This is a genomic window from Candidatus Roizmanbacteria bacterium, assembly GCA_016700135.1.
Taxonomy (GTDB): domain Bacteria; phylum Patescibacteriota; class Microgenomatia; order UBA1406; family GWC2-37-13; genus UBA1450.
This window is the reverse complement of record CP065004.1, coordinates 859,086-916,756: the sequence shown is the minus strand read 5'-3', so window position 1 is coordinate 916,756 and position 57,671 is coordinate 859,086. Positions and strand designations below refer to the sequence as shown.

The window sequence follows — 57,671 nt, the reverse complement described above, 5'->3', positions numbered from 1 at the left end:
GACATAAAATCCGGAATTGAGCAATTACATAGCATCAGAAACCCTGATGTCGGTATGCCTCTTCCTGTGAAACTGTTCCATTTGTCACACAGCGCACCGAAAGAAGGAGCAACCCGTCCGGGTATTGATCCTTTGTTTGCTGCATTTGCGAAAGCGTCCGCTTTGGATATGCCGAATGTTGCTGTCAGTATGGCGGATCATTCCGATCCTTCTGCACAGGCTGAAGAATATACTGCCGAAAGACAGGCCATGAATATCACTTTAAATAGAGTACTGGAACGGACTCCCGGCTTTACTCAATCAAAAGAAGCTCATCCGCTTCTTGCCGGAATGACGACCGAAGAACTTATGAAACGTCACGGAGACACGGTCCATATTATGGCCTATCTCAATTCTCATGATGAAGCCACACGATCATCTCTTCGTCATATGGGCATCACTGATCCTGATGAATTTCTGGCAGCACAGGTCGATGAAACTGATTTGGAGGCTGCCGCATTTGTTGATGCGGCTGTCGGATCATGGCTTATAAATAATATTAAACCTCAGGATTTGCTGGTACGCGATGATTGGCCTCCTGCAAACGTCCATCGTGATTTGAAAGGGAACATGGTGCTTGCAGACATCGGGGACAATCACGGAATCGTCCCTTCATTGAAAGCGATACAGGGAATGCACCCGAAATTACAGGAATATCAGTTCAGACTCTTCGGTAACATGCTGACGGGAAACTCCGTCCTGGGTCTTCATACTGATCGTGATATACGAAATATTCTGGAGATTGCAGACCACTTATATATCCCAGAAGATCGACGGGCCGTAATGTATAAACGATATCTCATGCCTCCGAGCTTTATTGAATTCCGACCGACTGAAGAGCTCGGAAAAACTCCGGCTCCTTTTTTGGAAAAAGCAGTTCATGACGGAAAAGTGATCGCACAGGTTGTGGAACGGCTTGATCCGATAAAAGATGACTATACGGCTCTTTCTCATTTTGAAGCAATGATCCGTGAACTTGCCGGACATGAGCAGGGGAGAGAAGTATTGGAAAATCTCCGCATCGGGTGGATCGGCCGGCCGGCACGATTTCCTGAAGGATGGAAATCAAAAAGCATTTACGATGCATACACAGGCGGTATTTCTGCACGACTCGACAGAGTAAATGCATTATTTAGAGAAGTGATGCAGACTGAAGATGATTTTATTCTCGTACACCGCGATGCAGCGGGAAACTTGAGCGGTTATCAACACGACAAATTGAAAACTGAAGTGTATCCCTTCTCGGATATCACATTCCAAGTCGGACAGGAAGGACTTTGCCAAACTATCCAGGAAGGCGTTCTCACGAAAACTTTCGGTATGGGAACTCCGGGGTTGACTGTGGTCTCCGATCGCGTCGGTTTTGCCGAAAAAGCGACCGAACAAGGTCTTGAGAATACGCATGTCATTTCCGATATGAACCGCCCTGACGGCTTTATCAATGCATTTGTCAATGCATATCAGCAGGCTCTGGTGCTCAGGAACGGTAACGCGAATTTGCGCGATGCAATGACTGCACAACTCAAGGGATATTATGATACATTGTGTAAAGATACGTTCTACGGCACGGCTATTGATACATTAGTAGAAGTTGAACGATCAAAACAAAAATGAAACAAATCACTCTGAATCTGATCAACCGGAAATCAGTCCCGAAAGACAAACAACAACAGATTGAGTATATCCGAAAATATTACGGTAAAAGCATTTTAACCAATAAAAAGGATCACGGCCTGCAGTTCGGGTTACCGCATCCGTATCTTGTCCCTGACTGTGATTTTTTTACGGAATTTTTCTACTGGGACACGTTCTTTATGGTTGTCGGACTTCTGAAATTTAAAGAAGGAAAAAAGCTTGCGAAAGGAATCATACAAAATTTCACTTACGAAATAGAGCGTTTCGGTCGTATCCCGAACAACAACGCATATTATTCGCTGTCACGCTCTCAGTCACCGTACTTTGCACTTACGATCAAAGAGTATCTGAGGGTGTATTCGAAAGATATCAAAGCTCCCTGGATACAAAAAGCAGTACAAGCTGCCGAAAAGGAATACAACGACATGTGGACCTCAGATGATATCCGAAACGCCAATTACCGTACAGAAACAGGTCTTTCACGTCACTGGGATATTCACGGTGACCTGCATATTTTTGCGGAATACGAATCCGGCTGGGACACAACGAGCAGATTTTTGAATCGCTGTATGTCCATAAATCCGATTGATCTGAATTCGCAACTGTATCTATACGAAGAATTTTTTGAGTGGTATCACAAAGAGACAGGGGATACCAAAGCATCACAATCATGGAAAAAGAAAAAGCAGCATAGGAAAAAACTGATAAATGAATACTGCTGGAATGAGAAAGACGGGGTGTTTTACGACTATGATGTTGAAAATAAAAAGCAGACAGGATTCCTGTCATCAGCGTCGTTTTATCCGCTCTATGCCGGAATTGCGACAGAAGAACAGGCCGAAAGAACAGTGAGGAAACTTCTGAAAAGCCTTGATGCAGAAGGCGGTCTGGCAATCACTCAGAAAGTAGACAAAAAAGCATCATATATCAATCAGTGGGATTATCCGAACGGTTGGGCTCCGCTCATGTTTATCGCATACCACGGCATGAAGAAATACGGATTTGAAAAAGAGGCAGAAACCGTTAAAAGCAAATGGGTGGCATTATGCGACTATTGGTACAAAAAAGACGGATGTTTTTATGAAAAGTACAATGTCGCCGATATCAAATCTGACGTGATCTCCAAAACACCGCGGAGACGCGGTTTCGGGTGGACCAACGGAGTATATCTTGATTTTGTGCTGGAATAACTCAAACGACAATTCCTGCGCCTTCTGACGGCAGGAACGGGATGTATTCGAGTCCCGGGCCGTATGATGTATTCAGTTTCTGCTGAAATGAGTCCATGTGATCATTGCGGACCAGTGCAAGAGCAATGGCTGAAAATCCGCCTCCCATATTGCGCATACCTATGACTCCTTCAATCATTCTTCCCTCAGTAACAAGTTTTGTCAGTTCAGGCGTCTCAGCATCGAGTTCATACAACTCCAGAGCACTTTTTCCCGACGCTGTCAGGATCTCACCGAACCGCTCCATTTCACCGTTTTCAAGAGCGTGCACGGCATCAAGAACACGCTGATTTTCATATACGATGTGCTCCACACGCATTCTCATCTCAGAATCGGTTTCTTCAAGTTTATCTTTACAGCTTTCAAACTCCTGGACACTCACATCACGAAGTGAACTGACTTCTTTTCCGAGCATTTTAGCAAGAATCGGTACGCTTTTTTCACACTGTGCACGACGTGCAGGATATCCGCTGGTACCGAGATTGCGTTTTACATCCTTATCAACGATTACGACAAATGTCATGTCGTAGGCAGACAAGTCTGCAGGGATTTGCTTCATGTCTGAGATGGGCATATCTCCTTTCGGCTGAAAATCTAGGAATAATAAATGATCTTTCTGACATAATCCCGAGGATGCCTGATCCAAGAAGCCGCAGGGAATGCCGATGAGATCACCGTTTTCTGCTTTCTGACACATATGAGCTTTCTTCACCGGATCCATCTCGATGCCTGTCAGATGCATTATGCCCGTCGCAAGAGACAGCTCAAGTGCGGCGGAGCTTGAAACACCGCCTGAACTCGGAACATCACTGTCAATGAGGATATCCATACCCGGTAGATCAGGCCTCACCTTTATAATTTCACGGAGTACGCCTTTGATGTAGTTTAGCCAGTTGCCGTGCTCACCCTTTTGCATCCCGTCAAGTGAAAACTCAGCCGGTTCTTCAGCATATCCTGCTGATGCGACACGGATCATGCGGTCATCCCGTCTGGCAAGCATAGTGACCGTTTTTCTTGCGATAGCGGCAGAAAGTGCATATCCGCTGTTGTAATCCGTATGATTACCGATAATTTCCGCCCGTCCCGGTGCCTGAGAGATGACTTCAGGGTCTTTGCCGTAGAGAGTCTTAAATGTTTGTTTTGCCTGATCAACGTTATTCATAGAGTGAAATAATTGTTAAATATTGATATGACAATCACTTTTGGGTATTCTGCAGTCTGTATAGTCTCGAATTATAAGAATAGTAAACGGTATTCTCTGCAGGGTTTGCTGCCACAGCAAATGATGCCTGAAAATCATCTTCAGGCGGGGGGACAAGCTGAACGGCAATCTGCTGGAGCAGTTCCATATTCTCAGAACGTTTATAACTTGCAGGAGACCCTCCGACAATCCCTCCATGAACTATCCCTTTTTTTATAAGACCTTCCAGTTCCGGCGGGAAAATCCGTTCATCGGAATGAAATACATACATTCCTTTTCCGTCTTTCGTGTATGTGACACCGGCAAAACAAGGATTTGCACCGAATGTGAGAGCTGGAGTGAACGGATCCTTGGAGATACTTCCCATATTCACGTCAGCAAATCCTGAAGCTTTACATTTATTGAGAAGACCAAAATAATCCTGTTCTGCAACAACACGGGGGACAATAATTTTACTGTCAGGACGCACAATTATACCTTCGGGAGAATCAACCATATTTGAGAATAAACTGCTAAAACTATACGACAAAAAAAATGAATAGTCAAAAGATTTCATATCAGATATGATAAAATGATCTTCATGGATGATTTTCATGTAGTAACATACAAAAACTCCAAACTTCAGCTTGCACCAAAGTACGGCTGCAATCCCAATATCCTCATTCTCAATGGACAAAAAGTGCTTGACGGAAACGAAACGGAAGAGCTTTTAAAAGAAGACTATATTTGTAAAGGAGATTTCCTGGCACCTTTCCCGAACAGAGTCTGTGACGGGATCTATACATTTGAAGGGGAGACGTACCAACTATATCCGAACGAAACGGCCCGCGGCCATGCCCTTCACGGTTTTCTGATGAAAAAAGCATGTGAACTCGTATCACAGGATGAAAGAGCGGAGAGTACCGTTGCAGTATTCCGCACGACGTTTATCAAAGGGGAGTTTCAGGGATATCCGTTTGATCTTGAGATGACCTTGACATTTACATTGAAAGAAACCGCTCTCGATATTGAAATAACGGCAAAAAATACCGGCACAACCAATGCTCCTTACGGGATCGGCTGGCATCCGTATCTGACTGCAGGAAAAAAAATCGATGACTGCAAACTCAGGATTCCGGCCAAAAAAATCATGGAAGTCCGGACGGATAAAGAGCTTATCCCGACCGGAAAACTGCTGGAAAATGAGTTCGGACCGGAACTGAAAACAATCGGAGCGACTCAGCTTGATACCTGCTTTACCGACCTTGTTGATCACACAGTGAAGTTTGAAAATATCGAACTTTGGATGGAGGAGAGCATGCAGTATTTTCAGAGCTACACACCTGAAGAACGCCTGTCTATCGCAGTTGAGCCTATGAGCTGTGCACCTGATGCATTCAACAACGGACTCGGACTTATCACTTTAGAACCCGGTAAAAGCATAAGTCATCAGTTCGGTATCAGACTCGTATAATTACCAGTAGAGTATAATAACGAGAAGCAAAATTCAATGATGTGTATTGTCATGCTCAACCACGATTCAGCATCCAGCATTAATTCTGGATTCCGGATCAAGTCCGGAATGACATGAATGACATTACCACTATTAATTACATTTCACTATGAATATTCAAGAGCTAACACAAATCAAAAATAACTTCGTCCAGGAACTGGAGACGGGAAGAGACAACGGAGGAAGCTCGCTTCCTTTTATCAGACACCAGCTCGCAACAACTTCCATAGTTGAACCGAACGGCATTTTTCAAACCCTTGTCATCGGCGGGAGCTTCTATCAAAAAGCCAAAATGAAAAAGATAAACGGAAATATTCAGATTATTGAACATGATCAGGGCCCTCAACCTCCGTTTTTATCAAAACAGGATCTTCTGACATTTATCGAAGGACATATTGATCCTGAAGTAACGGTAGTAGCTTTGAATTTTGCTTATCCGATGACTCCTGTCTCCCGTGACGGGATCCTTGACGGAACACTTCAGTCAGGTTCCAAGGAAAATACGTTTGAAGGACTGGTCGGACAGAATGTCGGAGAAGAAATTGAAAAATACATGGCTGAAAAACATGATCGCACGATCCGTGTTTCGGCGGCCAATGACACTATTTGTCTTCTTCTTTCCGGTCTGATCCACCATGAATGGGATGCCATCTCCGCCGGTATTGTCGGTACTGGTTTAAACTTTGCCATATTCCTTGATGAACACACAACAGTCAACTTAGAATCAGCAGCATTCAGCAATTTTCCTCAATCCGAGGCCGGAAAAGATATTGATCAGCAATCAGCCGCTCCGGGAGATGCTTTGTATGAAAAAGAAATTTCAGGTGCGTATCTCTACAGACACTTCAACTTCGAAGCAAAAAAGAGAGGTTTGGACGTAAGGGAAATTGAATCTACCAAAGAACTGGATGCCTTGATCAGAGATGCAAATCCCGATATTTCAGGTCTTGCACGCGAAATCTTGAGACACTCGGCGGAGCTTGTAGCAGCTCAAATTGCAGGAATTCTTGAGTTTTCAAAACGCGATCTGGTATTCATCATGCAGGGAAGCTTGTACTGGAAAGGAAATCAGTACAAAGAGATAGTAGAGCAGCTTGTCACACAGCTTTGTCCCGAATATAAAGCATCATATGAAAATGTGCTCCACAGTGATCTTTTTGGAGCTGCAAAACTGGTTGGATAATCAATCCATTCTCGCTGCAATCCGTGCCAGTACCTCATCACTTACGGGAAACGCCTGTTCTAATTGGAACGGCGGTTCTGCCGTGTACATCTCACGAGCCATGACATGGGGATTGTTGATATCTCTCCAAAGTCCCGCCTGATAATCACGCAGTATTTTTGCAGCTGCATAATTCGAGCCGAAACGGGCAGCAACGCCGACTGAAGGTACCGATTGTGTTTTGTGAAGAGTTATTGCTTTTGAAAGGATCTGCGCAATCGGTCCGTTTACGTCATACGGCACGAAAAAATTCGGTTCTACATTTTTTCCTCCTGACCAGACACTGTAGAGTAGCTTGTGTAATGGTTTGCCCCTTTTTTCATATCGAAAAGGAATATTCGGATGAAAAGCCGGATCCTGACCCCAGCCTGTCGCAAAATCCATCACCCGTGCAGTCGCATTGTGGTCAATATGAGCATCAACTGCCGGATCATTGAAAGGATAGGCGACAATATCCGTATCATACAATCTCCCGATCGCCACGCCGAGAGGCCGTAATATCTCATTATTATCCCAAAACCATTCAGGCATTCCCGGCGTCCCGTCAGGTTTTACCAGGATATCCACACTGTTGATACCGACGAGTTTCGCACTTCTCAAGGTCTCGGCAAGCCGCACGACGCTCCCTTTTTTTTCATCAAATCCGTGATCCATCCGTCCGGCAGAGCCGACCGTAAATTCAAGGGCACGGACATCATCACCGCGGGCGGCAGCCGCGACTGCAAAAGCACCCGTTGCAATGACTTCGTCATCACAATGAGGAGAGGCAAGGAGTACTTTTTGTGAGACATGTCCTTCGACAGGCTTTCGTAATTCAGCTGTCCGGAACGTTCTGATAGAAAATTCTCCGTAACCCGGAATTTCGATAAGGGGAGTATCCGCCCCTTCATTTTCAATATTTGTAGGAGTTTCTTCAATTTCCACAAGACATTGTTCATAATAATCCCGAGCCTGTTCAGATGTCTGAAATGCAAAAGAATTTGTGACATCAAAATCTTGGGGGAGAATCGGCTGCGTGTGAAAAAATTCACTCTTGTTCATTTGGCTGACAGTATAGCACGGATTGTATGAAATACTTGCAGTTTCTTATAAGTATGATACTATATGAAAACTATGGGAAAAGAAGCGAATTTAAACACAATTCACGGTACCAGTTCCCTCATGCATGAGGGTGCTATATCCGCACGTTCTGACGTGATCGATTTTGCAAAGTCAGGCATGGGCGGGATAACGGGAGGTACCGCACCTGCTGTTGAGACTGAAAGCAGGGTAAATGCCCAGCTTGATTGGAAAACATACAATCTTGACAGTCCGCATCCTGTAAACGGATTCGACGGCTATCCCGAACTGCCATATGACATTCTTGCATATGACAGACCCGTCAGGGAAGACGGAGAAATCATGACACAGGATGAGATGATCGAGGCATATCAGCGTGACGAACAATGGATGGCACAGCATGTTGCTGACCGTCAAAAGCCGGGTAAACATATCATCTTTGCCCATCACACCGTCAGTACCAACCTGGAGCCTGTCATTCAGCGCGAAGCGGGAACACGGGACGATACACGGATTGTGGCCCGTTTCCATTCACCGCTTCTTGCCACAACCCTTCTTACTGATCCTGAGTCATACAATACAATGTATCCGGGGAAATACGGTGAAGAATTGTGGGAAGCTCAGGCTGAGACACTTCAGGATATGGATCTTGTCGTTTTTTCGACCGAAACAGAACGTAAAAAAAGTGTTGAAGCAGTCCGGCAATTCGGTCTTATGACAGGTGAAGATGCTGAAAACCGTTTTGTGACATTGCCTATTCCTCTCAATCTCTCACAGTTCGAGCCTGACACAAACGGCAGTAAACGTAGGGAACATGTCGCAAATATCAATATGCATCTTCAGCGCGCACATCAAAACGGCGTGACACATCTGCCGCGTACGGCAGTCGGGGAAGACGAACAATTATTCGGCTATATTGGACGCTTTGACCACGAAAAAGGTATCTGGGATTTTATTGATGCTTATGCAGAATTTCTGCATGATGCCCGATTCGGAAGTATAAAACCGCCCACATTTGTTGCATTCGGAGGACTTGCCAACAAACCCGGAATCATTGACCGTCATCAGCTGACACTTGAAAAGATCCGTTCACTTCCTCCCGAACTTCAACACTACATTTTACTGCCGCTTACTCCGGCTCCGCATCATGAAGTGGTACACGGATTCGGTATGCAGGTGTATCCGTCATTTTCGGAAACCTTTAATATTTCCGAAAAACAGGCACGGGCAGCGGGGAATCTGGTCGCAGTTTCGGATATCATTGCACATCGCGACACCAACGGACCTGATACCGCTTTGATGTTTGATCCGAGACAATCACGTCACTATGAACAGATCTTCAGAGCCGCAATGTTCCCGCAGGAGTTTGAAGATGTACGGCGTATGGGTCAGGTTCATGCACACCGGACCTTCCGCGATACTGAAGTTTGTGAACAGCTGGTCGGTATCCTCAATGAAAAATTCGAAGATTTTATGGCCAAACCGAGACATAACGGATATTATTGATGTTGAATTACATACAAAATCGGGGTATTCTGTAAAAATATGACAAATATCACACAAACAGGATATGAACTTTCAGTAAAATACCTTCTTCAGAATCAGACTGAGTACGGAATGGCAGCGGCAAGACCCGTCGGAGACATGGAAAAGGGCACCTATGCATCACTTTTCCCGCGTGATATCGGTGTTTCGACGCTCGGTATGCTCGCTTCGGACAATGATGAACTGATCGGTCTTGCCAAGAAATCTTTGGAAAATCTGCTTCCTTCACAGTCCGAAAGAGGACAGTTTCCGCAAAATTTTGTACCCGAAAAAAATGAAATTCACTGGTGGATGCCGGGCACTATTGACGGCACTCTCTGGTGGTCAATAGCTTTTTTGGAGTATGTCAAAAAAACGGATGATCAGGAGTTTTACAATAAACATAAAGAACGGTTAGAGAAAGCCTTCAACTGGCTTATTTATCAGGATACGAACAATGACAAACTCTTGGAACAGGGAGAATGTGCCGGCTGGGATGATGAAATGCCGAGACAGGGCACCGTCCTGTATACCAATGCCCTCTGGTACTGGCTTGTCAAACTCCGTGTTGAGGTTGAAAAAAGAAATGATTATCAGGAACTTGCAAAAAAAATTCATGAAGGAGTAAATACCCTTCTGTGGGTGCATAAATCTGATGACCGCGGATCCAATTACGTGCCGTCAAACGGATACTCCACAGAAATGGTGTATGCATCTACAATGATCGAATACTCCAATGCCCAGGCAGTTTATCTACCGTATTATCTCGGATACTCATCACACCGTTCTTTTGAAATGCGCTGTGAGACATACGGAAATATCCTTGCCTGTCTGACAGGACTCGCAGATGAAAAGCAGGCCGAAAAGATAACTGATTTCGTCATACGATCCGGTGTAAACAATCCATATCCCGTCAAAGTCATGTATCCGCCGATCTATCCCGGTGAACCTGATTGGAGATCATATATGTCAAAAGGAAGACAAAATTATCCGTGGCAGTATCACAATGCCGGAATCTGGCCGTATGTCGGCGGATTCTGGGTCACCTGGCTTGCGAAGTACAACAAAGAAACGGCAGCAAAAGAACTTGAAAAACTGGCAGAAGCCAACAAAGTCAATGACTGGGAATTCAATGAATTCCTCCACGGACAACTCGGCACGCCGATCGGTGTCCCGTACCAGTCCTGGAACATGGCCATGTACATCAAGGCCTATAAATCATTCGGGGAGTAAGACCTGATTTTTGCGAGCACAGTAATCAAAATTTGTGAATGAAGTGTATCCTGATCCGCCAACTGGCGGAGAGTTCAGGATGACAAACAATGGTATTCGACAGCAGATACCCTTTTTCTGCTGCATAGGGATTCCCCGATTATCAAGAGGGAGGGCTCCTTCGGCAGCCAAGAAAACAGGGTATCAAGGGAGAATACCGATAAACACACTCTGAACAAATTTTCGGTTACAAGCGATCTTTTATTTTTTAACCATTTTATGAACATCAAAACCTTTTCAACCCACGAAGAACTATCCGAACAAAGTGCCCAATACATCTTTGAAATCATCCAGAAGAAAATAGGAGAGACCGGCACATTCGTCCTCGGACTGGCCACCGGAGCAAGCCCCCGTCTCATGTATCAGAAACTCATTCAAAAACTCGGAACATCAGATCTCGATCTTTCCGGACTTCACACATTCAATTTAGACGAATATTATCCGATCAGACAGGGACATCCCCAAAGTTACTTCCAGGAAATGTATCACGGCTTCTGGAAACCGCTTCATGATCTCAATCAGAGTTTTGAGATAACCAACGGACACATCCTCAACGGAGAAGCACCGAATCCCGATATGGAATGCAGGATTTATGAAAAGATGATTCAGAAGACCGGCGGTGTGGATCTTCAGGTTCTCGGACTCGGTATAAACGGCCACATCGGATTCAACGAGCCGGGATCGGCCGGCGACACCCGTACCAGACAAATTGACCTCACACCCGAAACCCGGGAAGCCAACAAAAAATACTTCGGTGATGATTTGGAAAAAGTACCTGAACACGGAATGACAATGGGTATCGGCACTATTCTCGAATCAAAAGAAATCGTCATGATCGTGACAGGGGAGAAGAAAAAGGAAGTGTTTGAAAAGCTGCAGCGATTATCAGCACCGACGGAAGACATACCGGCAAGTTTTCTCCTCAATCATACGAAAACGACATTCTATAGTGACCTTGCATAAAACCGTTAGAATACATTTGTTTCGTGCTACAATGAGGGGATGATTAAAAATGCGACGACCTTCTTCAAGGATCCAACAAGCCAGCATGTCATCATCAATACACTCGGAAATTATCTGAATGTCGGTTTCACCGCTTTTTTTGCTCTCATTCTTGTCCGTATCCTTTCACCTTCACAGTACGGAGTACTCAGTGTCCTTTTGGGAATTGCGTATGTTTTGGCAAATGTGCTTGAGTTCGGGACTACTGCAACAATCTATTCGACTGTCCCGTCTTTATACGGTAAAAATGACAAGCAAATGTACAGCTTTATAAAAAGTACATTCTTCTTTCAGTCTTTGTTTTCGTTTGTCGTGATCGGGACGCTAATTGTGCTTTTCCCCTGGCTTGACAAAGTATTTTTTAAAACAGGGGCACCGATTGCAGACCTGTATCTGACGGCCATATCCGTCCTGCTTTTCATCTGGCAGAACTTCCTGACGAATATTTTATTTGCGGCCAAGCGGTTTCTTCGTGCCAATCTTTATATCAATGCCGCCAATATCATCAAAACCGCTTTTGTCCTGCTGATTGCATATTTCGGAAAAATCAATGTAGGCATGGTCATTTTTGCCTTCGGGGTACTCGGTCCTTTGACATTTTTTCTCTTGATGTTCTGGAGAAACAAGAAATTGACTCGTGAAATGAAGGCAGCACCGATCAGAAAAGAGGAGTTTAAGTTCAGCTACACGATGAAGTATTTTGTCGCATCTCAATTTTACAATCTCGGACTTCGGATGGATCTTTTCCTTCTTTCTTTCTTCGGATTGCGGGAACAGGTCGGATACTACGGTCTGGCACAAAAAATCATTCTGACAATTATTGCCTCGATTGTCAGCATTTCTCAGGTGCTTTCGCCCCGATTTGCAACGATTAAAACCCGCAAAGAAGCCTTTAGGCAGATGAGAACCGGACTGGTATATATGCTGTTGCCGACAACCGTTTTTATCGCTCTTTATTTTACTCCGGATTTTATTTTTGAGCTGGTATTTACAGGCACTTTCAAAGAAACGGCGGCAATAACCCATATTTTAGCCCTTCCGTTTATCCTGAATGCCCTGGGGACAATCCCGAATTTGTTTTTGTTGTATACCGTGAAGAAGCCGGGGTATATTCTGGTTTCAAATATTCTGTTTTTCCTGATTATTAGCGTCGGATCGTATCTTATGATTCCTCAGAAGGGGATGTACGGACCGCCGCTTGCAATTTTACTGGCTTTTATCGTCGCGGTCGGGATACAGGTCTTGGCCGTTTGGTGGGAACAAAAGGGGATGGATCGATAGAGAGTGCTGTATCTTCGAGGCCGTTTAATGCAAGTTTGGCTGCAGTCATACCTTCAAGCAGATTGAGACCCCAATCAAGAGCCTGATCATCACCGGCCTCCTCACCGATATCAAAAGCCTCAACAAAGAGATCTCCCCGAACGATGCTCCAGCCTGCAAATCGCTTGTTTTTATCTTCTTTCTCAAATACGTGCACTCGGGTTGCACCGCCGTACTGACGTGCGGTCATTTCATAACCGATCTCCGTTCCTTCCATACTTCTGAAAATGAGTCTGTCTGAAAAGGGAAAAGTTGTATAAAAAGCAGGCAGAACTATTCCTTTGAAATCAGCCGTCCCGATGCGGTGAATAGGGGAGAGACTTGTGCCGTTTAGGCTTGCTACATGCAATGAAGCTGCATCAAGCATTGTTGCTGCTGTACCGAATACTGTTTGATATCTGTCCAGGTGATCGCCGAAGCGAAAAGATTCTATTCCTGTCCTGAGCATGGTGTAGTACGGGCCTTTGTGTTCGAATCCGATATACATAGGCTCTAGACTAGCAGAGTAGTGCTAAACTAGAGGTATGGTTTGTAACAATAGGCCGATATCAAAATACAAGAGAAAAAGATACTATGGTGTTTTGCACACGATCTGAGTGCTACACAGACCTCTGGTATTTTGGGTCTCAACCGCAATACAGTCAACAAATATTACAATAATATTCGTCAACTCATATATCATCACCAAGTGCACCAGATGCAACGATATGTTGGTGGTGAGATAGAAATTGATGAATCATACTTTGGACCTCGAAGGATGAGAGGCAAGTCAAGTAAAAGAGGTCGTGGGACGTCATTTAAGCAGGTAGTATTTGGGATATATGAGCGTCAAGGACGTGTATTTACTCGTATCATTCCAAACTGTAAAAGAAGAACGCTACATGCTGTTATGAAGGGAAAGATTGACTTGAACAGTACTGTATATTCAGATTCGTGGAGCGGATACAACGGACTTGTTGATGTCGGGTATGACAAACATTTGAGAATCAATCACAAGAAAAATGAGTTCTCAAATACAAAAGGGGTCCATATCAATGGCATAGAGTCATTCTGGTCCTTTTGTAAAAGACGTCTCGTTAAGTTCAATGGTGTAAGAAAAACTTTCCATTACACTTGAAAGAGTGTGAATGGAGATGGAGCAAATCCCCATCGATCCTTTACAATGAACTATTACAAATTGTTAATGTGCTAGTCTAGAGCCATACATATTAGCATTTTTTCCATCTCTCGAAGGTAAGCTCTCGAAACGGAACTACTTCACGACATAGATTATTACCTTGTAGAATTATACTATAATTTATGCCGTGAATATCTGAAGTGTACGGTATGACTATCATATCTTCTTCCTGATATTCGCCGTATACAATGTCCCGTAGAGGCTTAGTTCTGATTGAGTCAGCATAGTATGTGAGAGGATCGGATGATGACTCGATCATGTATATGGGCTTTGTTTCATTTTTCAGAGAAAGCGCCAGCAGCTTCCAGTCCTCACGATGGAACTGAGGGACAAGGAGATAAAGAAATGACCAGGCGATAAATCCCGCTACAATCGCATATTTATACACATCAGATTTCAGCCTGGATGCCGATACTCCCAGAAGTATGCTCAAAAATACAAGAAGGAACTGGAAACGGAAATACTGCAAAAGCGGAGAAATGAATGAAAATACGGTACCGAGCAGGAGCGGTGTGAGGAAGAAATACGCCAATGTCATCCCAGGCTTGACCTGGGATCCAGCTCTTTTTTTTACTAGATTCCGGATCAAGTCCGGAATGACAAGAAGAGAGGCAAGATAGAACGATAACAATGCCCATACTCCTGCAAGAATATAATATACAACTTTCGGTTCAAAACTGATACGCCCTGAGGTGAATTTGATCGGGATGAGAATGATATTTTTCAGAGATACGGTACCGAGTACCAATGACCAGTTTTTGACGGCTTCAAGCGCCGTTTTTGAGCCGGTGTACTGCGTATAAAGAAGCGGGAAGACGACGGTGATACTGGCCAGAACAGTGGTGACCGCCGAGACAAGGAGCGGATATTTTTTGTGATAGAGAAGATAGAGGATGACTGCTCCGATGTAGAAAATGCTGGCATAGAATGTCAAAAACATGGCACCAAGAGTGAGGTGAAAGTAAAGGCTACTGTTTGGGACTTTCCGTGTCATGAGAGTCAGAAGATAATAAAAGTTGGCGGCAACGAGGAAGGTGACAAATGCATACATCCGTGCTTCCTGTGCATAATAGACAATAAGGGGGTTGAAGAGGAAAAAGACGGCGCTGAGCACTGCCGCTCCGAGTCCGTGCTCCGTGGCGGGAAACAGTCTCCGTGCTGCTTTGTATACAAAATATCCTGCTGCCACGCTGAATATCACGCTTGGCATCCGGAGAGCAATTTCTGAATAGCCCAAAAATGATGTCCATATGTCCATGAAAAGATAATAGAGAGGCGGATGGAAATCGGCAGGGGAGAACTGTGTAACAATTTCCCAGAATGAATATCTTTGGACCGTGACAGCGGTAGTGGCCTCATCAAGCCAGAGTGACTGATCGAGATGGATGAGACGGATCGCGAATGCGGATATGAGAAGAATCCAGATATGAAATTTCTTAAAAAACGCTGTCATCTTACCTTCATTGTAGCATGTCGCAAATAGCATTGTCATTCCGAGCGTAGTCATGGAATCCCTTTTCCTGTCATCCTCGGGCTTGACCCGGGGATCCAGATGTTATCTCACTATCCCACCGACCGCACGATGCCAGAAGACTTTTTCGCCTTTGTAGGATATCTCTTCATAGCCGTAAAAATCATGGATATCGCCTTCCTGGGTGTAAGTATACTTCCAGTCTCCATCCGTGAATTCATGCGGCCCCCGCAGTGAATCAAATCCTTCCTCATCCTGAGAAAGGGCTTTCTTCAGGTACTCGAATGTCTGATCGGAAAGATCATCTTTCCCGTCGACCATCCCGCCTCCGTATCCCGACCACCAGATCGGTTTTTGTTCGTAACGAACAATCTCCTGACCGCCGCTTCGGGCATGTCCTGAGTAACTATCACGATAGGAAAGGGGAGATTCTTCATACACAAGCTCGAAAAACCCCGGCCGCTCCGGATGTTCTTCGTAACTGCCGCCACCGGCATACGTCGCCTTCGCCGCACGATCGACAAATTCAAAGAGATGCTGTTTGGAGATCATATACGTAAATGGTATCAGAAAAGGTAGCGAGACAAAATTTTCAAATGACGCTGACTCAATAAATACGAAATTTTGGACCAACTATAATAAGAATATGAAATTCCAAAAATATAAGCAAAGACTTATGGTCTGGTTCAGTAGTAAAGATATTCTAAATTTAGTACTGTCATCGGATATAGAATCAATAGTTCACATATTTAGAAAAGAGGTAAAAGATCGAGAACAAGATATAAAACAGATAATGGCCTCTAGTGCAAATGACAGAGATAAGCATGAGTTGTGGATAGCTATATTTGGACTTACACAAGAATTTAATAATGATTGTGAATTCGGTTTTTACTTAAAAGACTCATTTCGCCTAAACCAAACAGAAATCACCTCATTTGAGGATCTAAAAGAACAGAAAACAGACCCACCAGATATTCTAGTTAAAACTCCAGAAGGAATATTTGAATTTGAACTAAAAAGATATCGTCAGTCAATAGATAAAGAATCTTTAGCAAAGTTTATTCGTAACAAAGTACTTCGTTATTCTGATCCTTACAATTTTTATATAGTAATTCAACCATCATCAGATAATGCAATATCACTTAAAGTTTTTGAAGAGCTGCATGAAGAATTAAATAAACTCTTTTCAAAAAGAAATGAAATTGGGCGGATCTGTTTTTCGTGCAACGTTGATAGTGAATATTTACTCTCAATTCACGTATATCCGAAATTCCATATATATAAAATCCCATATGTTAAAGGTTCGGATCAAGTTAAAAAACTCTGAAATATGCTGCAGATCTAAAAACCTGTTAGCTCAGCACGAAAGATTTTGAAATAAAAATTTAGGCTCTAGACTAGCAGAGTAGTGCTAAACTAGAGGTATGGTTTGTAACAATAGGCCGATATCAAAATACAAGAGAAAAAAGATACTATGGTGTTTTGCACACGATCTGAGTGCTACACAGACCTCTGGTATTTTGGGTCTCAACCGCAATACAGTCAACAAATATTACAATAATATTCGTCAACTCATATATCATCACCAAGTGCACCAGATGCAACGATATGTTGGTGGTGAGATAGAAATTGATGAATCATACTTTGGACCTCGAAGGATGAGAGGCAAGTCAAGTAAAAGAGGTCGTGGGACGTCATTTAAGCAGGTAGTATTTGGGATATATGAGCGTCAAGGACGTGTATTTACTCGTATCATTCCAAACTGTAAAAGAAGAACGCTACATGCTGTTATGAAGGGAAAGATTGACTTGAACAGTACTGTATATTCAGATTCGTGGAGCGGATACAACGGACTTGTTGATGTCGGGTATGACAAACATTTGAGAATCAATCACAAGAAAAATGAGTTCTCAAATACAAAAGGGGTCCATATCAATGGCATAGAGTCATTCTGGTCCTTTTGTAAAAGACGTCTCGTTAAGTTCAATGGTGTAAAGAAAAACTTTCCATTACACTTGAAAGAGTGTGAATGGAGATGGAGCAAATCCCCATCGATCCTTTACAATGAACTATTACAAATTGTTAATGTGCTAGTCTAGAGCCAAATTTAATGTAAATTCTAGTCAACTTTAGGTTCCCTCTTGAATATCTTAAAAATACTTTCTAAAAACGAGTTGAAAAGTGACATTCCCCATTTAAAATGGTAACTTCTCCAATCTTTACAGAGGTAAAAGGAAATCTCCGCGGCCTATACCCTCTGTTATCCATAACACTGATTTTGGCTTTACCTGATGCAGTTATTGTTTGTGAACCATGATCGGATAGCATTTTCCCTACATTTACATTTTTACCACTGATTCCTTGTGATCCACTTTTTAATTTATTCATTGCTTTTCTCCTTATTTTTATTTTTTGATTTAATTTCTCCCGAAAAATCTATTTTCTCTCCGTAAATAGAAGTAATTCCAGGATTTATAATCATTCCACTACCTTTAATTTTTTTAGCCATAATTACAACTATAGGTAACTTCGCCTCTGGTACCCCTGCATCATTAATATAACTTTCTGTTCTTCCATATCTCTTTAGCTTAAACCAAATAATTTGATTAGATAAAACTTTTGTTATCTCCATATCAACACCATTCCCGATAGGATCAAATAACTCAATATAGTCTGGTAAGCTTTCTTGAGAATGGTTTAAATATCCACTCAAAGATTTTCCATTTGAAAGTTTTATATTTATAGCAGTCCCGAGAGCAGATGCTGCCCCTAGATATTCATTTAAATCTGAAAAGGAAAAGCCCTCTGGTTCATCTATGAACATTAGAATTCTTATTTATTAAGAGGTTGAGCGGAGTACGGGACTCGAACCCGTGACCTTCTCTTTGGAAAAGAGACATTCTACCAACTGAACTAACTCCGCAAGTTGTGAACTATTATACCAAATACCAGCCAATTTTCTCAATATGGTATACTGACCGCATGGAACACACTCCGATCGAGCGACCGGAACAACCCGAACACCGGGAATACTACACGATTCCGTATTTTTACCTCATACTCGATCAGGTCCATAGCAGAATGGCAGAACTGGAGGCGAAAGGGGATCTCCCTACCACAGACCGCGAACTGACACTTCTTCAACACTGGCTTACCATGGATACGATTGCCAATATGCTTCCTCTGACGCTTATGGATACTCAGGCATTTCAATCCGTAAAGATCGGGCAGAGCAGGGGATAAACGATCGTTTCAAAAGAGATCAGCCTTCATCGTCACTGACATACGGAGGTTCATCAACAAATCTCTGAGGAATAGTAAATCCCTGTCCTCGGAAGTAATCATACAAACCTTCCTTTACGCCGTGCAGCTTCGATTTATTCACCACACTTCGGATTTTTCCCATTGCACGGGGATGAGACCAGCCTTCCCGCAAGACATGCCGCGCAAATGCAGGATCCACACCATTCACAAATCCCTGCGGCCGCAGTATTTCACTCATGACAGCTGCCCGGCATACGGCGGAAAATCCTGTGATCAGGTCAGTACTCCGGCAATCTCCGTTCTGATACGGTGAAAGTTCCACCACACGATCCTGATATGCCTGTACTGCAGCATCCGTGACAAAAAGCTCAGGGTCAGCAGCGCCTTGGGGAGTACCCATCACCATCTGATCCAGAGTAAGAGCCGTATGTTTATCCAAAAATATACCGAATTTCTCTGCAAACGGGCGGTTGTATCCTACATAAATGGCTGCAACCGGCGTTTTAAAACGTGCTCGGTATATACCGCCTTCACTGAAGCTCAGGAAATCACAATCAGTCGTCTCCGGCAGCTCATCTACTGCGATTCCGCTTATCTGCATCAGAGCAGCCTGGCGGGCGACACCGCCTGTGACAAAGATATTCGGTTCCATTTTTCCCACAAGATCCATAACCTCCTTCGGAGCTTTGAATCTGTTGAGCCTGGTGAGATAATCCAGTTCATCACCAAACTGCGACTCGAAACGATACCGGCGGGCATATTTCCATTCGGACATACAATGTAAATAAATTCTTACAATTAAGGTATTATAACGGAAATTCCAGAAAAAAACGCCACTTAACAATCCAAACATCTTAATATTGATTTCAAGAAGAGAAGCACTATAATCAATGCATGTCCCATCAAGAACCTGTCATCGTCGTACACGGCGGTGCGCTTTTTTCGAAACCCGGCCCGACCTGCAATGAATATCATGAAGAATTTGACGGTATCTATCAGAGATTCATCGCCGAAGCGCTCAAAATCGGATATGACCACATGAAAGAAGGGGGAGCAGCACTTGATGCCGTGATAAAAGCCGCCAATGTCATGGAAAACTCAGGGTATTTCACAGCCGGAAAAGGCTCACTCAAAACAAGTAAAGGCACCCATTCAGTAGATTCATCAGTCATGGACGGATCATCGAGAAAGGCCGGATCAGTCGCTGACTGCTGTGTCAAAAATGCCTCAACAGTCGCCAGACTGGTCATGGACAAAACGCCTCACGTGATGATTGTCGGAGCAGGGGCAGAAAAACTGGCAGCAGAAAACGGCTGTGAAATCGTCGACGAAACATACTTTTTCAATCCACATTTTTCACAAAAAGTCGAACACGGCACGATCGGTGCCATCGCACGTGATATTCACGGTAATCTCGCCGCTGTCACCTCCACAGGCGGTACGACCAACAAATACCCCCACAGAGTAGGGGATTCACCCATCATCGGAGCGGGAACCTATGCAGACAATATGACCTGCGCCGTATCCTGCACGGGGACAGGGGAGTTTTTCATGCGGACACTGGCCGCTTTCAACGTCTCAGCACGCATCAAATACGCCCAAAAGCCTCTCAAGGAAGCAGCCGAACAGACACTTCAGGAAATAACCGACATGGAAGGCCTGGGCGGTATGATCGCTCTGGATCGTGATGGGAATATTGCCATGCCCTTCAACTCTCCCGGCATGTTCCGAGGATATATCGATCGGGAAGGCAAGCAGGAAATCAGTATTTTTTGAGGCAAAAAAATCGCCCCGGCTTTTTCAAGCAAGGGCGACTGTAAGTTTCACTGTTAGATGATGATCTTCACGTACTTATATGACTCAAGATAGCGGTCATCTTCGCCGGTCGTATCTTTGAAATACTTATACAACCAGTCATCAGACTCAATCTGAGACATAAAGTTCTTGAGAAGCGCGATCTTTTCCGGCATTTTAGCCGTAATATCAACCTTCACATTCGGATTCTGAGTCTCTGCAATGAGCACTTCCAGAAGGAAATGACCTTCCAGACCCTCTTTGTGATGTTCCGGAAAAAAGAGCAAATCACGGCTGTACGGATAGGCTGCATCAAGCGCTGCCTGACCGACAACACGGTGATCTTTGTGTACATAATACATACCGCTCTGACGCTCAATAATAGCCTCAAATCCGTTGTGTGTCAGCAAAAGATCAGGTTTCAGTTTACGGATAAAGTAACTGATACGCTCGGTGAGCTGATTGTCGTTGTTGTGGACATATCCGTCCTTGAAGTCAAGGAAATGACAGTTTTCACGCGGGATACCCACATGATCAAGTGCCTTCATCTGCTCTTCATGACGAAGTTTTTTCAGGACCTCAGGATCCACGATATTTCCGCGGCTTCCGTTGGAACCGTCAGTCACGATCAGCAAATTGATGTTTTCCGGCTTAATCCATCCTTTTTCGATAGCAATAAGCATCGTTCCTGAAAAATAATCCTCAAAGTCGTCCGGATGGGCGACTACGGCGAGAATTTTCTGTTTACCTTTCAGTATTGACTGTACTTTAATATTGGCGTTCATAGAGGTAAAAAATGTATTTTTAACCTGTCATAACAATATTTCATACACTATCATACATAATGATACAGTATCTTAAGGACTTTGTCAAGTATGTAATGAATGTGTATAATATGCCTGTATTCCGGTTTATGGAATACGGATATGCAAGTTCCGTCTCTCAGGCAAAAGCTGCTTGATGTGACGGGATAAGCATGCTTTTACAATCTGCAACAACTTTTATCCATCTGAAGGGAAAGGAACGTTTATCATGCCTGTCGATCCGAACGAAACAAATGAAAGCATTATTTGTATCGAGCCTATCGCCATCGCACACATCGCTCGTGACATCACGGCTTTGACTGAACATCAGATTCCCCGAAGTATTAAGGAGGAGATGTTGTCACTGCTTAGTCAGGGACGAACGAGAATCCGTTACAGTCATCGTATGGAAGATCGTAAAGCCGGTACGAGTGCTGGAGTAGGCTTCAGCGGACATGTATTTCAGGATGATGAGCTTTATACGCTCATCTACAGAGCAGTCCTTACTGAGGATGAGCTGCACTGGCAGCTACAGGGAGTTTTCACCATGGAAGATCCTTATACCTATCAGTGGTAAGAATACGTAGTATGTAGATTGTCAGGGCGGGCCGATATTTCGGCCCGCCCATGAACTCTTTTACAGTAATTATTTCTCCCAACCTTTAGGCCGTCCCGTATACCAATTCACGAGTGTCTGAACACTGTCTTTGAGAGAGTGTTCCGGTTTCCAGCCAAGCACTTGTTGAGCTTTTTCAGTGGAGGCGATCATTTTGGCATATTCGCCGGCACGCTCGGAACCGGTATCAACAGTGATCTTTTTACCCGTAATTTCTTCTACCTGCTTCACAATCTCCATGACGGAGTTTCCGGTCCCTGTTCCGAGGTTGATAATCTCGCTTTTTCCGCCTTTTGTCAGATACTCAAGTGCGAGAAGATGGGCCTGATTGAGGTCGACGACATTGACATAATCACGGATCGGGGTCCCGTCCGGGGTATCGAATTTTCCGCAGGTGAGGTAAAACGGCTCAAGACCGAGAGCACCGCGTACCGCATTCTGCATCAGATGAACAGACGGCTTTTTGGCATCTCCGATCAAACCGTCATCAGTCGCACCGCAGACATTGAAATAGCGAAGGATGACGTAATTCAATCCTTTCAGCTTGCCGTACCACTGAATGACTTTTTCAGACATCAGTTTCGATTCACCGTACGGATTGGCAGGACGGGTCCGATGCTTTTCGTCGATCGGCACATAATCAGCCTCACCGTACACGGCACAGGTAGAGGAGAATACCATATGCTTTATCCCGTTTTCAACGAATTGTCTGATAAAATTGTGCGTCGCACAGGTATTATTCGAAAAATATTTACCCGGATTTTCCATGGATTCATTGACACTGCAGCTTGCAGCGTAATGGAGTACCGCATCAATGTCTCTTTCTTTTGAAAAAACCTCCGAAAGATCGGCAGAGAGGTCAATTCCATAATATCTGAGCTTATCTTCACCGTGTTTTTGCTGTAATGTCTCGAGAGGTTGCCTGAAACCTGTTGAGAAGTTGTCAACAGCGACGATTTCATATCCTTTTGAAAGAAGAAGATGTGTTGCGACGGAGCCGATATAACCGCCGGCCCCAGTGATAAGTACTTTTTTCATATGCGTATATTGTAGCAAATAGAAGCTCAGCTCTTCCTGCCGCTTTTTACTTTCCGTTCACCGACCAAAATACCGACAAAGACCGCTGCCGCGCCAAGCATAAAGAAGATATCGGGATACTCTCCCAGAAGCGGAACGGCGACCAAGACAGCTGCAACAGGCATAATATAGGTAAACATCCCCACTTTCTGTGCAGACAGTTTTGTAAGAGCATAATTCTGAGCGAAATAGGCAAGTGCTGACGAAAGGAATACTCCGTATAGGATTCCTATCCAACTTTTGTCGGTCAGTTCCTGAAAAGACCAGCTTTGGAGTTCATAGAACATAAACGGAACAAAAGCAAGAGATCCGATCAGAAACTGAAAACCGGTCACGGTATACGGATGGACTTTCCCGGCAAGCTGTTTATTGTCAATCGTGATCATGATTCCGCCTATCATGGCGGCAATAAAGCATAGGTTACCTAAGAATGCACTAAAACCCGCCTGTTCCGTGAGCATATGCAGCTGGGTTGATTTGATAAGCGGCGCAAGAATAATGATCAGTACGCCGAGGAGAGAGATAACCATCCCGCGGATAATCTGAGGATGCGGTTTTTCCTTCAGCAGCCGAAGTGAAAGAACGTACAACAGTATAGGTCCGATTGAGCTGATGATAGTGGCATTGATGCTCGGAGAAAGCTGCAGTCCCAGGAAAAAGAAGGATACATTGACCGAAATTCCCCAAAAGGCACCCATTATGAGATGCCACCACAGCTTGGGGGTCATTTTTTTATAATGACTGACCGCCAGTGGTAAAAAGATGAAAGATGCGGTAAAAAATCGGATAAAAGCAAGCGTAAACGGAGGAATATCCGACAGGGCATATTTGAAAATGGGTGATCCGGCTCCCCAAATGATTGTGGCGGTAAGTATGGCAATAATTCCTGACATGTATTCATGGTATCAGAAGAACCGTACCGAATACAGAGATTGAATTCAGGAAAGCTTCTTTTTGTGATGCAGATACACGATAAGTTCACCGACAATGCCTGTCATAATGATCTGAATTCCGAGAATGACGAGGAATATCGCATACTGCAGGGCGGGTCGGCGATAGAGGAGTACCCCTTCAAAAATACGTTCATATGTCACCCAAGCAAGAGCGAGACCTCCGATTACAAAAAGGAGCGCCCCGATACTGCCGAAAAAGTGGAGAGGGCGCTCTGAAAATTTGTATAAAAAGTATGCAGAAAGCATATCAATAAGGCCGATAAAGAGTTTTCTCATACCGTACTTCGATTTTCCGTGAAGACGCGGTTTATTGTGAACTTTGACTTCACCGACACGGAACCCTTCATAAAAAGCGGCAAGCGGCAGGAACCGGAAATTATTGCCGTACAAAACAACTTCTTTCAAAACTTCTTTTCTGAACATCTTGAAACCGCAGTTGATATCAGAAAACGGGGAACTCAAGAAATGCTGCAGAAACCAGCGGGCAGACTTTGAGTATATTTTTATGATCGGATTGTCTTTTCGGTCAAAACGGAAACCGTTCACGAGATCAAAACCCTTGTTGACCTTCTCATAAAAACCCGAAAGATCCGCGGGATCATCCTGGAGATCGGCATCCATGAAAACAATCAGGTTTCCTTTTATATCTTTCAGTCCTTCCGTGAGAGCTCTTCCTTTTCCCATCTGTCTGTTGAGGACAACAAGCCGTGTTTCATGATCCAGATGCGGCTGCAGGGATTCACGATAGTCATCCAATGACCCGTCATCAACGAGAACAATTTCATAACCGACTCCCAGCTTTTTGAGTTTTTCTTTCAGATCAGGCAGGAGAACAGGAAGGTTTTCCTTCTCATTATGAAATGGGATAACAACAGAAATAAAATCTTTCATATGATTTAAAATGAATTATAAGTGTGAGATATTTTTATATACTTTAATATCATTCTTTTCATATATTGTAATATACCGCCAGTCATTTTGCAGAGCTTCATAATTGGCTGTTGATTCTTCAGCTTGAAACCCCCGGCCGATGTCACTGACATCAACAATTACATATTCTGCTTTTTCATACCCTCCGGCAAAGTCATAGAAATACCGTCTTGAGGTGAAATACGGAGCGATATGACCTGTGGCTGACACCTTAATATCATCTCCTGACAGATATTTTTGCCACAACCTGACATCCTGAACACGCCCGGGGTGAGTGGTCCATGCATACAAATCCCTGTGATGTCCCCACGGAAGAGGACTGAGGTACAGAGAAAAAAGAATTGTGGAACTCAAAACATACAGAATGATGATTGTCTCGGATGATACCGGGATTTTTTTCAAAACAGTTCGGTTGGATGAAATGTTCATACACGTTTTTGCTCCATAGATGGAGGCAATCATAACAAAAGCCGTAAGCGCCGTATCATAATGAAAATAGATGTTACGCATATTTCCGTTTGAAGACAAAATATTGGTAGCAAACTCTGACGCTGCCATCAATAGGTGTGCGGGAGAGAAAAGGGCCAGCATCCCCAACGGAGCCGTCAGTATAAATAGGTAGTGAAAAGTCTCATACCGGAATACAACCGGGAAAACCCGCAGAGGATCATCCTTAAGATATTCATAGTACTGTGCACCGAAATGTTCCGTTCCGCGGAAAGCAGGAATAATCACCAACATGGAAAGGAGTACCCAAACGATTCCTGATGTTATCGCGAGTGTACTGAATATGACTTCCCGACGATCCGCTGCTTTGATAAGCTTTCTGATCTGATGAAGCGGATTTTTGCTTTCAGGAACGAAAAGTCCATATCAGTAACTTTCTTAATTAATACATACATTCCGAAAAGTGCGATGACCAAACCCACCTGTTCTTTGGTAAGCAGTGTCAAAAACAGAAAAAGAGAACTCCGTATGTACATTTTTTTCAGCCAGAAGTAATACATCCCCAAAAGAAGCGGAGTAGAAAGAGTCACGGCATGAAAGTCAAAGTTGACCGCTTTTTGAAGCGGAGGATAGAGAAGGTAAGACAATGCAAATACCACTGCCATCCAGTCCCGCTTCCGTGATTTTCAAAAACGATCTGAGTAATCCGATACACAAAAAGCACCCAGCGCGACACCGATTGCCTGTATCACAAGCAGGGTTTCAGGTCCGCTATGTATAAAGAATGCCGGAGAGAGAAGTGCCAGGAACATATCGTTGTGCACTGACATTCTCTTGACCTGATCAAGTGTCGTATGAGGATCGGTCATTTCAAGTACACGGGACATATCTCCGGTCTGAAGTGCTTTATAAGTATTAAAAACAGTCTGATGCATGATCCCCAAATCAAAGTAATGAGCATAGAGTTTTTGGTAGCGAAGGATCGTGAAGAGAGAAAAGTATACACCAAAAGCTGTCATCGCAACAATAAGAATCAGAAAGGGGAGTCGGGAACGTAAAGACCTTATCATGCTGTAATTATATCAGTCCGTTTCATTATTTCGCTATTCTGACTCTTTCTTATCAGGTTCTTCAGTATTGCCCGAGTGGAATTTTTCGTGAATTTCCTTGAGTCTCAAATTCGTCACATGAGTATAAATTTGTGTCGTTGCAATATTTTTGTGCCCCAGCATTTCCTGAACCGATCTGAGGTCCGCGCCGTGAGACAGAAGATCCGTCGCATAGGAATGTCTGAGAACGTGCGGTCCGATACGGAACAGAATATTTGCTTTCTTCCTGTATTTATTAATCATTCTCTGAATTGACCGGACCGATAGTCTGAGTTTTTCATCGGTAAGTTCTTCATCTGGAGTGGGCCCGGAATACCGTAAAAAAAGAGGATTATACGGATCGGTTCGCTTATCAAGATACTTCCTGAGTGCATTTATCGCCCGTGTAGAAAGGAATACCACCCGCGCTTTTCCTCCTTTACCGATGACGCCGAATTCACCCGTTTTCAAATTTACCTGATCACGATCAAGACCCGCAAGTTCGGAGACGCGAAGTCCGGTAGAGAAGAGAACCTCCAAAATTGCCTTATCCCTGAGTGCGCGTTCGTCCTCACCTTTGACAGCCTCAAAAAGTCGCTGTAATTCTTCTTCCTTCAGAAACTTCACTTGTCTGTCTTTTCGTTTTCCGAGCTCGATCATCTCAGGAGACATGACCTTTTTCTTTGATTTGATAAGATATCTGAAAAGACTCCTGAGCGCTACGAGGAAATAATTCTGAGTTTGCTTTTTAAGTTCTCCCTTAAACTCATTCTTATAATTTCGGGACAAGTATAGTCGGAAATATCTTATGGTTTCTTCATTAATTTCTTCAACCTGTATATCTTTTTTACCGTTTTCTTTAGCCAGCCACTCCTCGAAGAAGTGGAGGTAATAGGCATACATTTTAATGGTACGGTCTGACAAGTTTTTATCAAGTTCGCAATATTCCAAAAATCTGTCAATTGCTTCTTTCATTTTCATATACCCTTTATATTAAACGACGTCATATCATTTGTAAAGTATCTCTTAAAATTAGATTGTTAACTTTGTGAACTATATACATATTTGAAGAGTACTTTCCTTAATCACAAGGAGCGGAAAGGGAAATGAAAACTGCTTTAATATCCTATAATAATATCTGATTGAAGCACTTTTTTACTTTGCATGAATTTTTGAGTGTAGATTTACTCAACCGAAAGAGGAGTAATTTTTTTAAAACAAAAATATAGACCTATATAATGTACGGCCGTGCTATATTATTTCTCAGTAGTTCTGGTTTTAAATTCTATTGTCAGTATAATCAAATCATTGAATATATTGCAAGCCGGAATCAAAGGGAAGCGTAACCGATACGTATTAGCAGATGTGTGAGTTTTCTGCTAATTTTCTTCATTTTTATATTCGTGCTTATTTGACAATCCAAACCAAGTATTTACCCTTGCTTTGCATTGAGGAGAAGTATGTATCCTGCAAATTACTCCGTACAACACCCTTCAGACTTTTTTTTCATTATTGCCTATTTATACAAGATATTGTTGATATTATAAATATTTTTACTATGTTGACTGATATATTATATAGTAAGCCTTGTGACAATGTGTATGATATTTATTCAATATAACAAAAAATAATACTACAAGACTTATTTAGCAAATTCTGATCGCATTTTCGCTCGGTCAACTAAGTAATAAAGGCATTCAGTCAAAGATCAGAATATCCTACATCTGATAGAATTATTGTTGTCATTCAGTAGATACAGGAGAACTATTATACATGAAATTGACTACTACAACAATAAAAAAACCCAGAGAAAAGAAGAAATATATTTTTACGGTAATTCTATCTGTATCTGTTGCATTGATAACAGTCATGAATTTTTTTCCAAAAAATATTTCAGAAAAAGCTGACAATCGTGACATTCAGAAGTTTAGGGAAATCGTGCAAGCAAATATTTATGAAGAGATACCCATGCACGTCATCGATAAATACTATGATCTGATCGGCATTGATGCAATGCTTGATGTTATTGAAGAAAATCCGATTTGTCATCTGCACGGTCATAACATCGGCAAGGCAGTCTATCGTCGTACTCAGGATCTTGCCGAATCCTTTCACATTTGTGATGATCGGTGCACAACAAGCTGTTTTCACGGAGTATTGATGGAACGATTTCATCCTGATAACGGGACTCATGTAACAATGGAAGAATTAAAAAAGGTTACCTATGAAATTTGCAACGAAGAAAATAGTTCCCATACTGTCCCGCCCGGATCCTGCATGCACGGCATAGGTCATGCTGCCATGTTTCTAGCCGATTACAACGTCCAAGAGGCAATGACAATATGCAGCATATTTAATGACTCTGTTGAGCAATTCCAGTGTGCTACAGGAGCGTATATGGAACGCGATTTGTATTTCGGCCCTGAAGACGCCAAAAAAGAAAACTTCTATCCATGTGAAGATAGTGAATACCCAGCAGCATGTTATATGTATCGGGTAAAATATCTGACAGGAAAGAATACCGGTGAAGAAATCGCGCAAAAATGTCTTGACATCAAGGATAAAGATGAAGAAGTCGGGTGTTTCTACGGCTTAGGATATGCCTACCTTTTGGATATTATGGAAGATCCTCAACTTATAACATCCCTTTGTAACTACGGTACGCAGGAAGATCATCTTGCCTGTATCGACGGCTCCGTCGGAACAATCGGAATTGTCCAGCCTGATAAAGCAAAAGAAATTTGTACTTATGTCCCTGATGATGAATTCAAACATTGTCTGAAAGCTGCTGAGAAAGGAACGAAGTTTGTTGAGCCGAATCCTCACATGTATCCCCATTAGACAATAGCTGTGCCGGAGAGAGGACTTGAACCTCCACGAGTGTTACCCCACAGGTTCCTAAAACCTGCGCGTCTGCCAGTTCCGCCACTCCGGCTTTGTCCCGCCGCAGCCTACTTACAAGCAATGGCGGACTGAGTATCTATTATACCATTATTCGGAACTCTTCTTCCCGAGAAGCATTGCTGCAACCCATCCGAAGACAAATCCTCCGATATGGGCAAACCACGCAACACCACCTTCTCCTGCACCGTATGTGGTGAAACCGCTCAGGAGCTGAATGAAGAACCATACTCCGAGAAAAAAGCTTGCCGGCAAATCAACCGTCCGAATGTAGAAGCCTGTCGTTACCAGAGTCCTGATGCGTGCCTGACGGAAAAGAATAAAATATGCGCCCGTGACACCGGATATCGCACCCGACGCGCCGATAAGCGGAATCGTGCTGGCAGGATCCGTAAAATACTGTGCAAGGGTCGCGGCAACACCCGCGGCTAGATAAAATACAAGGTATTTCAAATGCCCGAGTTCGTCCTCAACATTATCTCCAAAAATGTGCAAAAACCAAAGATTTGAACCGATATGGAGTAGTCCGCCATGCATAAACATAGAGCTGAAAACATAAAAATAGGCAGCAGGGTTTAGCAGACTGAATTCCTGCGGTATGAAACCGTACTGAAGAATAAATCCGTCAAAACTGGATGCTGATATCTGAAGAAAAAAAACCAAAAGATTTGCGGCAATAATCAGGTAGTTTACAAAAGGAAATGATTTTTGGGGACTTGAATCGTATAAAGGGAACATAGATTGAAACTGTACCTGAAAATTATGAAAATTAAGTAAATGATCGACTGATCATCTCAAATCCCAGTACAAAGCTTTTCGTATCAGACAAAAACTGAACCTTGCAAGCGGATGTTCATATTAAGAAGTATACCTTATAGGGTAGGTGGCGGAGCACTCAGGTCTGGAACCCAATTATCCTTATAACCCACCCATGCTCCATGGCTCTATTCTACCAAAAACGAGACAAATGAGACAGTATAAAAAAGGGTGTCTCATTTTCTATAATATCCCATAACAACACAAATGATAAATGATACATTTTGATATAGTTGTGCTTCTGCCCTTTACTTATGGGAAGGGCAAGAAAATATTCAACATTTAATAAAACGCGGTTTGTATTATTTACTCATTCATATGCCTGCTATGCTATAACATGCCATATAAGAACGAAGTATAAAATTGATGACAGACTAACACCAAGACAATTACGAAAGGGATATTTCAATAGGAGGATTATTCCAGAAATTTCAAGACTTTCTTATTCGCTGCATTTTGACTATGAAGTTCTTTGGGAAGCAATACTATTGAATAAAAAGCAGCAAGTGAGTAAGCAGGTAAAAAGCAGTAATGGAATTAGATTGGCTCTAGACTAGCAGAGTAGTGCTAAACTAGAGGTATGGTTTGTAACAATAGGCCGATATCAAAATACAAGAGAAAAAAGATACTATGGTGTTTTGCACACGATCTGAGTGCTACACAGACCTCTGGTATTTTGGGTCTCAACCGCAATACAGTCAACAAATATTACAATAATATTCGTCAACTCATATATCATCACCAAGTGCACCAGATGCAACGATATGTTGGTGGTGAGATAGAAATTGATGAATCATACTTTGGACCTCGAAGGATGAGAGGCAAGTCAAGTAAAAGAGGTCGTGGGACGTCATTTAAGCAGGTAGTATTTGGGATATATGAGCGTCAAGGACGTGTATTTACTCGTATCATTCCAAACTGTAAAAGAAGAACGCTACATGCTGTTATGAAGGGAAAGATTGACTTGAACAGTACTGTATATTCAGATTCGTGGAGCGGATACAACGGACTTGTTGATGTCGGGTATGACAAACATTTGAGAATCAATCACAAGAAAAATGAGTTCTCAAATACAAAAGGGGTCCATATCAATGGCATAGAGTCATTCTGGTCCTTTTGTAAAAGACGTCTCGTTAAGTTCAATGGTGTAAAGAAAAACTTTCCATTACACTTGAAAGAGTGTGAATGGAGATGGAGCAAATCCCCATCGATCCTTTACAATGAACTATTACAAATTGTTAATGTGCTAGTCTAGAGCCTTAGATTTTACCTTGCTATCGAGGAAGAATTAATTGCTCTTGCAGAATCAAAAAGAAACAGATCACGAGACTTTTTCGATCCTGACTATGAAAATGAATTTGCAGTGCTCAGTATTGCAATAGAACGAGTAGCAGGGAATCTTATTAATGATGTCGAAGATGACTTTGTTTTTGATCAGCAATGTGAAGAAATGAAGAGGATATGTCTTAATTGGTACTACAAGACAGCATATCGATATAAGTTGCCCACACTACGAATCATACCATTTATCATCCGACTCATTACCTCAAAAAACTAGTAGCAAAGCGAGATGAACTTGCTACAATAGCAGCATGGCAAAAAGTGCGTATTTTGATAAACGTCGAGAGCGTAATAAACAGAAGTTAGAAGTACTCCTCTTACGCAAAGATTTTCAAGCAGATATTACAGAATTGCGAAAGTTACTTAAAATTCCTGAAGGAGGATTTACTGATGAGAATGCATACACAATGTGGGAGATAAATCTTGAGCTTGAGACACAGAAATACTTTAGTGAAAATAGCCCTTCTATGATACAGAGGCTCCAAGAGCTAAAAGAAAAAGGACAAATGGCTGAGTATGAACAAGAACGGTTAATGTTTAATCAAAAAGCTCCAAGAAATTTCATCAATTACTGCATCTGGCAACTTATACATAAATATAAACTCTCTACCCAATGGCGAAGTTCTCTCAAGAATTATGTTATTTTTAACGACATTGAGAACTTCTGGGTACCTGCGAGTAATATCTCGATGAATATCAAGTGGGATAAAAAAACCGGACATCGCGAACTTTCTCTCATTATTTATGCTAATACTACTTTAGAAGATGTAAAAGCAATATGGCCACAAGTTATGAAGCAGCAAGAACAATTGCAAGATAAAGATAAGGACAAGTCTCAGCCGATCCCGAATTTAAAACTTGATAAGCGAGTATTCGAATTATGGAAAAGCGGAACAAGACCGTACGAGAAAATTGCTGAAAAGATCCGGGAAGAGTTTAATCAATCAGACTTTATCTATACTGATGTGTCTAATGCGCTTAAACGATATAAAAAACGTTTTGGTTAAGAATCAAGCATAATTCATAACGTATCGCTTCTTTTTTCACTCTTCTACAATACTTTTAAACTACTCATTTTCAAAAATGTATAAGTTTTTAACTGTTTATTCATAAAATGAAAATAGAAGGATAAAACCTATGCAACAGCAAACACAGCAAATAAAAATTGCTAACCGACAAGTAACCATACGGTATGTATCGGCAGATATACTGCGTCCTGCCGAATATAACCCTCGCAAATGGGATGAGACAGCAGCGAAAAAACTCGCTGAGAGTATTAAACGCTTCGGATTAGTTGATCCTATTATCGTCAACAGCACAGCAAATCGAAAGAATATTGTTATTGGAGGCCATTTTCGTCTTGAAGTCGCAAAAAGCTTAGGTATAACACAGGTACCCGTTGTATATGTGAGTATCCCAAACGTCCAAAAAGAGAAAGAATTAAATCTTCGTCTAAATCGCAATACAGGAGAATGGGATTTTGAGTTGCTGAAAGACTTTGATGTTGAGTTATTGTTAGATGTTGGCTTTGATGACAGTGACCTTTCCCACATCTGGGATGACAATTTAGGCGTGGAGGATGATGAGTTTGATGTTGAAAAAGAGCTGGAAACGATTAAGGAACCGAAAAGTAAGTTAGGAGACATCTATGAACTTGGCATGCATCGGCTCAGCTGTGGAGATGCTACCGATCCAGAAATTGTTAAAAAACTACTTAAAGAGGATAAAGTATCGATGCTCTATTGCGATCCGCCGTATAACATTGCACTTGATTATAACAACGGCATCGGAGCAAATGGGAAATATGGCGGCAAAATAAATGATCGAAAATCTGAGGACGAATATAAAGCGTTTTTGAAGAAAACGCTTGAAAATGGTCTTGCTGTAGTACATTCTGATTCGCATATCTTTTACTGGTGTGATGAAAACTACATTGGATTAGTTCAGGAGATATATAAGGAACTAGGCATTACCAAAAAACGAGTATGTTTATGGATTAAAAATAATCAGAATGTTACTCCACAAACGGCATTTAATAAAGTATATGAACCTTGCGTATACGGTATCAAAGGTAATCCGTATCTGTCCGATTCAGTTAGAAATTTAAATGAAGTTCTTAATAAAGAAGTGGGTACTGGGAATAGACTTACCGATGACACTCTAGACCTTTTTAATATTTGGCTCGCAAAACGATTGCCGTCGCAAGACTACGAACACCCAACAGAAAAACCACCAACACTCCATGAAAAAGCATTGCGACGTTGTACCAAACCTGGTGATATTGTGCTTGATCTGTTCGGAGGTTCCGGCTCTACCCTTATTGCCTGTGAACAGTTAAAACGTCGTGCGTTTCTACTAGAAATTGAACCCATTTTTTGCGACCTAATTATTAAACGCTACGAAAAGTTGACCGGAAAGGAGGCAAAGCTGTGCAAATAACAATTGGTGACGTCTATCAATTAGGTGATCACCGGTTACTATGCGGTGACGCAAAAGCTTCAAGTTTAATGAAGAAACTTATCCGAGATGAGCGAATATCATTGGTGCTGACAGATCCGCCATATGGTGTTGCCTATGTTGAAGGAAAAACTGACTTGACGAAGATAAAAAAGCACAGCAAGAAGATAATCAATGATCATACGCAGACGGAAGAAGCATACAGACTATTTACGAAAGAATGGATTGAAGTAGTGAAACCGTATCTCTCTCGTAAGAATTCGTTTTACATTTTCAATTCTGACAAGATGCTGTTTGCCTTAAGAGATGGTATGAAAGACGCGGAGATTAAGTTTACCCAGCTTCTTATTTGGATTAAAAACCATTCAGTAGTTGGTCGAATGCATTACCTTCCCCAACACGAGTTGATTGCATATGGTTGGTATGGGAGTCATGAGTTTTACAAAGTGAAAGACAAAAGTATTTTGTGTTATCCAAAACCTAACAAAAGTCCCCTTCATCCAACCACGAAACCAGTAGGACTTCTGAGGAATCTAATTCTAAACAGCTCAAAAATTGGTGATTGCATCTATGATCCGTTTGGTGGTTCTGGATCGACATTAATTGCGTGTGAGCAAACAAAACGAAGATGCCTCATGGTTGAGATCGATCCGGAATACTGCCAAGTAATTATTGATCGCTTTCAAAAAGTCAGTGATCAAAAGGCAGAAAGGATAAAAGGCGATGGAAAATAATCAGTCAACAATTCAGAAACGGATAGATAAAAACCAAGAGCTAGTCATTGAGCAACTCAAGAAAACACCAATTGTGCAAGTTGCCTGTGAAAAAGTTGGAATTGGTCGAGCAACATACTATCGTTGGCGAAAAGAAAATGAGGAGTTTGCCAAACTTGCAGATGAGGCAATTGCAGAAGGAAATAATTTAGTGAATGACATGGCAGAATCCCAGCTCATGGCTGCAATTCGAGATAAAAACCTTACGGCGATTATTTTCTGGCTCAAGCATCACCATCCTCGCTACGCAACAAAGGTTGAAATAACAGGACACCTGAAACATGAGGAACAATTGACTCCTGAGCAAGAAGCGTTGGTCATGAAAGCACTTAAATTAGCTGAATTACTTCCAACTGCTCTAGAGAGGGATTCTCCCAAAGGAACAGAAACGGAGGTGCAAATACATTGAATGTAGCACAAACCTTATCACCTCAAGAACTTGAGCAGATTAAAAAGAAACGCTCCATTCGGAAGATGCTTGCCAAGAAAAGCCATTTCTGGTTCTTCACTATTTATTTGAGTGAGTACATCGATTACCCCTTTGCTCCGTTTCATCATGAAATGTTTCATATTAGTGAAGATCAAGATTTGCGTCTGGCAACAATCGTTGCCTTTCGAGGGTCAGGTAAGTCAACACTCATGAGCTTGTCCTATCCCATCTGGTCGATTATTGGTTCTCAACAGAAAAAGTTCGTTTTGATATTAGGACAGACACATAACCAGGCACGACAGCATCTAGCGAACATTAAAAAAGAGTTGGAAACAAACCACCTACTCAAGGCAGATATCGGACCATTCCAAGAATTTAGCGATGAGTGGGGTTCGACCTCGATCGTGCTCTCTAATTATGATGCAAAAATTATGATTGCTTCGACTGAGCAAAGTATCCGAGGAATTCGGCATGGAAAATATCGACCAGATGTCATTATTTGTGATGATGTTGAAGACTTACAGAGTGTAAAAACGAAAGAAGGTAGAGATAAAGTATTTCAGTGGTTCAGTGGAGAGATTATGCCAATTGGTGATACCTATACAAAGAAAATCATTATTGGTAATCTCCTGCATGAAGACTGTTTGTTGATGCGACTTAAGAATATGATGGGTTTGGGGAAACTTGATGGTAAATTCTTCGCCTATCCTCTTATTGATGATAACGATGTTATTTCTTGGACAGGTAAATTTCCTGACATGCAAGCTATTGAGAAACATAAAGCAACCATTGCCTCAGATACTGCCTGGTATCGAGAATTCTTACTTAAAATTATTTCTGATGAAGATCGATTAGTTCATCCTGACTGGATCCAATATTACGATACTATTCCGGATGAAATGGGCAATAAATTTCGCTTTAACGCAACAGGAATTGATTTGGCAATTTCTCAGAGGGAATCAGCTGATTTCACAGCGATGATCACTGCAAAGGTGTATGGCTACCGAGAAAAGCTGCAGGTTTATATTCTTCCGAATCCCATCAATAAAAGGATGGGATTTCCTCAAACGGTAGAAACAGCTGCAGGGATTGCTACCAGTTTACAATCTAAGCTGTATATTGAAGAGGTTGGGTATCAGTTGGCACTTATAGAACATCTATCAAACGTCATGAATATTCCAGCTGAAGGGGTGAAGGTATCAGGACAGGATAAACAATCACGCCTAACGCTTATTACTCATCTCATTCAACAAGGCAAAGTACTATTCCCTAGACAGGGCGCAGAAGATTTGATCATGCAACTCACAGGATTTAGAATAGAAAAGCACGATGATTTAGCTGATGCTTTCTCACTGCTTTTACTGAAAATCATGGAAGAGGATAATGCTCCTCAGCCAGGGATAATGATTATTGGGGGACCTAGTATTTATGATCGATACAACCCACTAAGTATATTTGACGATGAAGATAGAATCACATTAGATAAGGTTTTTTAATTAAGTACTAAGGAGAATTTAAAAAGGCAAAACCTCAGAAGAGTTTATTTTAAGCGCTTTTATGATTCGATATAATTTCTCCAAGGATGGATTTACTTCCCCTCGTTCAATTTTGCTGTAATAGCTGGGATTTATTCCTGCATCAACTGCTACTTCAACTTGTTTGAGTCCCTTCTTTTTCCTAGTCCTTTTTAAATTGTCACCTATTTCTTTACGAAGCTTTGCAGTAAAATAATAAGGCATATAGAGCAATTTTCCGCAAAATTCAGAGATAAAATTGTCTATATAAAGACTTTATATGCTCGACCTATGGTTGATTTGTTGTAGTCTCTCTGTGTAAAATTATAAGAAGAAGAGGTAATAACAGTCGGGTAAAATTTGCTATACTTTCTTTATAAGATAAAAATATGACGGAACAAATTGCACCTCAGCCTACCCCAATTGAACGGACTGGTGCTATTGCACTTCCTGAAGAAAGAGAATCATTTGAAGGGCAAAAAGTATTAGTTGTTGGTGGTCCCGATGCACATGGAGTCAGCATGGTTGCAACATCTGCTCAGTATCTTGAAAAAAGAGGCGCTGAAGTTGAAACGTATGTTGGCTCACCAGTTGTGAGAAATGGAAGGGGTGCTACGCATCCTGGTGCATTTTACTCAAAAACACTGCCGGGATTGCCTCTAGAAGGAGTTGATCGAGTTATTGTTACCGATATTCCCCTTGATTTCAGAAATCTGAGCCAATCGGAAGAAGAAGTTGTTAAATTGGCAGAGCGTATTAACGAAGAAAGAAAACGGAGAAACTTGCCAGAACTTGAGCATCCGGTGTTTTTCTTGGATCATCATAGCACTACAGCATTTCAAACAGATGCTTCATCTGTTGTTGTGAAATCTGTACCACAAGCATATGAATGCAGACTTGGAAATGAACCATCAAAAATTGCTAGAATTGGCGCAATTTGCGACAGAGATACAGCTACTCTTCCAATAACTGAAGAGGAAATGGTGCTTGCAAAAGGGCTCGATGCAGCGGTCCGTCCTGATTCAGATGATCCACGTCCTACATTACCGAAAAACGCAACTGAACAGGAATCACAAGTATATCAGGAAGCATTGAAGGCGTGGGAAAATCGAGCACAGAAGCGACTTGAGGATGCAGTGCAGCGACTAAAAGCTGAGGATTGGGAATATTTTAGAGGTGAGGCAGAAAAAATGGCTCGTGTTGAAATTCCAACAGCTAGTGGTTTTGGCCAAATTGCACTTGTTGATACGCAGGGCCTCACAGAAAAGTTTTCGGTATTAAAACTTATGGAAATGGCAATTGATAATAATGGTGCAGATAAAACACCGTATGCAATTGGTGTACTTCGTGAGGCAGGAGATGCAGTCAAAATGGGGAGAGAACCTGCTGATTTAATAACAGTTATTCGCTATTGGACACGAGAAGATTTGCCCTCGGTTGAGAAAATTATTTCTGAGCAAATGCCCGAGCTTATAGATACCTACAGAATGTATGGTGCAGTAAATGCAAAAACAGTTCGTTTACCAGTAAACGATAAGGAAACAGCACGAATCGTTGCTCAACTCGTTGAGGCATTTGCAGGACGTGAGATGCCAGATTTTTCAAAAGTAAAATCGGTTGTCATGTGTGGTGATCCAAACTCTGGTAAATCTGTCTATTCAACTATTTTCCGGGAGGCACTCAAAAACTTAGGAGTACGCGTTGCGCATTTAGATTTAGATAAAGCTGCACCTACCCCGGCTTGGTACCTTGATGCTGAGGTTGCGTATAAAGAAGCAGAATCTCTTTTTGCTCAAGGAAAATTATCTCAGGAAAAACTTGATGAGGCAAAAAGAGCACTTGAGGAAGCGGCAGGACGAAGGCAGTCAATGAAACGGTCGTGGTCGCTCGAGCTTGCTGAGGAAGCAAAACAAGAACTTGTGCAAGCAACACAGCAAGAAGATACAGATTTTGTTATTGGAGACATTGGTGGAGGAAAAATAAAAAAAGATGAAAATGGTAAAATCGTTAAAATCACTCGCTTAACTGCTGAAAATGCGAGGATTTTAGAAGGAGCAGATGCGGTAATTATTGTATCTAATAACCCAGAAGGCGCTGAAGAATGGCGAAAACTGATTGAGATTGGGATTGATCCAGAAACAGGGGTCAGAATTCAACGAGATAGGCCAATAGAAATTATCGGTATGTATCAAAGCGTTTTAGAAGGAAATGTTCAGCGTGTTGCGGGTAGCCGTGACGAAGCAGGGATTATCACAAATCTTGATCGAAGTAAGGCTGAGCGAACCTATAATCCGTCTGTTTTTGCAACAGCAATGTTTGTCGCAAATGCAGTTGAGAAGAGGAGACAACAAAGCGATAATAATTGAATATGGCAGAAGAAATAATACAACCACACATAAGACCACCAGAACAAAGAGAAGCAGAGCCATGGAAGCAACATATGGCCTATGGAAGCGAGCAGTTTGAAAGTGCTACTGCAAATAATCATAATGTTATTTTATTAACTGATACAACACGGCCTACAAAATTGGTTTTAGGAAAGGATGTGGCATTGGTTTTACCAAAAGATCCAGAGCATCTACCACAATGGGCAGGGTACCCAACGCATCAGGAGTCATGGTTGCCACTTTGGTTTGTTGTTGCCAATCATTCACAACACCGTACTCCGGAAGAATTTGAATATAGAAAAGCGCTTTTAGACAGAGTTTCTCCAGACGAGAGACAGCTTATGAGAAAAGCACTTATCCATAAAGCAAATGAGTTTTGGCAGGATTATAGGGAAGATTCAGAAACAACTGATCCACGAAAGAAATATAAAAAAATCACTCGAACAGTGCAGGATATTTTACTCTATGTTGATGCTCCTGATGAGGCCATTGAAGACCAGCAAAAATATCTGGAAGCGCATCCGTTGTATCCGTTAATCCAACATGCAAATCAATTGAGAAAAGGTAGAGGGCTTGAAACAGCGCCTGCACTTGAACAACAGGTAGAGGAGGTATTAGCTCGTTACACAACTGAAGTAGGCGCTGAGCAAGCGAGAGCAGCGTATGATGAAGTACAAAAAAGATTAGCAGAAGATTCAAAAGATGAAATGGTGATTCTCATGCCTGATAAAAACATAGCTGACGCACGGCTGTATGCGGAACTTGCAAGTTATGACTTGTTAATGGCTGAGGATGAGCATGATCAGGATGTTGTTTCTGTAACTTCTTTACTAACTGAGCCTCGGTTTTATCAATTGGATACTAAGTTTGGTCCGCAATTATCTCGTGAAAGAAGAATGGATGTTATTGCAGTGCCTGAAAAGTTAGCTGCTTGGGATGTGGTGAAAGGTGGAAAGGAATCATATCAGCCCATCAGTATGATTGTGGCTACACATACCATACCGCAAACAGAGTCAGGGCAAAAATTACAAGCAAGACTTCAGCAAGAGCTGTCTCCTGATATGGTTGCTCACCACTATCTTGGTGCAGCAGAAGAATTTTTGCATAGAGATGCATGGGGTAAAAGTTATGTAAAACGTGTTGATAAAGAGGGCACGAAACAAATTAAAAAAGTAATTCCACTATACAGAGTGGCATGTGATTTATTGCCTCGAGCAGTGTATATGTTAAAAACTGGTAAGTTTCCTGCTGGTGTTGAAAATAGTGAGCTGTGGGAAGTAGGAGAAACAGCAGAAGAAGCACAAAAAATTCAAGAGTTGTTTCAAAGACAAGATGCAACGCAGGAAGAGTTACATGAGTTAGCTCAGAGAATTGAGGGAAAATTTAGACAATGGTTTAAGGATTCTGATTATGAGTTGTTCTTAAGTAATATGGAGAAAATGGGACAACGACACACGCTAACGCAAGAGCGAGAAGACTAATCACCATTACAATGAATATATATGACAGAGCATCAAACCGGTCAAGGACATTCTAGAGAACATGCTCCAAGAAGTGAAGTAGGCAATCACGAACTTCCTATCTGGCAGAAAATGCCAGAAATCGTTGACACGCTCCAACATGATAATCGTTTAATCCTCGTTTCTGAAACTGGCAGTGGAAAAACAACACAAGTTCCCCAAGCGTTATGGGCAGAAGGATTCGCGCAACAAGGGAAAATTTTTGTTGTTGAGAATAGAGTGCCTGTTGCTGTTGAAGTCGCAAATCGAGTTGCAGATGAGATGGGTGTTGAGGTTGGTCGTGAAGTAGGCTACTTAACAGGCCCTGAAAAACGCTCAGGGAGAAATAGCAATATTGTCTTTATGACCAGTGGCGTTTTCAAAAATATTGTTCGCAATGACCCTACGCTTGATCAAGCATCGGTTGTTATTTTTGATGAATTTGATGAGCGTTACTTACTTTCAGATATTGGTTTAGCGCTCGTTGAAAAAGCACAGCAGCAAGGAAGTAAGGCAAAGTTTGTTTTAATGTCAGCAACACTGAATGCACAGAAGTTTTCAGAGCATTTTGGTGGCGCACCAATTGTGGAAGCAAAAGGAAGACCGTATCCCGTTGATGTCCATTATGCACCTGAGCGAATAGACCCAAGTAGAATGCCAGACAAAGCAGCAGAAGTTGTAGCACAAATTCACCAAGCTGGAGAAGATGGTGACGTATTAATTTTTATGCCTGGAAAACAAGAAATCCAAGCGACTGTGGATGCGTTAGCAAGACAACATGTCACAGGAGTCACAATACTTCCCCTTCACAGTGAATTACCACCTGCTGAGCGTCATAGAGTCTTTGAAAAAACAAGAGGAAGAAAAATTATTATTTCAACCAATATTGCTGAACGAGGACTTACTATTGATGGTATTAAATACGTAGTCGATTCAGGGCTTGCCCGTATTAAAGAATATGATCCTGCGTCTGATACCTCAAAATTAGTAGTTGGGCCTGTTGCACAGGATTCCTTACGACAACGACAAGGACGAGCTGGCAGAACACAACCTGGTGAGTGTTATTTCCTTTTAACTGAAGATGAATTTAATAGACGACCTACCTCCACAAAACCTGAAATTATGCGAACTTCATTACGAGAAGTGGTAATGCAAATTAAGGCCATGGGATATTCTCGTGAGGGAGATCCACTTCGATTTATTGATTCACCTGAGAAACAAAATTGGAAAACTGCAAAAAATCAACTGCGGCTACTTGGAGCGCTTGACCCAGAAGATGAAACACGACTTTCTAAGTTTGGAGAAAAATTGGCAGAGCTAAGCTGTGATCCACGAGAAGGCACAATGCTTCTGAAAGGTGCTGAAATGGGATGTGGCCGAGAAATGGCAGTTATTGCAGCGCTTCGAACAAGCAAACGGTTATTTTATCGCCCACAAGCTGAAGGAGAGCAAGCAGATGCAGCACATCGAGCATTTAACACGTCCCAAGCTTCTGACCTTATCAATTTACTGAATGTCTATCAACAAGCAGAACGTGCAGGGTTTTCGTATCAGTGGTGTCGAGAAAATTATGTCTCTATCCAAGCATTAAAAGAAGTGCGACAAAACGTTGCACAATTAACTGAACAAGTTAAACGTTTAGGATATTCTCTCAATACGGATAAGGCAAAACCAGAAACGATTTGCCAAGCAATTATTGCAGGGTTTCCAGATAAAATCTTTACTGCTGCTGGGCGTGGATGGTATCAAAATACTGAAACAGGAGAACGTGCCATGCTTGGAAGAGAATCAGCAGTTGTTGGTGACATCGTGATTGCCAATGAATTAATCACAGTACAAACAAGAAGAGGTGGCGAACTGCCGCTTATTACTTTAGCAACAAAAGTTGATCCATCAGTGCTTAAAACTGTAGCACCACAGCTTGTCCGAGAAGAGGCGCGAAGCACTAGTTACGATCCTGAAACTGATCGAGTGGTACGAAGCGTTGATTTGTATCTCAAAGGCAGTTATAGCTCGTACGCTTCAGAACAAAGAAAGCTGACAGGTAATGAAGCGGTAGAAGTATTTGCAAATGCTTTAGCTGCGGGCAGACTTGATTTACCATTTGTATCAGAGAACAATGAAGTCATAACAAAATTAAGAGATTTATATCTTCGTTCAGCTGGTGAAACTGCACAACCTTTATCAACCCAACAACTAGCAGAAATTTATAAAGGAAGACTTCAGTCAATTGCGTCACGAAAAGAATTAGAAGAAGCATTGGCAGCAGGGACGCTTGATTTATCTGTAAAACTCGATGAATATGTATCAGTAGAAGTTCAGGAACAAATTATTCGGGATAATCCAGATACCCTTCAAATCGGTGATGCAACATTTGGTATTACTTATGCTGATAGCGGTTGGGGTTCTGATCGATTTTCTGCTCGGATACGAGTTCCAGCTAATCAAGTGTTTTCATTTACTGAGGTGCCAGCTCTGCCTTCAGGTAGAGCAATTACTATTGAAATAGTTGATAAAGAAGGAAGCACTGCAAAACAATTCGAAGGAAAAGATTTAGAAGAATTGAAAAAGAGAACAAGAGAGCACCTGGTAAAGCAACAATGGGACAGCTGGCGTTACGCGCAACCATCAGATGTATTACAACAGAGATTAACTAGTTTTGATCCCACAGGTGAAGCGCCAACTTTGCCAGAGCGTTTAGCATATGGTACTGATCCTGAAACTGGTGAGCCAATGTATGCGTATCCGGCACTTACTGTTGAACGATCTTCTTACTCTGGTGACTCTTACTCAGTCCGATATTACGCAACTGAAGCTGAAGCACAGCAAGCGCAAGCAAGAGTTGAGGAAATACGAACTCAAGCATTAGAAAAACAGCGACTTGAGCAAGAACGAATTGAGCTGTTGCCACAAGTCAGGAAACTCCAAACAGAAGTACGCTCACAATTAGATCGCATGGTAGATCAAATAGGTAATGCAGCTTATGAACAATATGGTCTTTCTTATACTGATTTTTATCGATTGCGAGATCAATTACAAGAAGCTTCATATGGGCTTGAGTCGAATCCCAGAAGTGCAAAAGAGACTTTGCAGCAGATTCAACAGAGAATTCAAGAAGCGGCAGAGCAAAAGAGAGAACAGGATAAGTTGAGAGCTGAAGCAGAAGAAGCACGACGACTTGCTGAAGAAGAGGCTGAAAGGGCAAGACAAGCAGAAGCTGAACAAGAAGAACTTATGAGCAGTCCTTTTGCTGCTGCGTTTGCACGGGCTGGCATTCGGCCAGAAGATATAACTGCACCAAGAGAGCCTGCAGAGGAAGAGGTATCTACTCAAACTGAACCAGAAAGAACAGAAACGTTTGAAAGTACTATACCTGCAACAACAAATGGCGAAAGAAAAACTGAACCACAGCCTGTTCATACTACTCTCTTAGGTGGTATTCAAGCACGAGATACAGAAAGTCTTGTAGAAGAGGTAAGAACACTTATGCAACGAAATAACAAACCTCGAAAACGAGCATTGATACAAGCAGCGCTTATCGGTCGCGGGCCCCAAGCTATGGCAGAAGCGAAAATTTCTGAAGCAGAGTTTCCTATTATTTTTCAGCAAATAAGACTCGCAACCCAAGAAGCAGAGAGAGGATATGATGATGCGACAACACAAGAACTGCGAAATGCGTTACGAGGAGTAGAAAATATGCATGCTGCTATAAAGGCTTCAAAAAGCGATCTGGTAAAAGAATATATTGGTAATAATCCTGAAGACGTACAAAGGTTCCAAACCACATTTGTATCGCTTTTACAAGGAAGAGAAAGGCCACCAAAAGATACCGAGCTTCCTGATTTAGCAGAGCAAGCGATTGAACAAATGACATCTTAAAATCTTGCTTGACTTTTACTAATGCGGTTGATAATATTAGCAATATATTACTAATCTAAACTATTGATCTTAACAACCAAGATTAGATTAAATTAAATAAAAATATGACAGAAATACCAGTTGGACAAGAACCCCAAGTACCTCAATCAGAACCACGAGTATTTGATGTTAGTAAAGACCTCTACGAAGGTGGAAAAGCAGATATATACCAACTTGCAGAATATGTAAAAGTTGCCAGAACAAAAAAAGTTTTTGATAGTAAAAGTCTTGATTTAACAGGTGGAACACTCATGGATATTTATATGGGTGTTGCAGCGGAGGCAGGTAAACCTGGTTCTAAGGTCAAAGAATTTGCATTCAATAATCCAGGACGTGAAGGTAGAGTTGTATTATGGTCTGATGAATTTGCTGCTGATATTCCAGATCATCCGACCAAACCATTACTTGCTGAAGTTCCACCCTCCAAACTTGATCCCAATGCTCCAACAGACGTTGTAGATCTTCGATTAACCTTTGCTGATAATCCTGAAGCGATGCAACAAATGGCTGATCCTACTAAAGCACAAGAATATATGCGAGAAGTTGCAGCACAGTTGAAAGAACTTAAAGCACGTGGAGTTAATACAGTTCGGATGACTGGGATTCCTATGTGGTTATCTCAAGGTGCAGCATTTGCAGCAACACGTCTTGGTATGGATCGAGTTATTTCTTATACGCTTGCAAAAGAAGTTGTAGTTTATGATGGAACAGGCGAAATGATGGGCAAAATTGAATCAAAAACGCCAGAAGATGTAGAGGTTGATTTAGCAGGAAAAGAAATAACAGATATGGAAGCTGTAAGATCAGGACGTGCTCTTCAGGAGACATTAGGAGTTGAGGTTGGAAGAAATAAAATTGATCTTAAAAATGTGGATCTTTCTAAAATTCCCCCACATGTTGCACTTCGTATGTTTGATAGTTTTCATTCATACTCAAGTTCCTTAAAGCTTGGAGATGTGGAAGTATTCCAGCATCTTGATTTTCGTACCCATGATTTAGTTCCGAAAACTACTCAGCGAAACCCTGACTTATTGCCCAGAGATCAAAGAACATCTGTTACACAAGATGTACATGCAGCATTAGAAGCTGCTGATGGTGATCCAGAGAAAGCAGCGCTTACGCTAGCAACTGAGGCAGTAAATAACGCACGAGAACTTACTTTTACAGGGGTAACCAATCCACAAGAACTTGCAGTGGCAGGAAAAGTAGCTCATGCAGCACATGGGTTAATAGAAGAATTGAGTTATAAAGAGTCTCCAGATGCTCAACCTCAGGTAGTAAAATCTTGGAAAGCTCAATCACAGACACCTTCGGCCTAACTTCCTCATATAAATGTTAGTAAATTTCTCTTTTTAATCGTATAGTATCTTGCGCCTTGACTTCATAGTACGGTTGCGTCATTCATTGTGTTGTATGGAAAGGATCACAACCAAGGGCAAAACAGAAGCAATCGGATACTGTTTGTATGCGAGAAAATCGAGTGAATCTGATGAGCGGCAGGCAATGGTATTGACGGGCAGCTTCAGGAAATGAGATTAATGGCAAAGCGGGAGAAGTTAAATGTCGTTGAGGTTATTACTGAAAGCCATTCCGCTAAAGAATCAGGACAACGTCCAGAGTTTAACAGGCTTCTGAAAGAACTGGCAGAAGGAAAATTTAACGCCATCCTCACTTGGGCACCTGATAGACTATCCCGCAATGCCGGAGATTTAGGACGAATTGTAGACTTAATGGATCAAGGGAAACTATTGCATATTAAAACCTACTCTCAATCATTTACTAAGGCTCTAGACTAGCACATTAACAATTTGTAATAGTTCATTGTAAAGGATCGATGGGGATTTGCTCCATCTCCATTCACACTCTTTCAAGTGTAATGGAAAGTTTTTCTTTACACCATTGAACTTAACGAGACGTCTTTTACAAAAGGACCAGAATGACTCTATGCCATTGATATGGACCCCTTTTGTATTTGAGAACTCATTTTTCTTGTGATTGATTCTCAAATGTTTGTCATACCCGACATCAACAAGTCCGTTGTATCCGCTCCACGAATCTGAATATACAGTACTGTTCAAGTCAATCTTTCCCTTCATAACAGCATGTAGCGTTCTTCTTTTACAGTTTGGAATGATACGAGTAAATACACGTCCTTGACGCTCATATATCCCAAATACTACCTGCTTAAATGACGTCCCACGACCTCTTTTACTTGACTTGCCTCTCATCCTTCGAGGTCCAAAGTATGATTCATCAATTTCTATCTCACCACCAACATATCGTTGCATCTGGTGCACTTGGTGATGATATATGAGTTGACGAATATTATTGTAATATTTGTTGACTGTATTGCGGTTGAGACCCAAAATACCAGAGGTCTGTGTAGCACTCAGATCGTGTGCAAAACACCATAGTATCTTTTTTCTCTTGTATTTTGATATCGGCCTATTGTTACAAACCATACCTCTAGTTTAGCACTACTCTGCTAGTCTAGAGCCACTGTTATTCATATGAGATACATCAGAATTGTTCTGGTTACTTTCACCATGTTTCTTTTTGTTTCCTTTGCTGGCATACATGCTGAAGAGATTATTACTACAGAAAAGCTGATTACGGTTGACACTTCCAACCAGATGCTCTATGCCTGGGAGGACGGCAAAATAGTGAGGAGTACTCCTGTTTCCACGGGACTTTCACAAACCCCCACCGTTAAGAGTACATACAAAACCTACTGGAAACTTCCTGTGCAGAGGATGCGGGGCTATTCTTCAGTAAACGGATACTATGATCATCCCGGAGTGACGGATGTTATGTATTTTTATAAAGGGTATGCGATCCACGGAGCCTATTGGCACAACAACTTCGGTACACCCATGAGCAACGGTTGCGTGAATGTATCGCTTGCTGAAGCCGACTGGCTTTATGAATGGGCACCGATAGGAACGAAAGTCGTTATTTATTAGTGTCTTCCTTATTTTGTGGCATTACTTCAGAGGCTTCTTCTGGAGTTTGTTTCGAAAGTGAAAACTTGAAAAGTGCCAGAACAACGATGAAACCGACTCCGATACCGATCCACGGAAGAAATGACAGCTGTTCTACCCATCTGCTCTCTACTCCGTCACAGTGGTCCCCTTTTCCGTCACTGTCTTCGTCCTGCTGATTGGGATTCGGCATATCGGGACAGTTATCATTAGCGTTGATGACGCCGTCCAGATCTGAGTCTTCGCAGGCATCCCCCTGATTATTTTTATTCAAGTCAGCCTGGTCGGCATTTGCAACGCTGATGCAGTTGTCCCGGCTGTCAATAATGCCGTCTTTATCAGTGTCCGGAGGGACATATTTCGGATTCGGTAAACGGGTGGAGTTGAATGCGACCGTCTCCAGAGTGGTGGATGTCAGATTCAGATTGTCCAGATAAGGAATATAAGGAACATTCCCTTCAGGCATACTGTACACTGCATAAGCTGTCTTTGGTCTTGCTACAAATCTCAGATAATACGATTCTGCCGTCGGGTTTTGCACAAAATTCATTTCAGCGATACGGAGCGGCTGATTGTATGTAAGAGTTACGAGAAACTCACGTGCCGTAGTTTGCGGAAAGTAAACAGTACTGCTCATCGATGCATTATTAGTGATAAATTCCCAGTTGTCGTTTTGTCCGTTTCTTGACTGAATACTAATGCGTTGAGGCATGACCACATTCCGGTCAAGAACCGTGACCAGGTTACTCGTTTGGATGGGTTTTTCGTAGGTGTAATGCAAAGAGACAAATACGGAGGCTCCGGTTACCGCCGGGTTTTGATCAATCTGATATGTCTCAAATGTGGATGTCTCTCCGTCATGGAGCAGTGACGCACTTGAGGTGGAACTGTAAACTGTAACGGTAACGGGAATATTTTCCGATCTTGTCACAATGGTACGGGGCTGCAAGGTATTGGTTCCGGTATCTACAACCACATAATCCGAAAGACGATTTGTCGAGACTGGCATCTCTATAGGTACCGGCAGAGGTTCATCCCTCGGTGCAACATTTTGAATAAACTGAAAATTCGAAATGACACTATCAACACTTGGTGTAGGGCTCGTGTATTCATATCCGGATTGTGCATGTATTGCTCCGGCAGCGAGAAGCAGTATTGTGAAAAGTGAAGTTGTTATAGGGTTTAAAAATGCTTTCATGCTGTTTTTTTCGTTTTGCCCATCAATACGGATCCGATAAATAGGAGTCCGATGAGGAAAAATGTAATAATTCGTCCGGTCAGTTCCATGCTCCATATCTCAACAACTAAGAGTCTTCCAATTACGGCAATTAGGAGGCCTAAACCGAATTTTTTCAGTACGGGACGATCCTGCAAACCTGCAACAACATAACTCGAAAGTCCGATAACGGTATAAAGGACCAGCGCTACGGCTCGGGCAAAATACGTGATAGGAATGATTTCACTTGTAGTCCTCCAGATCAAAAGCAGTCCGTAAACTGCACCTACAATTACAAGCAGTATTGAAGCGCTGTGAAGATCGTGGTCTTCTTTTCCGTCAGCATAATAAAAATAGCACCCGGACAGGAATGTAGAAAGCGTGACAAAAAGCAGGATGGTAAATTCCCGGGCAAAGTGCATATCGCTTAGACCGGCAAGGGCGTTGATTCCCAGAGCGATCGGCAGGATATGATACAGCAGCATGTACTTGGTCATGGTTGTACCAAGGAGGCGACTTGAGATGATCGGGAGGATGAGGGCTTCAATAGAAAATGCAATGGTCAATGCAGGGCCGTCAAATTCAAATGCTGTTGCAACGGCAAGTAAAATCATTGAGACAACCGTATACACCTGCACAGCCGAAGGGATCTTCGTCCGGAGATATACCATATACGCGCCGCCTGCATAAGCAAAAGTGGCAATCAGGACCACTACGCTTTTATAAACCGGCATGGTCAGTGCATTTATCCATGCAAGACTAAAAAATCCGACAAGTGCTGCAGTCTGGAGGTCGATTGTAGTTGCTTTGCGTGATGTAATGATCGATGCAAGGGTTGAAAAATAAAAGAGACTGCAGAATGTGACGGCAAAAAAGCTGATCTCAAGAAATTCTTTCGGAGATAATGTCGTTTTCAGAGTTTCTGCAGATGATATAAAAAAGGTTACGCTGTAGAGTGATATAAGGACAACAGAAAGGAATGACAGGATTTTCCATTTACCGTATCTTGCAATCCATATATTACTTATGACCACGGCAAGCAGATATCCGTAAAGACCTACGATGCTTTTTTCTTCGGAACCGATGAGAAGCGGTGCAATTCCACCGATACAAAGACTGAAAACTGCCAGCGACAGTACCTTATACCTCAAGCTGACAAAGGATGTATATATCATTGTAAGTACCATAAAAGTCAGTGCCAGCTGCGGCGGGAACATTTGGTACACTTCCTGAGCGGCATATGTGGTGATAATCACGATACCGGCTCCAAGTCCGATGAGAGTGATTCCCTGGGTTTTGAATTTCTGCATTCGTCTTTCACCGAAAAGCAGTACCAGTGCTCCGGCAATTATCCCGAATGTGATCCGCCCTGCAGGCCCGATCCAGTTGTTGAGGAAGGCATAAGTCACAAGCCACAAAAATCCCAGAAGAATGAAAAATGCTCCTGTCTTGAGAGGCCATTCATGGGCATACCAGGCAAAAAACTTTTCAACCGGTCCTTTTTCAGTAACAGGAAGAGTTCTTGTAGGTTTTTGAATACTTTGTGTTGAAACCTGAGGCGCTTTCTGTGTAGCGGATACTTGTGTTTCAGCTTGAGATGGAGATGTAACAGGATTTGTAAGAGAATCGATTTTTTTACTGAGGCTGTTGACCTTAAAAAGAGCAACAAGAGACAGAATAATACTGAGGAAACCCAATAGTTCCATATGCATTTCAGTATATAGAACTATAAGAAGGTTGTCAATCAGTTCTGTTCTTTAGTTAGCCATCCCGCCAAGTTTTCTCATAACGGCCCGTACTATTCCATGGATCTTCAATTCCCGTTTCGGATAAAAAGGCGGATACATCGGATTGGCAGCTTCGAGAAATGTTTTCCCTTTTTCTTTTTTCAGAATCTTTAAGGTCCACTCATTGTCAATTTCGGCAAGTACGATATCTCCTGCCCGGAAATCGCCTTTCTGCTCGATTACGACGAGATCTCCTTCAAATATCCCGGCATTGATCATCGAATCACCGTGTACTTTAAGTAAAAAAGAATTATCAGGTTTCTCAATAAAATATTCATCAAGCGTGAGGTAGCTTCTGCTTTGTTGTGCAAGAATCGGAAATCCCGCCTGAATCATACCGAGGACCGGCAAAGCGAAAAAACGTTTTGTCGGTGAAAGTTTTTTATTTACCCGTTTGATAAACCCTTCGTCAATAAGCTGCTGGACATATTCATAGATAGTTCTTTTGGAAGCAACATTGAATATTTTGAGCATTTCCGAGTATGACGGCAAACGCCTGTTTTTACGGTAAAAATTTTTTAGCGGCGTCAATAAATCTTGTTCCATAAGTCCATATATGAATTTTTAACATTTATATATATCAGTATATGAAACGATCGTTTCAGAGTCAATATGACGAAATAGATCAAAAATGAACACGGGTTTTTCTTACGTAATTAAAGCAATACGCTGTATTAGGAAGTGTTATTTGATACAATACAACTACTTCAGGAGGAGTCGGATAGCGGTTTATTCCACAGACCTGGAAAGTCTGCGTCCAGCAATGGACTCGCGGGTTCGAATCCCGCCTCCTCCGCATAGAGCCTTGAGTTGCTTCAAGACCTAACTCCTATGCTCGATTAGCTTGATGTTACTTGCTAAAAAGAGCCTGCAATTATTGAATACTCCAAACATATCCTAGAGAGGTGAAAATCGCCGAAAATACCTATAAGGGAAATGCACTCGGTTCTAAGCTTTTTAGCAAAAACGCTCAGAACAGCACAAAAACTACTTTTTTCCGTTCGAATCTTGTCATTCTGGTAAGGGTTAGCAATTGAAGAAAACTACTGGAGTGAAAGTTGGCGGTCTGCGAGGATAAATCTGGAGTTAACGCCTTTTAATATTTTGACTCGTTCTTCAGGTGTGCCGTATTGAAGGACATGAAGCAAATATTCTTTAAGCATCTCTGTTTTTGATTCGTCATATTTTAATTCAATCTGTCCGTTGTTATGTGGTGTTAATTCAGCTCTTGGTGTATATCCGTCAATTACTGCTGCTTTTAAATGCTGTAGCCTTTTAACCTCGACATCGAATTCTTGCAGTAAATATGAAGTGTTAAGTCGTATTTTTGGTAGATGTCCGATTAATTGGTTTATTAATTCTTGCTCAGTAATGTATGGCTCAGGACAATCATACTTTTTAATCCTATTACAATGGTAATAAATATGGCTATTCACTTTATTCGCTTTTGTTCTTCGATACTTTATTTCTGCGGTGACACTTCACCGCATGAGCCGCATGAATACAGATTTTCTTGAATGGGAATAGCTGTTTGTTCCACTGTCTCGGTGCAACCTGAAGTTGAATTTGCACTCTTTCAAGAGCGCTTGGTTATCAGTGGTTCTTACGTCCCTTTATACCAATTCTCACCGTACTTAAATTCACCATAATAAAAGGAGTTTGCAGTACTACATAGACTTTGCTAAGAGGCATCTTGCATCCACTCTTGGTAGTGAATCAATATCATCAAGCCACTTTTTAACCATTCGTCCTGAGAATCCTTGATAGGCTACTTTTTCAAATATTTTCTTGATTATTGGTGCCCGTTCGGGTCTTGTTCAACGGTTGAAATCTATTAGCTCTCAAGACGTTTCTATAGCCTATCGGTGCAACACCTGGACGAATTCTATCTGGCATTTATTGCGTAAGCCCCGTTTAACATTAACGCCTCGATTATCATTTTCAGTTTGGCTTGCGAACAGAGAATCATGAGAGAAATTTCTCATTAGGATTATTAGTAAGGCTCTAGACTAGCAGAAAGTAGTGCTAAACTAGAGGTATGGTTTTGTAACAATAGGCCGATATCAAAATACAAGAGAAAAAGATACTATGGTGTTTGTACACGATCTGAGTGCTACACAGACCTCTGGTATTTTGGGTCTCAACCGCAATACAGTCAACAAATATTACAATAATATTCGTCGAACTCATATATCATCACCAAGTGCACCAGATGCAACGATATGTTGGTGGTGAGATAGAAATTGATGAATCATACTTGGACCTCGAAGGATGAGAGGCAAGTCAAGTAAAGAGGTCGTGGGACGTCATTTTAAGCAGGTAGTGGCCCCAGGATATATGAGCGTCAAGGACGTGTATTTACTCGTATCATTCCAAACTGTAAAGAAAAGAACGCTACATGCTGTTATGAAGGGAAAGATTAACTTGAACAGTACTGTATATTCAGATTCGTGGAGCGGATACAACGGACTTGTATTGATGTCAGGTATGACAAACATTTGAGAATCAATCACAAGAAAAATGAGTTCTCAAATACAAAGGGGTCCATATCAATGGCATAGAGTCATTCTGGTCCTTTTGTAAAGACGTCTCGTTAAGTTCAATGGTGTAAAGAAAAACTTTCCATTACACTTGAAAGAGGTGAATGGAGATGGAGCAAATCCCCATCGATCCTTTGCAATGAACTATTACAAATTGTTAATGTGCTAGTCTAGAGCCTAACAGTTTATCGTGAGAAAATGAAGCAATAGTCAACCTTTCGTACAGAATAAGTAAGGATTTGACAAGAAAATAGAAAGATGCTTGACATAGAGATTATCTAACGGCAACTTTACATATTTTGCCTTTACATTCGGCTCTTAAGATTATTTTTTTGCTATTTGGCAAACAAACTGATATACTATCCTTATCTTGGATGAACTTGTAAGCTAAAGACATTATTTCTCGCACTTCCATTTCTCCTCTGAAGAACATTAATTCATGTCAAATATCGTATACGTCGGAAGAATCTCAGCAGATACAACCGAAGAAAATCTCAAAACACTTTTTTCAACCGTAGGTGAAGTTGTCTCTGTTGAACTGAATAGAAAAATCGGTTTTAAACAGAATAATGATACGGCATATATTACAATGACATCAGACAAGGTTGCAAATGACGCTATAGCAACATTGAATAATAAACTAGTAAACGGAAGCAGGATTAGAGTTACGGAAATCCATTCAGTCGACCGAAAAGGTCATACATTTTTTTCACATTATCAACGAAGAAATAGACGTTAAGCACTTAGAAAGGACGGTGATACACAAATGCAGCAAAATAAAATATACGTAGGGAATTTACCTTGGTCAATGAATGATTCGTCACTGAACGAATTATTTTCACAGTTCGGAGAGATCTCTGAAGCTATCATTATCATGGACAGACAGACCAACCGATCAAAGGGTTTCGGATTTGTCACATTCGCAGATGATGCATCAGCACAAAGAGCTATTGAAGAAATGAATGAAAAAGAAATTGACGGACGAAAAATAGTCGTCACTATTGCAAGACCGCGCGAAGAACGAAGTAATGATCGCGGTTCTTTCAAAAGAAGAAACTATTAATCCCTGAAGCTATCTGACTACTGGATTGATCTAGTATTAGATAGTTTTATTGATTAAGAAAATCGTGAGTGATATAATATCACTACATGAAGATACTCACTAGTATAGTTATTACGATCACCGTACTTATTATCTTCCTGCTTACTCTTTATTTGTACATCCAGTACAAGGCCACAGAACAAGCGGACGCAAACTCCGCAACTCCGACCGCAGTAATTGAACCGTAACTTGAATTATTAACATATTATTTATTATGAAAACGGTAACACAAAAACCGTCGCCGGACAGTATTTCTATACATGTCCCGACAAAAAACAATAAGCTTTTAGAAAAAGCACTCGATATGGTCAATACCAATGTTGAGATTCGCACACTCTGGAATATTATAAACACAAACGCAATTGATCGTCTGAAAATGACTGACCACGGGCCGGTTCATTTCCAGATCGTTTCGAATCTGTCGCTTCGACTGCTTCGAATTCTTGCCAAAAACGGTATCGAGCCCTCCATCGTCAAAGATTTTAAACTTACCCGGGATCACGCAGAACTTGTGGTGCTGTTGGCAAGTTTGCTTCACGATATCGGAATGTCAGCAAACCGTGAAGGACACGAGGAGTTCAGTCTTTTCATGACACATACCCTTCTGAGAGAACTGATAGATTTCCTGCCGATTGAGGAAAAAACAATTGTCATCGCAGAAACTTTGCATGCCATTATCAATCACCGAAGCGGGGGAAAGCCATCAACTATTGAAGGCGGAATTCTTCGCGTCGCTGACGCGCTGGATATGAGTGAAGGACGATCGCGACTTCCTTTTGAGGCCGGGCGGATGGAAATCCACTCGATATCAGCTATGGCAATTGATAAAGTAACTGTCAGTGAAGGGGAAGAACGACCGATTGTGGTTGATATCTACATGAACAGCTCAGCAGGTATTTTCCAAACTGATCAGCTTTTGAGAAGCAAGCTTAAAAACTCAGGTATTGAAAAATACATCGAAGTCAAAGCTCACATCAAAGAGCGGGCAAACAAAAAAATCACTGCTGACTTCGAACTCTAACTGAGAAAAACATTAACCACAATAGGCAACAGCCCAGCATTACCGGGATCCACAGTGCCTTGAAAAACGCAATCCCTGTCCAGAAGCTCACGGGTCCGACGAGACTTAAGATTATCATTGAGTAGTGCGCTTTTTGAATAATTTTTCCAATAAAGAAGTGAGCAATCCACGCTCCTATCAAACCGGAAAAAAACCATCCTACAAAATTCTGCAAGGGTACGCCGTAAAACGCTCCCGGTGTTCGCCAGATCCAAATACCCAGCGCAAACGATCCCGGATCGATAACCATATCAAGTAAAACGAGAAGCACTGCAGTATTTACGTAAGTAAACGGTATTCTGAGTCGTCTGACAAGGGCATATGATCCGAGAACAAGCGGAATCCACCCAAGCGGTACCGCAAGCGGTGCCAAACCCAGGATTTTTGGGCCCAAACTATCCTGATAGTAAAAAGCTCCGTACGGAAACCCTGTTTTGATGGCAAACGATTCGATTGTCAGGCTCGCAACGCTTAAGGAAGTAAGTGTCAGAAAGGCTCTCTTTCTATTGAGACGAACTATTGAGATGAAGGATGGGAGTGCGAAAAGAGACATGAAAATCAATGAGACAATCCAAAGCTCTGAATCAATTCCGATTCGGCTGACAAAGAACGATGCTAACAATGAGAAAAGCATCACCACAACAACTGTGTAGTTATACCAGTGCGACATAGATAAATAATAAAAAACCTAACAACAAATTAATCCAGGGGAAATACCAGTACGTTTTTTTAAGGGACATATATCCTGCGTAAACGGCTGCAACAATGAGAGGATATATCCAGGCTAAAGACAGCACCGGTGATATTCCTGACACAATAAATGCTGTTACTCCCCATAAAATCATACATAAAACCAGACTATTTTTTTTCTCCAGCAAAACTGCAGTTGTAATTAATCCCGCTTTTCGGTCTGCCTTAATGTCCGGTATGGCAGAATACAAATGCATCGCTCCTGCCCAACATCCTGCTGCAATAAGCAGTATAAGAGGTACCGTTTCTTTAGTAATTTGCTGGTAAATAATGACTCCGGGAAGTATGTACAAAATATTGCTGATAAAATCCAGAAACGGTTTCGCCTTTAATCGAAGCGGAGGAGCACTGTAAAAAAATGCAAGCAAAAAAAATACTGCGAGCAGCAATGTGGATTGAGTATCCAGGAACAAAAAAAACGGCAAGGCAAACAAAAAGGATATTAAAGATACCCTCATGTAAAAAGCTCTATCAGAAGCTCTCATCAAAGATTCTTTTATACCCTTTTTCTCATTATGTATGTCTGTATCACCGTCAAAAAAGTCATTCACTCCGTACAAGAAAACGTTTGCGGGCAACAGGAAAAAGAAAAAACCATACCAAAAAACGGGTGATACAACTGCATCCGAAATACCGGCAGCTGCTACGAACCCGACAAGAAACGGACCGAGAAGATATATCCAAAAACGGGGCCGGGAGATGAAGAGAATCGTTTTTATCATTTCTTTCGGGAAATAATAAATATCAGAAGTTCACCAAGCAGAGAGACATCTATCCCGTCCTCAGAAAGTTCAGCCAGATAAGATTCTATCTTTTTTTTGCGCTTGAGTATCTGTTTATTGATTTCGCTCAGAACACCATATTCGTGTATCATGTTCCTGACCAAAGTAATATCAGCCTGAGAAATATCCGAATTTCCGAAAATTGTGGTCAATTTTTTCCGAGACTCTTTATTGGCACGCTTACACAAAAGATGGCGGATTAATGTTTTTTTATTTTCCCGGATGTCTGACCCGACCAGCTTACCGATCTCTTTAGTAGTTCCGAAAATGCCGAGTTCATCATCTCTGAGTTGAAAAATAATTCCCATCTGGCATCCGAGATCTTTGAGAAGCGGCAACCGCACGTATGAAGAAAAAACAGCACCGAGAATAAGTGGGAGTGAGAATGTATAATGGGCAGTTTTATAAGTATAAATTTCGTCAATTTCCGTCGCACTGGGATCTTTGGTAATCAACCCATAGGCTGCGTCCATCATCTGTGCAGGCCCAATATGCTGAACTTCCTGGCTGATATATCCGATGATACATTGCACAAGCTCAGGATCCTTAATTTTTTTAGAAATAATCTCAAATACGAGAAAGAAGATCATATCTCCGAGACACATCGCCATTGACATACCGTAATGCTCCGGATCATTTGCTTTTCGCCGTTTTCCTTCTTTAATGTACTGATAATATACTGAATCCTGATTTCTTCTTTTGTAATCATTGTCCATGATGTCATCGTGAATCAGAAATCCGGTATGAAGAATTTCAACCGCCGCTGCAAGATCGTAGAGCTCATCCGTAATTTGAACGCCGT

General features: G+C 41.9%; 56 protein-coding genes, 3 tRNA genes and 2 pseudogenes (2 of these 61 cut by a window edge). 33 read left to right on the top strand and 28 right to left on the bottom strand.

Annotation, left to right across the window (positions count from 1 at the left end; all coding sequences use genetic code 11):
- Window positions 1-1,653, top strand: the 3' portion of a protein-coding gene (locus IPM65_04850; GenBank protein QQS43452.1) for a hypothetical protein. It extends 42 nt beyond the left edge of the window; 1,653 of the gene's 1,695 nt are visible here — the last part of the coding sequence; its start codon lies off the left edge, out of view; the stop codon is at window positions 1,651-1,653.
- Entirely contained in the window at window positions 1,650-2,864 is a 1,215-nt protein-coding gene (locus IPM65_04845) for a hypothetical protein (GenBank protein QQS43451.1), read from the top strand. Before IPM65_04850 ends, IPM65_04845 begins: the two co-directional genes overlap by 4 nt.
- A 1-nt stretch (window position 2,865) precedes the next feature.
- Here IPM65_04845 and galK read toward each other — a convergent pair whose 3' ends face one another.
- Together galK and IPM65_04835 are read right to left on the bottom strand one after the other, a co-directional pair.
- Window positions 2,866-4,065, bottom strand: a complete 1,200-nt coding sequence (gene galK / locus IPM65_04840; GenBank protein QQS43450.1) for a galactokinase — start codon at window positions 4,063-4,065, stop codon at window positions 2,866-2,868.
- 34 nt (window positions 4,066-4,099) lie between these two features.
- Complete coding sequence (locus IPM65_04835) at window positions 4,100-4,660, bottom strand: hypothetical protein (GenBank protein QQS43449.1); 561 nt, start codon at window positions 4,658-4,660, stop codon at window positions 4,100-4,102.
- A gap of 24 nt (window positions 4,661-4,684) precedes the next feature.
- Between IPM65_04835 and IPM65_04830 the strand changes: the two genes are divergently transcribed.
- Window positions 4,685-5,557, top strand: a complete 873-nt coding sequence (locus IPM65_04830; protein QQS43448.1) for a galactose mutarotase — start codon at window positions 4,685-4,687, stop codon at window positions 5,555-5,557.
- 148 nt (window positions 5,558-5,705) lie between these two features.
- On the top strand, window positions 5,706-6,779 hold the full coding sequence (locus tag IPM65_04825; protein ID QQS43447.1) for a hypothetical protein: 1,074 nt from the start codon (window positions 5,706-5,708) through the stop codon (window positions 6,777-6,779).
- On the opposite strand, the gene IPM65_04820 is transcribed toward IPM65_04825, so the two are convergent.
- A complete protein-coding gene (locus IPM65_04820; GenBank protein ID QQS43446.1) occupies window positions 6,780-7,859 on the bottom strand; it encodes a PIG-L family deacetylase in 1,080 nt (359 codons plus the stop codon).
- A 63-nt stretch (window positions 7,860-7,922) separates the two neighbouring features.
- Between IPM65_04820 and IPM65_04815 the strand changes: the two genes are divergently transcribed.
- The 4 genes from IPM65_04815 (at window position 7,923) to IPM65_04800 (ending at window position 12,956) form a co-directional block, all read left to right on the top strand.
- The gene (locus tag IPM65_04815) at window positions 7,923-9,383 is read left to right on the top strand and encodes a glycosyltransferase (protein ID QQS43445.1); all 1,461 of its coding nucleotides are present in this window, start codon (window positions 7,923-7,925) and stop codon (window positions 9,381-9,383) included.
- A gap of 39 nt (window positions 9,384-9,422) precedes the next feature.
- The gene (locus tag IPM65_04810; protein QQS43444.1) at window positions 9,423-10,634 is read left to right on the top strand and encodes a hypothetical protein; all 1,212 of its coding nucleotides are present in this window, start codon (window positions 9,423-9,425) and stop codon (window positions 10,632-10,634) included.
- A gap of 258 nt (window positions 10,635-10,892) precedes the next feature.
- Window positions 10,893-11,636 (top strand): glucosamine-6-phosphate deaminase, encoded by a 744-nt coding sequence (locus tag IPM65_04805; protein QQS43443.1) that lies wholly within the window; start codon window positions 10,893-10,895, stop codon window positions 11,634-11,636.
- A gap of 39 nt (window positions 11,637-11,675) precedes the next feature.
- A complete protein-coding gene (locus tag IPM65_04800) occupies window positions 11,676-12,956 on the top strand; it encodes an oligosaccharide flippase family protein (protein ID QQS43442.1) in 1,281 nt (426 codons plus the stop codon).
- Here the strand turns inward: IPM65_04800 and IPM65_04795 are convergent.
- Complete coding sequence (locus IPM65_04795) at window positions 12,892-13,482, bottom strand: hypothetical protein (GenBank protein QQS43441.1); 591 nt, start codon at window positions 13,480-13,482, stop codon at window positions 12,892-12,894. The two genes, IPM65_04800 and IPM65_04795, sit on opposite strands and share 65 nt — an antisense overlap.
- A gap of 60 nt (window positions 13,483-13,542) precedes the next feature.
- On the opposite strand from IPM65_04795, the pseudogene IPM65_04790 reads away from it, so the two are divergent.
- Window positions 13,543-14,192, top strand: a pseudogene (locus tag IPM65_04790) (IS1595 family transposase).
- A gap of 11 nt (window positions 14,193-14,203) precedes the next feature.
- On the opposite strand, the gene IPM65_04785 reads toward IPM65_04790, so the two are convergent.
- Both IPM65_04785 and IPM65_04780 read right to left on the bottom strand, forming a co-directional pair.
- A complete protein-coding gene (locus IPM65_04785) occupies window positions 14,204-15,625 on the bottom strand; it encodes a glycosyltransferase family 39 protein (protein ID QQS43440.1) in 1,422 nt (473 codons plus the stop codon).
- Window positions 15,626-15,727: 102 nt separating this feature from the next.
- Window positions 15,728-16,195, bottom strand: coding sequence for a hypothetical protein (locus tag IPM65_04780; protein ID QQS43439.1), 468 nt, complete (start codon window positions 16,193-16,195; stop codon window positions 15,728-15,730).
- Window positions 16,196-16,289: 94 nt separating this feature from the next.
- Here IPM65_04780 and IPM65_04775 point away from each other — a divergent pair, with 94 nt between their 5' ends.
- Together IPM65_04775 and IPM65_04770 are read left to right on the top strand one after the other, a co-directional pair.
- Window positions 16,290-16,970, top strand: a complete 681-nt coding sequence (locus tag IPM65_04775) for a hypothetical protein (GenBank protein QQS43438.1) — start codon at window positions 16,290-16,292, stop codon at window positions 16,968-16,970.
- 97 nt (window positions 16,971-17,067) lie between these two features.
- Window positions 17,068-17,742 (top strand): IS1595 family transposase, encoded by a 675-nt coding sequence (locus IPM65_04770; protein QQS43437.1) that lies wholly within the window; start codon window positions 17,068-17,070, stop codon window positions 17,740-17,742.
- Between the two features lie 281 nt (window positions 17,743-18,023).
- Here the strand turns inward: IPM65_04770 and IPM65_04765 are convergent, their stop codons facing one another.
- Both IPM65_04765 and IPM65_04760 read right to left on the bottom strand, forming a co-directional pair.
- Window positions 18,024-18,467: a hypothetical protein gene (locus IPM65_04765; GenBank protein QQS43436.1), complete on the bottom strand. Its 444-nt coding sequence runs from the start codon at window positions 18,465-18,467 to the stop codon at window positions 18,024-18,026.
- A 26-nt stretch (window positions 18,468-18,493) separates the two neighbouring features.
- Window positions 18,494-18,566: transfer RNA gene (locus IPM65_04760), tRNA-Gly, on the bottom strand.
- A 59-nt stretch (window positions 18,567-18,625) separates the two neighbouring features.
- Between IPM65_04760 and IPM65_04755 the strand changes: the two genes are divergently transcribed.
- Window positions 18,626-18,886 carry a hypothetical protein gene (locus tag IPM65_04755; GenBank protein ID QQS43435.1) on the top strand — a complete coding sequence of 87 codons (261 nt, stop codon included), beginning with the start codon at window positions 18,626-18,628 and terminating at the stop codon, window positions 18,884-18,886.
- Window positions 18,887-18,905: 19 nt separating this feature from the next.
- Here the strand turns inward: IPM65_04755 and IPM65_04750 are convergent, their stop codons facing one another.
- Complete coding sequence (locus tag IPM65_04750) at window positions 18,906-19,682, bottom strand: hypothetical protein (protein ID QQS43434.1); 777 nt, start codon at window positions 19,680-19,682, stop codon at window positions 18,906-18,908.
- Between the two features lie 119 nt (window positions 19,683-19,801).
- Here IPM65_04750 and IPM65_04745 point away from each other — a divergent pair, with 119 nt between their 5' ends.
- Window positions 19,802-20,683 (top strand): isoaspartyl peptidase/L-asparaginase, encoded by an 882-nt coding sequence (locus tag IPM65_04745; protein ID QQS43433.1) that lies wholly within the window; start codon window positions 19,802-19,804, stop codon window positions 20,681-20,683.
- 53 nt (window positions 20,684-20,736) lie between these two features.
- Here the strand turns inward: IPM65_04745 and IPM65_04740 are convergent, their stop codons facing one another.
- Complete coding sequence (locus IPM65_04740; protein ID QQS43432.1) at window positions 20,737-21,486, bottom strand: PIG-L family deacetylase; 750 nt, start codon at window positions 21,484-21,486, stop codon at window positions 20,737-20,739.
- A 247-nt stretch (window positions 21,487-21,733) separates the two neighbouring features.
- Here IPM65_04740 and IPM65_04735 point away from each other — a divergent pair, with 247 nt between their 5' ends.
- The gene (locus IPM65_04735) at window positions 21,734-22,081 is read left to right on the top strand and encodes a hypothetical protein (GenBank protein ID QQS43431.1); all 348 of its coding nucleotides are present in this window, start codon (window positions 21,734-21,736) and stop codon (window positions 22,079-22,081) included.
- Between the two features lie 69 nt (window positions 22,082-22,150).
- Here the strand turns inward: IPM65_04735 and galE are convergent, their stop codons facing one another.
- From galE to IPM65_04700, 7 genes are read right to left on the bottom strand one after another with little or no spacing between them, the layout of a single operon-like run.
- On the bottom strand, window positions 22,151-23,158 hold the full coding sequence (galE, locus tag IPM65_04730) for a UDP-glucose 4-epimerase GalE (GenBank protein QQS43430.1): 1,008 nt from the start codon (window positions 23,156-23,158) through the stop codon (window positions 22,151-22,153).
- A 26-nt stretch (window positions 23,159-23,184) separates the two neighbouring features.
- Window positions 23,185-24,090, bottom strand: coding sequence for an EamA family transporter (locus IPM65_04725; protein QQS43429.1), 906 nt, complete (start codon window positions 24,088-24,090; stop codon window positions 23,185-23,187).
- Between the two features lie 45 nt (window positions 24,091-24,135).
- The gene (locus IPM65_04720; protein ID QQS43428.1) at window positions 24,136-25,041 is read right to left on the bottom strand and encodes a glycosyltransferase family 2 protein; all 906 of its coding nucleotides are present in this window, start codon (window positions 25,039-25,041) and stop codon (window positions 24,136-24,138) included.
- Between the two features lie 15 nt (window positions 25,042-25,056).
- A complete protein-coding gene (locus IPM65_04715) occupies window positions 25,057-25,911 on the bottom strand; it encodes a DUF2079 domain-containing protein (protein QQS44723.1) in 855 nt (284 codons plus the stop codon).
- A complete protein-coding gene (locus IPM65_04710; protein QQS43427.1) occupies window positions 25,851-26,192 on the bottom strand; it encodes a DUF2079 domain-containing protein in 342 nt (113 codons plus the stop codon). Before IPM65_04710 ends, IPM65_04715 begins: the two co-directional genes overlap by 61 nt.
- Before the next feature lie 21 nt (window positions 26,193-26,213).
- Window positions 26,214-26,597: a DUF2079 domain-containing protein gene (locus IPM65_04705; protein ID QQS43426.1), complete on the bottom strand. Its 384-nt coding sequence runs from the start codon at window positions 26,595-26,597 to the stop codon at window positions 26,214-26,216.
- Window positions 26,598-26,630: 33 nt separating this feature from the next.
- Window positions 26,631-27,596, bottom strand: coding sequence for a tyrosine-type recombinase/integrase (locus tag IPM65_04700; GenBank protein ID QQS43425.1), 966 nt, complete (start codon window positions 27,594-27,596; stop codon window positions 26,631-26,633).
- Window positions 27,597-28,388: 792 nt separating this feature from the next.
- On the opposite strand from IPM65_04700, the gene IPM65_04695 reads away from it, so the two are divergent.
- On the top strand, window positions 28,389-29,456 hold the full coding sequence (locus tag IPM65_04695) for a hypothetical protein (GenBank protein QQS43424.1): 1,068 nt from the start codon (window positions 28,389-28,391) through the stop codon (window positions 29,454-29,456).
- Between the two features lie 10 nt (window positions 29,457-29,466).
- Here IPM65_04695 and IPM65_04690 read toward each other — a convergent pair.
- Together IPM65_04690 and IPM65_04685 are read right to left on the bottom strand one after the other, a co-directional pair.
- A tRNA-Leu gene (locus tag IPM65_04690) sits at window positions 29,467-29,550 on the bottom strand.
- A gap of 56 nt (window positions 29,551-29,606) precedes the next feature.
- Window positions 29,607-30,254, bottom strand: a complete 648-nt coding sequence (locus IPM65_04685; protein ID QQS43423.1) for a rhomboid family intramembrane serine protease — start codon at window positions 30,252-30,254, stop codon at window positions 29,607-29,609.
- Between the two features lie 658 nt (window positions 30,255-30,912).
- Here IPM65_04685 and IPM65_04680 point away from each other — a divergent pair.
- From IPM65_04680 to IPM65_04655, 6 genes are all read left to right on the top strand, one after another.
- Window positions 30,913-31,587 (top strand): IS1595 family transposase, encoded by a 675-nt coding sequence (locus tag IPM65_04680; protein ID QQS43422.1) that lies wholly within the window; start codon window positions 30,913-30,915, stop codon window positions 31,585-31,587.
- A gap of 337 nt (window positions 31,588-31,924) precedes the next feature.
- On the top strand, window positions 31,925-32,680 hold the full coding sequence (locus IPM65_04675; protein ID QQS43421.1) for a hypothetical protein: 756 nt from the start codon (window positions 31,925-31,927) through the stop codon (window positions 32,678-32,680).
- Between the two features lie 130 nt (window positions 32,681-32,810).
- A complete protein-coding gene (locus tag IPM65_04670; protein ID QQS43420.1) occupies window positions 32,811-34,112 on the top strand; it encodes a DNA modification methylase in 1,302 nt (433 codons plus the stop codon).
- Complete coding sequence (locus IPM65_04665; protein QQS43419.1) at window positions 34,103-34,864, top strand: site-specific DNA-methyltransferase; 762 nt, start codon at window positions 34,103-34,105, stop codon at window positions 34,862-34,864. The genes IPM65_04670 and IPM65_04665 overlap by 10 nt, the downstream gene beginning before the upstream one ends.
- Window positions 34,854-35,312: a hypothetical protein gene (locus IPM65_04660; GenBank protein ID QQS43418.1), complete on the top strand. Its 459-nt coding sequence runs from the start codon at window positions 34,854-34,856 to the stop codon at window positions 35,310-35,312. Before IPM65_04665 ends, IPM65_04660 begins: the two co-directional genes overlap by 11 nt.
- Window positions 35,309-36,829, top strand: coding sequence for a hypothetical protein (locus IPM65_04655; GenBank protein ID QQS43417.1), 1,521 nt, complete (start codon window positions 35,309-35,311; stop codon window positions 36,827-36,829). Before IPM65_04660 ends, IPM65_04655 begins: the two co-directional genes overlap by 4 nt.
- An 18-nt stretch (window positions 36,830-36,847) precedes the next feature.
- Here IPM65_04655 and IPM65_04650 read toward each other — a convergent pair whose 3' ends face one another.
- Window positions 36,848-37,072, bottom strand: a complete 225-nt coding sequence (locus tag IPM65_04650; GenBank protein QQS43416.1) for a helix-turn-helix transcriptional regulator — start codon at window positions 37,070-37,072, stop codon at window positions 36,848-36,850.
- Between the two features lie 164 nt (window positions 37,073-37,236).
- Here IPM65_04650 and IPM65_04645 point away from each other — a divergent pair, with 164 nt between their 5' ends.
- The 5 genes from IPM65_04645 to IPM65_04625 all read left to right on the top strand — a co-directional run bounded on the left by IPM65_04645 (window position 37,237) and on the right by IPM65_04625 (window position 46,447).
- Window positions 37,237-39,213, top strand: coding sequence for a hypothetical protein (locus IPM65_04645; GenBank protein ID QQS43415.1), 1,977 nt, complete (start codon window positions 37,237-37,239; stop codon window positions 39,211-39,213).
- 2 nt (window positions 39,214-39,215) lie between these two features.
- Entirely contained in the window at window positions 39,216-40,715 is a 1,500-nt protein-coding gene (locus tag IPM65_04640) for a hypothetical protein (GenBank protein QQS43414.1), read from the top strand.
- 21 nt (window positions 40,716-40,736) lie between these two features.
- Window positions 40,737-44,612, top strand: a complete 3,876-nt coding sequence (locus IPM65_04635) for a DEAD/DEAH box helicase (protein QQS43413.1) — start codon at window positions 40,737-40,739, stop codon at window positions 44,610-44,612.
- 104 nt (window positions 44,613-44,716) lie between these two features.
- A complete protein-coding gene (locus tag IPM65_04630) occupies window positions 44,717-45,970 on the top strand; it encodes a hypothetical protein (GenBank protein ID QQS43412.1) in 1,254 nt (417 codons plus the stop codon).
- Window positions 45,971-46,189: 219 nt separating this feature from the next.
- Window positions 46,190-46,447, top strand: a complete 258-nt coding sequence (locus IPM65_04625) for a recombinase family protein (GenBank protein QQS43411.1) — start codon at window positions 46,190-46,192, stop codon at window positions 46,445-46,447.
- On the opposite strand, the gene IPM65_04620 is transcribed toward IPM65_04625, so the two are convergent.
- Window positions 46,439-47,113: an IS1595 family transposase gene (locus IPM65_04620; protein QQS43410.1), complete on the bottom strand. Its 675-nt coding sequence runs from the start codon at window positions 47,111-47,113 to the stop codon at window positions 46,439-46,441. The two genes, IPM65_04625 and IPM65_04620, sit on opposite strands and share 9 nt — an antisense overlap.
- A 48-nt stretch (window positions 47,114-47,161) precedes the next feature.
- Between IPM65_04620 and IPM65_04615 the strand changes: the two genes are divergently transcribed.
- Window positions 47,162-47,614 (top strand): L,D-transpeptidase, encoded by a 453-nt coding sequence (locus tag IPM65_04615; GenBank protein QQS43409.1) that lies wholly within the window; start codon window positions 47,162-47,164, stop codon window positions 47,612-47,614.
- Here IPM65_04615 and IPM65_04610 read toward each other — a convergent pair.
- The 3 genes from IPM65_04610 to lexA are packed head-to-tail and all read right to left on the bottom strand — an operon-like array spanning window position 47,604 to window position 51,181.
- Window positions 47,604-48,830 carry a thrombospondin type 3 repeat-containing protein gene (locus IPM65_04610; GenBank protein QQS43408.1) on the bottom strand — a complete coding sequence of 409 codons (1,227 nt, stop codon included), beginning with the start codon at window positions 48,828-48,830 and terminating at the stop codon, window positions 47,604-47,606. The genes IPM65_04615 and IPM65_04610 overlap by 11 nt on opposite strands.
- Entirely contained in the window at window positions 48,827-50,554 is a 1,728-nt protein-coding gene (locus tag IPM65_04605; protein QQS43407.1) for a DUF2339 domain-containing protein, read from the bottom strand. Before IPM65_04605 ends, IPM65_04610 begins: the two co-directional genes overlap by 4 nt.
- Before the next feature lie 51 nt (window positions 50,555-50,605).
- Window positions 50,606-51,181: a repressor LexA gene (gene lexA / locus IPM65_04600; protein QQS43406.1), complete on the bottom strand. Its 576-nt coding sequence runs from the start codon at window positions 51,179-51,181 to the stop codon at window positions 50,606-50,608.
- A 164-nt stretch (window positions 51,182-51,345) separates the two neighbouring features.
- Here lexA and IPM65_04595 point away from each other — a divergent pair.
- A tRNA-Ser gene (locus IPM65_04595) sits at window positions 51,346-51,431 on the top strand.
- A gap of 247 nt (window positions 51,432-51,678) precedes the next feature.
- Here IPM65_04595 and IPM65_04590 read toward each other — a convergent pair.
- On the bottom strand, window positions 51,679-52,071 hold the full coding sequence (locus IPM65_04590) for a hypothetical protein (protein QQS43405.1): 393 nt from the start codon (window positions 52,069-52,071) through the stop codon (window positions 51,679-51,681).
- A 624-nt stretch (window positions 52,072-52,695) separates the two neighbouring features.
- Here IPM65_04590 and IPM65_04585 point away from each other — a divergent pair.
- The 5 genes and pseudogenes from IPM65_04585 (at window position 52,696) to IPM65_04565 (ending at window position 55,298) form a co-directional block, all read left to right on the top strand.
- Window positions 52,696-53,349 (top strand): annotated as a pseudogene (locus IPM65_04585) (IS1595 family transposase).
- Window positions 53,350-53,614: 265 nt separating this feature from the next.
- Window positions 53,615-53,914 (top strand): RNA-binding protein, encoded by a 300-nt coding sequence (locus IPM65_04580; GenBank protein ID QQS43404.1) that lies wholly within the window; start codon window positions 53,615-53,617, stop codon window positions 53,912-53,914.
- Between the two features lie 27 nt (window positions 53,915-53,941).
- Window positions 53,942-54,238, top strand: a complete 297-nt coding sequence (locus IPM65_04575) for an RNA-binding protein (protein ID QQS43403.1) — start codon at window positions 53,942-53,944, stop codon at window positions 54,236-54,238.
- Window positions 54,239-54,324: 86 nt separating this feature from the next.
- A complete protein-coding gene (locus tag IPM65_04570; GenBank protein ID QQS43402.1) occupies window positions 54,325-54,465 on the top strand; it encodes a hypothetical protein in 141 nt (46 codons plus the stop codon).
- Window positions 54,466-54,491: 26 nt separating this feature from the next.
- Complete coding sequence (locus IPM65_04565; protein ID QQS43401.1) at window positions 54,492-55,298, top strand: HD domain-containing protein; 807 nt, start codon at window positions 54,492-54,494, stop codon at window positions 55,296-55,298.
- On the opposite strand, the gene IPM65_04560 is transcribed toward IPM65_04565, so the two are convergent.
- The 3 genes in view from IPM65_04560 to IPM65_04550 are tightly spaced (each overlapping or abutting the next) and all read right to left on the bottom strand, a layout consistent with a single transcriptional unit that may run on beyond the window.
- On the bottom strand, window positions 55,276-56,007 hold the full coding sequence (locus tag IPM65_04560; protein QQS43400.1) for a carotenoid biosynthesis protein: 732 nt from the start codon (window positions 56,005-56,007) through the stop codon (window positions 55,276-55,278). The two genes, IPM65_04565 and IPM65_04560, sit on opposite strands and share 23 nt — an antisense overlap.
- The gene (locus IPM65_04555; protein ID QQS43399.1) at window positions 55,991-56,809 is read right to left on the bottom strand and encodes a prenyltransferase; all 819 of its coding nucleotides are present in this window, start codon (window positions 56,807-56,809) and stop codon (window positions 55,991-55,993) included. Before IPM65_04555 ends, IPM65_04560 begins: the two co-directional genes overlap by 17 nt.
- A protein-coding gene (locus tag IPM65_04550; GenBank protein ID QQS43398.1) for a polyprenyl synthetase family protein crosses the window boundary here: on the bottom strand, window positions 56,806-57,671 show its 3' portion. It continues 187 nt past the right edge of the window; only the last 866 of its 1,053 coding nucleotides appear in the window; its start codon lies off the right edge, out of view; the stop codon is at window positions 56,806-56,808. The genes IPM65_04555 and IPM65_04550 overlap by 4 nt, the downstream gene beginning before the upstream one ends.

Bases quoted from the DNA above. Each gene is read 5' to 3' on its own strand.
- IPM65_04845 (QQS43451.1), top strand. From the start codon at position 1,650: ATGAAACAAATCACTCTGAATCTGATCAACCGGAAATCAGTCCCGAAA.
- galK (QQS43450.1), bottom strand. From the start codon at position 4,065: ATGAATAACGTTGATCAGGCAAAACAAACATTTAAGACTCTCTACGGC.
- IPM65_04835 (QQS43449.1), bottom strand. From the start codon at position 4,660: ATGAAATCTTTTGACTATTCATTTTTTTTGTCGTATAGTTTTAGCAGT.
- IPM65_04830 (QQS43448.1), top strand. From the start codon at position 4,685: ATGGATGATTTTCATGTAGTAACATACAAAAACTCCAAACTTCAGCTT.
- IPM65_04825 (QQS43447.1), top strand. From the start codon at position 5,706: ATGAATATTCAAGAGCTAACACAAATCAAAAATAACTTCGTCCAGGAA.
- IPM65_04820 (QQS43446.1), bottom strand. From the start codon at position 7,859: ATGAACAAGAGTGAATTTTTTCACACGCAGCCGATTCTCCCCCAAGAT.
- IPM65_04815 (QQS43445.1), top strand. From the start codon at position 7,923: ATGAAAACTATGGGAAAAGAAGCGAATTTAAACACAATTCACGGTACC.
- IPM65_04810 (QQS43444.1), top strand. From the start codon at position 9,423: ATGACAAATATCACACAAACAGGATATGAACTTTCAGTAAAATACCTT.
- IPM65_04805 (QQS43443.1), top strand. From the start codon at position 10,893: ATGAACATCAAAACCTTTTCAACCCACGAAGAACTATCCGAACAAAGT.
- IPM65_04800 (QQS43442.1), top strand. From the start codon at position 11,676: ATGATTAAAAATGCGACGACCTTCTTCAAGGATCCAACAAGCCAGCAT.
- IPM65_04795 (QQS43441.1), bottom strand. From the start codon at position 13,482: ATGTATATCGGATTCGAACACAAAGGCCCGTACTACACCATGCTCAGG.
- IPM65_04785 (QQS43440.1), bottom strand. From the start codon at position 15,625: ATGACAGCGTTTTTTAAGAAATTTCATATCTGGATTCTTCTCATATCC.
- IPM65_04780 (QQS43439.1), bottom strand. From the start codon at position 16,195: ATGATCTCCAAACAGCATCTCTTTGAATTTGTCGATCGTGCGGCGAAG.
- IPM65_04775 (QQS43438.1), top strand. From the start codon at position 16,290: ATGAAATTCCAAAAATATAAGCAAAGACTTATGGTCTGGTTCAGTAGT.
- IPM65_04770 (QQS43437.1), top strand. From the start codon at position 17,068: ATGGTTTGTAACAATAGGCCGATATCAAAATACAAGAGAAAAAAGATA.
- IPM65_04765 (QQS43436.1), bottom strand. From the start codon at position 18,467: ATGTTCATAGATGAACCAGAGGGCTTTTCCTTTTCAGATTTAAATGAA.
- IPM65_04755 (QQS43435.1), top strand. From the start codon at position 18,626: ATGGAACACACTCCGATCGAGCGACCGGAACAACCCGAACACCGGGAA.
- IPM65_04750 (QQS43434.1), bottom strand. From the start codon at position 19,682: ATGTCCGAATGGAAATATGCCCGCCGGTATCGTTTCGAGTCGCAGTTT.
- IPM65_04745 (QQS43433.1), top strand. From the start codon at position 19,802: ATGTCCCATCAAGAACCTGTCATCGTCGTACACGGCGGTGCGCTTTTT.
- IPM65_04740 (QQS43432.1), bottom strand. From the start codon at position 21,486: ATGAACGCCAATATTAAAGTACAGTCAATACTGAAAGGTAAACAGAAA.
- IPM65_04735 (QQS43431.1), top strand. From the start codon at position 21,734: ATGCCTGTCGATCCGAACGAAACAAATGAAAGCATTATTTGTATCGAG.
- galE (QQS43430.1), bottom strand. From the start codon at position 23,158: ATGAAAAAAGTACTTATCACTGGGGCCGGCGGTTATATCGGCTCCGTC.
- IPM65_04725 (QQS43429.1), bottom strand. From the start codon at position 24,090: ATGTCAGGAATTATTGCCATACTTACCGCCACAATCATTTGGGGAGCC.
- IPM65_04720 (QQS43428.1), bottom strand. From the start codon at position 25,041: ATGAAAGATTTTATTTCTGTTGTTATCCCATTTCATAATGAGAAGGAA.
- IPM65_04710 (QQS43427.1), bottom strand. From the start codon at position 26,192: ATGGCAGTGGTATTTGCATTGTCTTACCTTCTCTATCCTCCGCTTCAA.
- IPM65_04705 (QQS43426.1), bottom strand. From the start codon at position 26,597: ATGATAAGGTCTTTACGTTCCCGACTCCCCTTTCTGATTCTTATTGTT.
- IPM65_04700 (QQS43425.1), bottom strand. From the start codon at position 27,596: ATGAAAATGAAAGAAGCAATTGACAGATTTTTGGAATATTGCGAACTT.
- IPM65_04695 (QQS43424.1), top strand. From the start codon at position 28,389: ATGAAATTGACTACTACAACAATAAAAAAACCCAGAGAAAAGAAGAAA.
- IPM65_04685 (QQS43423.1), bottom strand. From the start codon at position 30,254: ATGTTCCCTTTATACGATTCAAGTCCCCAAAAATCATTTCCTTTTGTA.
- IPM65_04680 (QQS43422.1), top strand. From the start codon at position 30,913: ATGGTTTGTAACAATAGGCCGATATCAAAATACAAGAGAAAAAAGATA.
- IPM65_04675 (QQS43421.1), top strand. From the start codon at position 31,925: ATGGCAAAAAGTGCGTATTTTGATAAACGTCGAGAGCGTAATAAACAG.
- IPM65_04670 (QQS43420.1), top strand. From the start codon at position 32,811: ATGCAACAGCAAACACAGCAAATAAAAATTGCTAACCGACAAGTAACC.
- IPM65_04660 (QQS43418.1), top strand. From the start codon at position 34,854: ATGGAAAATAATCAGTCAACAATTCAGAAACGGATAGATAAAAACCAA.
- IPM65_04650 (QQS43416.1), bottom strand. From the start codon at position 37,072: ATGCCTTATTATTTTACTGCAAAGCTTCGTAAAGAAATAGGTGACAAT.
- IPM65_04645 (QQS43415.1), top strand. From the start codon at position 37,237: ATGACGGAACAAATTGCACCTCAGCCTACCCCAATTGAACGGACTGGT.
- IPM65_04640 (QQS43414.1), top strand. From the start codon at position 39,216: ATGGCAGAAGAAATAATACAACCACACATAAGACCACCAGAACAAAGA.
- IPM65_04635 (QQS43413.1), top strand. From the start codon at position 40,737: ATGACAGAGCATCAAACCGGTCAAGGACATTCTAGAGAACATGCTCCA.
- IPM65_04630 (QQS43412.1), top strand. From the start codon at position 44,717: ATGACAGAAATACCAGTTGGACAAGAACCCCAAGTACCTCAATCAGAA.
- IPM65_04625 (QQS43411.1), top strand. From the start codon at position 46,190: ATGGCAAAGCGGGAGAAGTTAAATGTCGTTGAGGTTATTACTGAAAGC.
- IPM65_04620 (QQS43410.1), bottom strand. From the start codon at position 47,113: ATGGTTTGTAACAATAGGCCGATATCAAAATACAAGAGAAAAAAGATA.
- IPM65_04615 (QQS43409.1), top strand. From the start codon at position 47,162: ATGAGATACATCAGAATTGTTCTGGTTACTTTCACCATGTTTCTTTTT.
- IPM65_04610 (QQS43408.1), bottom strand. From the start codon at position 48,830: ATGAAAGCATTTTTAAACCCTATAACAACTTCACTTTTCACAATACTG.
- IPM65_04605 (QQS43407.1), bottom strand. From the start codon at position 50,554: ATGGAACTATTGGGTTTCCTCAGTATTATTCTGTCTCTTGTTGCTCTT.
- lexA (QQS43406.1), bottom strand. From the start codon at position 51,181: ATGGAACAAGATTTATTGACGCCGCTAAAAAATTTTTACCGTAAAAAC.
- IPM65_04580 (QQS43404.1), top strand. From the start codon at position 53,615: ATGTCAAATATCGTATACGTCGGAAGAATCTCAGCAGATACAACCGAA.
- IPM65_04575 (QQS43403.1), top strand. From the start codon at position 53,942: ATGCAGCAAAATAAAATATACGTAGGGAATTTACCTTGGTCAATGAAT.
- IPM65_04570 (QQS43402.1), top strand. From the start codon at position 54,325: ATGAAGATACTCACTAGTATAGTTATTACGATCACCGTACTTATTATC.
- IPM65_04565 (QQS43401.1), top strand. From the start codon at position 54,492: ATGAAAACGGTAACACAAAAACCGTCGCCGGACAGTATTTCTATACAT.
- IPM65_04560 (QQS43400.1), bottom strand. From the start codon at position 56,007: ATGTCGCACTGGTATAACTACACAGTTGTTGTGGTGATGCTTTTCTCA.
- IPM65_04555 (QQS43399.1), bottom strand. From the start codon at position 56,809: ATGATAAAAACGATTCTCTTCATCTCCCGGCCCCGTTTTTGGATATAT.